The organism is Corynebacterium sp. HMSC074C04, from assembly GCF_001838295.1.
Lineage (GTDB): Bacteria > Actinomycetota > Actinomycetes > Mycobacteriales > Mycobacteriaceae > Corynebacterium > Corynebacterium amycolatum.
Genome location: NZ_KV836270.1, coordinates 75799 through 127473, shown reverse-complemented (window position 1 = coordinate 127473; position 51675 = coordinate 75799). Strand labels below are relative to the sequence as shown.

At 59.1% G+C, this 51675-nt stretch carries 40 protein-coding genes and 2 pseudogenes; 29 read left to right on the top strand and 13 right to left on the bottom strand.

The window, feature by feature from the left end:
* Positions 1-66: 66 nt before the first annotated feature.
* From HMPREF3011_RS01805 to HMPREF3011_RS01790, 4 genes and pseudogenes are all read left to right on the top strand, one after another.
* On the top strand, positions 67-327 hold the full coding sequence (locus HMPREF3011_RS01805) for a MoaD/ThiS family protein (RefSeq protein ID WP_070628902.1): 261 nt from the start codon (positions 67-69) through the stop codon (positions 325-327).
* A gap of 119 nt (positions 328-446) precedes the next feature.
* Positions 447-4004 carry a DNA polymerase III subunit alpha gene (dnaE, locus tag HMPREF3011_RS01800; protein ID WP_038625760.1) on the top strand — a complete coding sequence of 1186 codons (3558 nt, stop codon included), beginning with the start codon at positions 447-449 and terminating at the stop codon, positions 4002-4004.
* 56 nt (positions 4005-4060) lie between these two features.
* A pseudogene (gene ilvA / locus HMPREF3011_RS01795) lies at positions 4061-5356 on the top strand (threonine ammonia-lyase IlvA).
* Positions 5357-5462: 106 nt separating this feature from the next.
* Positions 5463-9164, top strand: coding sequence for a hypothetical protein (locus HMPREF3011_RS01790; protein WP_070841048.1), 3702 nt, complete (start codon positions 5463-5465; stop codon positions 9162-9164).
* 9 nt (positions 9165-9173) lie between these two features.
* Here HMPREF3011_RS01790 and treZ read toward each other — a convergent pair whose 3' ends face one another.
* Positions 9174-11090, bottom strand: a complete 1917-nt coding sequence (gene treZ, locus HMPREF3011_RS01785; protein WP_070841047.1) for a malto-oligosyltrehalose trehalohydrolase — start codon at positions 11088-11090, stop codon at positions 9174-9176.
* A gap of 147 nt (positions 11091-11237) precedes the next feature.
* Between treZ and HMPREF3011_RS01780 the strand changes: the two genes are divergently transcribed.
* Positions 11238-11939, top strand: a complete 702-nt coding sequence (locus tag HMPREF3011_RS01780) for a YigZ family protein (RefSeq protein ID WP_210401633.1) — start codon at positions 11238-11240, stop codon at positions 11937-11939.
* Between the two features lie 6 nt (positions 11940-11945).
* On the opposite strand, the gene HMPREF3011_RS01775 is transcribed toward HMPREF3011_RS01780, so the two are convergent.
* The gene (locus tag HMPREF3011_RS01775; protein WP_048734728.1) at positions 11946-12692 is read right to left on the bottom strand and encodes a helix-turn-helix domain-containing protein; all 747 of its coding nucleotides are present in this window, start codon (positions 12690-12692) and stop codon (positions 11946-11948) included.
* A gap of 152 nt (positions 12693-12844) precedes the next feature.
* On the opposite strand from HMPREF3011_RS01775, the gene HMPREF3011_RS01770 reads away from it, so the two are divergent.
* A complete protein-coding gene (locus HMPREF3011_RS01770) occupies positions 12845-13090 on the top strand; it encodes a hypothetical protein (protein WP_005510313.1) in 246 nt (81 codons plus the stop codon).
* Positions 13091-13483, top strand: coding sequence for an RNA-binding S4 domain-containing protein (locus tag HMPREF3011_RS10890; protein WP_016422972.1), 393 nt, complete (start codon positions 13091-13093; stop codon positions 13481-13483).
* Here HMPREF3011_RS10890 and HMPREF3011_RS01765 read toward each other — a convergent pair.
* The 3 genes from HMPREF3011_RS01765 to HMPREF3011_RS01755 form a co-directional block, all read right to left on the bottom strand.
* On the bottom strand, positions 13431-14597 hold the full coding sequence (locus HMPREF3011_RS01765) for a GTP pyrophosphokinase (protein WP_070841046.1): 1167 nt from the start codon (positions 14595-14597) through the stop codon (positions 13431-13433). The two genes, HMPREF3011_RS10890 and HMPREF3011_RS01765, sit on opposite strands and share 53 nt — an antisense overlap.
* Positions 14587-17049 carry a malto-oligosyltrehalose synthase gene (gene treY / locus HMPREF3011_RS01760; protein ID WP_070841045.1) on the bottom strand — a complete coding sequence of 821 codons (2463 nt, stop codon included), beginning with the start codon at positions 17047-17049 and terminating at the stop codon, positions 14587-14589. The genes HMPREF3011_RS01765 and treY overlap by 11 nt, the downstream gene beginning before the upstream one ends.
* A gap of 113 nt (positions 17050-17162) precedes the next feature.
* Positions 17163-18806 carry an exonuclease domain-containing protein gene (locus HMPREF3011_RS01755; protein ID WP_070841044.1) on the bottom strand — a complete coding sequence of 548 codons (1644 nt, stop codon included), beginning with the start codon at positions 18804-18806 and terminating at the stop codon, positions 17163-17165.
* A gap of 323 nt (positions 18807-19129) precedes the next feature.
* Here HMPREF3011_RS01755 and HMPREF3011_RS01750 point away from each other — a divergent pair, with 323 nt between their 5' ends.
* A complete protein-coding gene (locus HMPREF3011_RS01750; protein ID WP_005510305.1) occupies positions 19130-19372 on the top strand; it encodes a HigA family addiction module antitoxin in 243 nt (80 codons plus the stop codon).
* Positions 19373-19727: 355 nt separating this feature from the next.
* Here the strand turns inward: HMPREF3011_RS01750 and glgX are convergent, their stop codons facing one another.
* The gene (gene glgX, locus HMPREF3011_RS01745; RefSeq protein ID WP_070841043.1) at positions 19728-21869 is read right to left on the bottom strand and encodes a glycogen debranching protein GlgX; all 2142 of its coding nucleotides are present in this window, start codon (positions 21867-21869) and stop codon (positions 19728-19730) included.
* A 274-nt stretch (positions 21870-22143) separates the two neighbouring features.
* Between glgX and HMPREF3011_RS01740 the strand changes: the two genes are divergently transcribed.
* The 5 genes from HMPREF3011_RS01740 (at position 22144) to HMPREF3011_RS01720 (ending at position 27467) form a co-directional block, all read left to right on the top strand.
* Positions 22144-23640 (top strand): methylmalonyl-CoA carboxytransferase subunit 5S, encoded by a 1497-nt coding sequence (locus HMPREF3011_RS01740; protein WP_070841042.1) that lies wholly within the window; start codon positions 22144-22146, stop codon positions 23638-23640.
* A gap of 23 nt (positions 23641-23663) precedes the next feature.
* Positions 23664-25277 (top strand): acyl-CoA carboxylase subunit beta, encoded by a 1614-nt coding sequence (locus HMPREF3011_RS01735; protein WP_070841041.1) that lies wholly within the window; start codon positions 23664-23666, stop codon positions 25275-25277.
* A complete protein-coding gene (locus HMPREF3011_RS01730) occupies positions 25277-25582 on the top strand; it encodes a hypothetical protein (protein ID WP_049182113.1) in 306 nt (101 codons plus the stop codon). Before HMPREF3011_RS01735 ends, HMPREF3011_RS01730 begins: the two co-directional genes overlap by 1 nt.
* Positions 25583-25653: 71 nt before the next feature.
* Positions 25654-26013 (top strand): biotin/lipoyl-containing protein, encoded by a 360-nt coding sequence (locus HMPREF3011_RS01725; RefSeq protein WP_016422964.1) that lies wholly within the window; start codon positions 25654-25656, stop codon positions 26011-26013.
* Between the two features lie 89 nt (positions 26014-26102).
* Positions 26103-27467, top strand: a complete 1365-nt coding sequence (locus HMPREF3011_RS01720) for a Na+/H+ antiporter family protein (protein ID WP_070600830.1) — start codon at positions 26103-26105, stop codon at positions 27465-27467.
* Positions 27468-27507: 40 nt separating this feature from the next.
* Here the strand turns inward: HMPREF3011_RS01720 and HMPREF3011_RS01715 are convergent, their stop codons facing one another.
* Positions 27508-28176: a TetR family transcriptional regulator gene (locus HMPREF3011_RS01715; protein WP_246821383.1), complete on the bottom strand. Its 669-nt coding sequence runs from the start codon at positions 28174-28176 to the stop codon at positions 27508-27510.
* Between the two features lie 193 nt (positions 28177-28369).
* Here HMPREF3011_RS01715 and bioB point away from each other — a divergent pair, with 193 nt between their 5' ends.
* The 6 genes from bioB to nadC all read left to right on the top strand — a co-directional run bounded on the left by bioB (position 28370) and on the right by nadC (position 34147).
* Positions 28370-29377, top strand: coding sequence for a biotin synthase BioB (bioB, locus tag HMPREF3011_RS01710; protein WP_038625737.1), 1008 nt, complete (start codon positions 28370-28372; stop codon positions 29375-29377).
* Positions 29364-29666, top strand: a complete 303-nt coding sequence (locus HMPREF3011_RS11310) for a biotin synthase auxiliary protein BsaP (RefSeq protein ID WP_070841039.1) — start codon at positions 29364-29366, stop codon at positions 29664-29666. Before bioB ends, HMPREF3011_RS11310 begins: the two co-directional genes overlap by 14 nt.
* Before the next feature lie 75 nt (positions 29667-29741).
* Positions 29742-30320 carry a hypothetical protein gene (locus HMPREF3011_RS01700; RefSeq protein ID WP_070438944.1) on the top strand — a complete coding sequence of 193 codons (579 nt, stop codon included), beginning with the start codon at positions 29742-29744 and terminating at the stop codon, positions 30318-30320.
* A 292-nt stretch (positions 30321-30612) separates the two neighbouring features.
* Positions 30613-31689: a quinolinate synthase NadA gene (gene nadA / locus HMPREF3011_RS01695; protein WP_070438948.1), complete on the top strand. Its 1077-nt coding sequence runs from the start codon at positions 30613-30615 to the stop codon at positions 31687-31689.
* A complete protein-coding gene (locus HMPREF3011_RS01690; RefSeq protein WP_070841038.1) occupies positions 31670-33259 on the top strand; it encodes an L-aspartate oxidase in 1590 nt (529 codons plus the stop codon). The genes nadA and HMPREF3011_RS01690 overlap by 20 nt, the downstream gene beginning before the upstream one ends.
* Positions 33260-33265: 6 nt before the next feature.
* The gene (nadC, locus tag HMPREF3011_RS01685) at positions 33266-34147 is read left to right on the top strand and encodes a carboxylating nicotinate-nucleotide diphosphorylase (RefSeq protein WP_048734667.1); all 882 of its coding nucleotides are present in this window, start codon (positions 33266-33268) and stop codon (positions 34145-34147) included.
* A gap of 34 nt (positions 34148-34181) precedes the next feature.
* Here the strand turns inward: nadC and HMPREF3011_RS01680 are convergent, their stop codons facing one another.
* From HMPREF3011_RS01680 to HMPREF3011_RS01655, 3 genes are read right to left on the bottom strand one after another with little or no spacing between them, the layout of a single operon-like run.
* Positions 34182-34757, bottom strand: a complete 576-nt coding sequence (locus HMPREF3011_RS01680) for a hypothetical protein (protein ID WP_048734664.1) — start codon at positions 34755-34757, stop codon at positions 34182-34184.
* Positions 34741-36633 (bottom strand): tetratricopeptide repeat protein, encoded by a 1893-nt coding sequence (locus tag HMPREF3011_RS10885; RefSeq protein ID WP_246821382.1) that lies wholly within the window; start codon positions 36631-36633, stop codon positions 34741-34743. Before HMPREF3011_RS10885 ends, HMPREF3011_RS01680 begins: the two co-directional genes overlap by 17 nt.
* 40 nt (positions 36634-36673) lie before the next feature.
* The gene (locus HMPREF3011_RS01655) at positions 36674-38380 is read right to left on the bottom strand and encodes a hypothetical protein (RefSeq protein ID WP_038625724.1); all 1707 of its coding nucleotides are present in this window, start codon (positions 38378-38380) and stop codon (positions 36674-36676) included.
* A 296-nt stretch (positions 38381-38676) separates the two neighbouring features.
* Between HMPREF3011_RS01655 and hisD the strand changes: the two genes are divergently transcribed.
* Genes hisD through hisB form a run of 3 tightly spaced genes read left to right on the top strand, consistent with a single transcriptional unit; the run spans position 38677 to position 41855 of the window.
* Entirely contained in the window at positions 38677-40029 is a 1353-nt protein-coding gene (gene hisD / locus HMPREF3011_RS01650) for a histidinol dehydrogenase (RefSeq protein WP_070841033.1), read from the top strand.
* A complete protein-coding gene (locus HMPREF3011_RS01645) occupies positions 40029-41171 on the top strand; it encodes a histidinol-phosphate transaminase (protein ID WP_038625721.1) in 1143 nt (380 codons plus the stop codon). Before hisD ends, HMPREF3011_RS01645 begins: the two co-directional genes overlap by 1 nt.
* Before the next feature lie 45 nt (positions 41172-41216).
* Positions 41217-41855, top strand: coding sequence for an imidazoleglycerol-phosphate dehydratase HisB (hisB, locus tag HMPREF3011_RS01640; RefSeq protein WP_052155531.1), 639 nt, complete (start codon positions 41217-41219; stop codon positions 41853-41855).
* Between the two features lie 10 nt (positions 41856-41865).
* Here hisB and HMPREF3011_RS01635 read toward each other — a convergent pair whose 3' ends face one another.
* Positions 41866-42531: a pyridoxamine 5'-phosphate oxidase family protein gene (locus HMPREF3011_RS01635; protein ID WP_224786579.1), complete on the bottom strand. Its 666-nt coding sequence runs from the start codon at positions 42529-42531 to the stop codon at positions 41866-41868.
* A gap of 208 nt (positions 42532-42739) precedes the next feature.
* Positions 42740-43962, bottom strand: a pseudogene (locus tag HMPREF3011_RS01630) (IS110 family transposase).
* 574 nt (positions 43963-44536) lie between these two features.
* Between HMPREF3011_RS01630 and HMPREF3011_RS01620 the strand changes: the two are divergent.
* Complete coding sequence (locus HMPREF3011_RS01620) at positions 44537-45958, top strand: MFS transporter (RefSeq protein WP_070628913.1); 1422 nt, start codon at positions 44537-44539, stop codon at positions 45956-45958.
* Positions 45959-46065: 107 nt separating this feature from the next.
* On the opposite strand, the gene HMPREF3011_RS01615 is transcribed toward HMPREF3011_RS01620, so the two are convergent.
* On the bottom strand, positions 46066-46689 hold the full coding sequence (locus HMPREF3011_RS01615) for an arsenate-mycothiol transferase ArsC (protein ID WP_070841032.1): 624 nt from the start codon (positions 46687-46689) through the stop codon (positions 46066-46068).
* 188 nt (positions 46690-46877) lie between these two features.
* Between HMPREF3011_RS01615 and hisH the strand changes: the two genes are divergently transcribed.
* The 6 genes from hisH to HMPREF3011_RS01585 form a co-directional block, all read left to right on the top strand.
* On the top strand, positions 46878-47576 hold the full coding sequence (hisH, locus tag HMPREF3011_RS01610) for an imidazole glycerol phosphate synthase subunit HisH (protein WP_070841031.1): 699 nt from the start codon (positions 46878-46880) through the stop codon (positions 47574-47576).
* A gap of 148 nt (positions 47577-47724) precedes the next feature.
* A complete protein-coding gene (gene priA, locus HMPREF3011_RS01605) occupies positions 47725-48459 on the top strand; it encodes a bifunctional 1-(5-phosphoribosyl)-5-((5-phosphoribosylamino)methylideneamino)imidazole-4-carboxamide isomerase/phosphoribosylanthranilate isomerase PriA (RefSeq protein ID WP_016422946.1) in 735 nt (244 codons plus the stop codon).
* A gap of 102 nt (positions 48460-48561) precedes the next feature.
* Complete coding sequence (locus tag HMPREF3011_RS01600; protein ID WP_038625716.1) at positions 48562-49374, top strand: inositol monophosphatase family protein; 813 nt, start codon at positions 48562-48564, stop codon at positions 49372-49374.
* Between the two features lie 83 nt (positions 49375-49457).
* The gene (hisF, locus tag HMPREF3011_RS01595) at positions 49458-50234 is read left to right on the top strand and encodes an imidazole glycerol phosphate synthase subunit HisF (RefSeq protein ID WP_038625715.1); all 777 of its coding nucleotides are present in this window, start codon (positions 49458-49460) and stop codon (positions 50232-50234) included.
* A complete protein-coding gene (gene hisI / locus HMPREF3011_RS01590; protein WP_038625714.1) occupies positions 50231-50629 on the top strand; it encodes a phosphoribosyl-AMP cyclohydrolase in 399 nt (132 codons plus the stop codon). Before hisF ends, hisI begins: the two co-directional genes overlap by 4 nt.
* A 110-nt stretch (positions 50630-50739) precedes the next feature.
* Positions 50740-51675: chorismate-binding protein (locus HMPREF3011_RS01585; RefSeq protein ID WP_210401632.1), on the top strand; the 936-nt coding region annotated here is incomplete at its 3' end.

The following is a 51675-nucleotide window of genomic DNA, read 5'->3' as shown; positions in this document are numbered from 1 at the left end:
GCAAGTATATTAGTATTTAATATACGCAATTATTTGATCGCTGATTGTGTAAGGCAGTGGAATTCAATGATTCAAGTTCGCTTGTACGCCGCCGCAATGGCAGCAGTTGGAAAAGAGTCCGTGCAGCTGGAAGGCAACTACGCCACTGTCGCTGACGTTATTGCCGAACTAGCTCAGCGCTTCCCGGGCACCACAGACTCAGGGCTAACACTGAGTCAGGTTGCGGAGCAGTGTTCTTTCCTCGCCGACGGCAAGCGCATCGACACGTCTGCCAGTGTGAGCGGAATCGAAACTCTTGACGTGTTGCCGCCATTTGCCGGGGGATAACAGGCGCGGCGAGACTGTCGTCGTCAAGCTTGACGACGGCGTGGGCGGCGGAGCCTTTCTGATCAGCGGTGTTCGAAGGAATCGTGTTTGGTCCGGGCGATTGTCTACAATCTGGACTCATGGCTAACTCCTCCTTCGTGCACCTCCACAATCACACCGAGTATTCCATGCTCGACGGTATGGCGAAGATTGATTTGCTTGCCGACGAGGTTGCGCGACAGGGAATGCCTGCGGTCGGTGTCACCGACCACGGCAATATGTTTGGCTCAAATGCTTTCTATCGGCAGATGAAGTCCAAGGGCGTCAAGCCGATTATCGGCATTGAGGCGTATATGGCGCCGGAGAGTCGCTTCAACAAAAAGCGCATTCAGTGGGGTGAGCCGCATCAGCGTCGAGATGACGTCTCGGGTCGCGGTTCCTACTTGCACCAGACCATGTTGGCAGCGAATGCGCAGGGTCTGCGGAACCTGTTCTACCTGTCGTCGATGGCGTCGTATGAGGGACAAATTAGTAAGTACCCGCGAATGGATGCGGAGTTGGTGGCGGAACGCGCCGAGGGCATTATCGCAACCACTGGGTGTCCGTCGGGTGATGTGCAGACGCGTCTGCGCCTGGGGCAGTTCGACGAGGCTCTGCAGGCTGCCGGTATGTGGCAGGACATCTACGGCAAGGAAAACTACTTCCTTGAGCTGATGGATCACGGGCTGGATATTGAGACCCGTGTGCGCAGTGAGCTACTGGAGATTGGCCGGAAGCTGAACTTGCCGCCACTGGTTACGAATGACTGCCACTACGTTACCCGTGACCAGGCTAAGGCTCACGAGGCCATGCTCTGTGTGCAGACGGGCAAGACGCTCAATGACCCGGACCGGTTTAAGTTCGACGGTGATGGCTACTTTATTAAGTCCGCCGAAGAAATGCGCGCGACCTGGGATCATCTAGTTCCGGGTGCCTGCGATAACACGCTGCTCATCGCGGAACGCGTCGAGGACTACGACGAGCTGTGGGAAGAGCACCCGCACGACCGCATGCCGAAGGCGGACGTTCCGGAAGGGGAAACGCCGACGACATGGCTGCACCACAACGTGATGGAGGGGCTGCGCAAGCGCTTTGAGGGCCGCGAGGTACCGGAGGAGTACATCCGGCGCGCGGAGTACGAAATTGAGGTTATTGACGGTAAGGGCTACCCGTCGTACTTCCTTATCGTCGCGGAGCTGATTCGGCATGCCCGTGAGGTAGGAATCAAGGTTGGTCCGGGGCGTGGTTCCGCTGCCGGTTCTCTGGTTGCATACGCGACGTGGATCACCAATATCGACCCGATTGAGCACGGCCTTCTCTTCGAGCGATTCCTGAACCCAGAGCGTCCGTCCGCGCCGGATATCGATATCGACTTCGATGACCGCCGCCGCGATGAAATGATTCGCTACGCGGCCGATCGCTGGGGCGAAGACAAGGTAGCGCAGGTGGTCACCTTCGGTACGGTGAAGACCAAGCAGGCTCTGAAGGACTCGGCGCGTGTGCAGTTCGGTCAGCCGGGTTACCAGATTGCAGACCGCATTACTAAGGCGCTGCCACCTGCGATTATGGCTAAGGACATTCCGCTGAGCGGCATCGTCGACCCGGAGCACCCACGCTACGGCGAGGCCGCCGAGGTCCGACAGCTTATTGAAACCGATCCGGATGTGGCTCGAATTTACGAGACGGCTCGTGGTCTCGAAGGCGTCGTTAGGCAGACCGGCGTGCACGCCTGTGCCGTGGTGATGGCGTCGGTGCCACTTTTGGATCACATCCCCATGTGGAAGCGACAGGCTGACGGCGCGATCATCACTGGCTGGGACTATCCGGCGTGTGAGGCTATCGGTCTGTTGAAGATGGACTTCCTAGGTCTTCGAAACCTGACGGTTATCGGTGACTGTATTGAGCACATCAAGTCCAACCGAGGCGAGACAGTTCTGCTCGATGACCTTCAGACCGATGATCCGAAGGTCTATGAGCTGCTGTCGCGCGGCGACACCCTCGGTGTGTTCCAGCTCGATGGTGGCGGCATGCGTGAGCTGCTCAAGCGCATGCAGCCAACGGGCTTTGACGACATCGTGGCTTCGCTGGCGCTGTACCGTCCGGGACCGATGGGTGTGAACGCGCACTTTGACTACGCGGATATTAAGAATGGTCGCAAGCCTTATAACGCCATCCACGCGGAACTGGATGAGCAGCTGAAGGAAATCCTGGAAGAAACACACGGCCTGATCGTGTACCAGGAGCAGATCATGAAAATCTCGCAAAAGCTGGCGAATTACACCGCGGGCCAAGCAGATGGTTTCCGTAAGGCCATGGGTAAGAAGAAGCCCGAGGTGCTGGCCAAGGAGTTCGTGAACTTCGAAGGCGGCATGTTGGAAAATGGTTTTTCCAAGGATGCTGTCCAGAAGCTGTGGGATATTATTCTGCCCTTCGCCTCGTACGCGTTTAACAAGTCTCACGCGGCGGGCTACGGCCTGGTGTCCTATTGGACCGCGTACTTGAAGGCCAACTACACCGCTGAGTACATGGCGGCGCTGTTGACCTCGGTGGCGGATGATAAGAACAAGCTGGCTATTTATCTGTCGGACTGTCGCCACCTTGGCATTAAGGTGCTGCCGCCGGATGTCAATGAGTCGGGTATGGATTTCGAGCCGGTCGGTGAAGATATTCGCTTCGGCCTCGGCGCTATCCGCAACGTTGGCCATGATGTGGTCGCGTCGATTGTGAAGACGCGCGAGGAGAAGGGCAAGTTCACGTCCTTCTCGGACTACCTGGACAAGATTGAAACGCTGCCATGTAACAAGCGCATCACCGAGTCGCTGATTAAGGCTGGCGCTTTCGACTCGCTTGGGCACCCACGAAAGGGCCTTGCGCTCATTCACGAAGAAGCCATTGACTCGGTGCTGTCGACCAAGAAGGCTGCAGACAAGGGACAGTTCGACCTGTTTGCGGGCTTTGGTGGCGAAGAGGACACCGGTTCGGAGAGCATCTTTGAAATCCGTGTGCCGGATGAAAAGTGGGATCGCAAGCACGAGCTGACCCTGGAACGAGAAATGCTGGGCCTCTATGTCTCCGGTCATCCACTCGATGGGTTCGAAGAATCGCTGGCCGCACAGACCGATACCGCTTTGACCACGGTCGTCGGTGGGGAGGTCGCTAACAACACCGAAATCACTATTGGTGGCATTGTCTCCAGCGTTGACCGCCGCGTGAATAAGAACGGTCAGCCCTGGGCGATTATCGGTATTGAGGACCACAACGGCGCGCGCGTGGAAGTCATGGCTTTTGCTCGTACATACGCGATGATTGCCACCAGCATTGCTGAAGATGCCATCGTGCTTATTCGTGCTCGCGTTCAGTACCGCGATGACCGCATGAGTGTGGTCTGTGATGACCTGAAGCTGCCGGATCTTGGCCGAAATGGCTCCACGTCGGCACCGTTGCGTCTGACCATGCGCACTGATCAGTGCACACCGGAGATGATTGCCAAGCTGAAGTCCGTACTGTTGGACAATCCCGGCGACTCGGACGTTTACCTCAAGCTTGTCGACGGTGATTCCCACACCACTTTGGTTCTCGGCGAGCACTTGCGGGTCGACCGAGACGCCAGCTTGATTGGTGATTTGAAGGCGACGATTGGGGCCAGCATTTTGGGGTAGCTTATCGCGGCCCTGATTGTCGCAACCGATTGTATGACCGAGTAGAGTCATAGCTCATGAGTGAGAATTCTGTGCCTGCTTCCCAGACCGAACGCCGACTTGTCCACGCGGCCGATATTCAGATTGCGCAGGCACGAATTTCTTCGGTTATTGCAGCCACTCCGCTGCAGTTCAGCCCACGTCTTTCCGAAATCACCGGCGCTAAGGTATTCCTCAAGCGGGAAGACCTCCAGGACGTGCGCTCGTACAAGATTCGCGGTGCCTACAACGCCATGGTTCAGGTCACCGACGAAGAGCGGGCAGCAGGCGTCGTTGCGGCATCTGCAGGAAACCACGCTCAAGGCGTTGCATATGCCTGCCGTCAGCTGGGTATTAAGGGGCGCATCTATGTGCCCAATGCCACGCCGAAGCAGAAGCGCGACCGTATCGCTTACCACGGCCGCGATGCCGTTGAAATTGTCGTTGTCGGAGACTCCTTCGATGAGGCCGCCGCTGCTGCGCGTGCCGACGCACAGCGCACTGGTGCCACCATGGTGGAGCCATTCGACTCTTTCAACACCATCGTCGGACAAGGCACTGTCGCAGCTGAAATTATTGCGCAGCTCTCCGGTCAGGGGCTGACTCTGGATACCATCTGCGTACCGGTCGGCTGAGGTGGCCTGCTCAGCGGTGTCGCCTCTTACCTGTCGGATATGTCGCCGAACACCCAGGTCATGGGTGTGGAGCCTGCGGGTGCGGCCTGCATGCGCGCAGCCTTGGAGAACAATGGGCCCATCACGCTGGGGCACACTGACCCGTTCGTCGATGGCGCCGCAGTGGCCCGCTTCGGTGACCTGCCGTGGCACATCCTGGAGGCCAACCGCAGCCGCGTTCATCCGATGATTGCGCCAGAGGGCGCGGTCTGTGAAGCGCAGCTGGATCTCTATCAGAACGAAGGGATTATCGCTGAGCCGGCCGGTGCGCTGTCTGTGGCAGCTCTTGAGCAGATGCAGTTTGAACCGGACGAGGTTGTTGTCTGCATCATCTCGGGCGGTAATAACGACGTGCTGCGCTATGCCGAGATCATGGAGCGCTCGCTGGTCTACCGTGGCCTCAAGCACTACTTCCTGGTGAACTTCCCGCAGAAGCCCGGTCAGCTGCGTATGTTCCTCAGCGATGTTCTCGGCCCGGATGACGACATCTCACAGTTTGAGTACCTCAAGCGTAACAATCGCGAAACTGGTGCGGCCCTCGTCGGTATTGAGCTACGTCATGCCTCTGACCTCGAGGAATTGCTCGCACGCATGGATGCCTCGCCGCTGAAGTGTCGCCGACTAGTGCCCGGCACACCAGAGTATGACTTTTTGACCTAGACTTGCTGGGTCCAGCTGGGAAACTTCCGAGGGAGTCCTCCCAGGTCCATTAATTAAATGAATCTTTTCGAGCAAGCTTTGTAGCGAAAGGGAGCGTCCACCCACAATGACTGGGGCAAGCAGTGTCGACCAGGGTGTCCGAGTGGAAAATACCGTGATTGTCGAAATGTGGCTGGCTGCCGCAGAGCAGGATCTGGCCACCCGGATTCCAGGGCTGCTGGAATCTGCCACACAGGCCAAAGTTGAGCCATTGTTTGTCTGGTCAGGGCTGTCGATGGACGAGGTTGAGCGTATCGACCGCTTCTTGGGAACGCTCCTGGCCCATCATCTGGCTGGTGGTACCGCTGCCGATATTGATGCTGCGAAGAGCGTCGTTGACAATCACCCGCTGGTCACCCTTGCCTCGCTGGTAGGGCGCGCCGCGCGTGTTGCGTCGGCAAGCGAAATGTGGCTGGACTGGCCGGCGGCTCTGCAGCTGGATCCAGACGCTGACACTACCGGCGCGCTCATCTCGCACCTCGCCGCCGCTGTGCCGACGATGCTGACAAATGCCGGTCTGCCTAACGACGTCGACAGCGACCAGGCCGATTCGGATGAGCTGCAGCAAGCGGCACAGGTGCTTCTGCTGCACGCGGGTGTGCAGCTATCGGTGATGCCACTGATTATCGAGCGCTGCGAGGAACTTGCCGGGGTAGCGGAGCTGACCAATCCTTCGGCCAATGACCTGGTACAGGCGTTGTCGAAGGTACATCCGCTGCTCGAAGGGCTGCTGACCGAAATAGCAGAGGCCGAAGATGGTGTCTATCCGCTGGCGCTGCGTCAGTTGGCCAGGACGGCACCTCGTCAGGCGCACAAGTTGTTTAAGGCAACCCTCGGCTACGCCATTGCCACCGCCGCTGATCCGGCCAACTGGGAGGCTCGGGAAGAACTCGGTCAGCTCGATGCGGGCCTTCCGCCCATGCTGGTGGCCGCTGCACGTGAAGAGCTGCGTATGCGCCCGGCGGGTACTGCGAATCGTCGTGAAGCCGTGGGCGTGGTGGCAACGACCGGACGCCCGCAGCTGTACTTCGATGAGCTGACGCAGACCGTTGGCGTACAGCTACCGACGCCGCTGGATCCGGCGGGGCGGACCTGGCGTGTCACCTTCGGCGGCACGGTAGCAACGACCCCGGTGGTGGGCCTGCAGGATTCGCTGCCGCGTCCAGTGGTGACCATCGATGAGCCGGTGCGCGATGTGCTGGTGGAAATCGGCGATGAGAAGCACTGGCGAGTTCCGGCGATTAGCACTGAGGACCCGATTCTCATTTTCGGTGCCGACGGTCAGTCGGTCACAGACAAGGTCTCGCTACACTCGACGTCCGCTACGGTGGTCTACCCGGTTGATGCCACACTCGTTGACCCCGTCACGGGTGCTGAGATGCCATTGCTATCGGACCCGCGCCCATTTAACTGGGAGCTGTGGCAAGTCGCTGAGATCGATCTTCGCGATGTTCATGCAGTTCAGGTTCGTCGGTCCGGGGCGGCGGGCGAGGTTCGGTCAGCGTCACCGCAGCGTCAACCGCGAATGACCATGCTCCACGCGCGTCTCGACGGCACCGTGTCTGCCTACGGCACCCCGGTTTACGCCGGTGGTCCGGTCGCTGTGTTCCCGCCGACGCTGTCCGGTAAGGACGAGTCCTGGCGCGCCATCGTCACCGATTTTGGCGGCTATGGTGCGTTTACCACGGATTCCGTCATGGTCTATGACCTTGACGTACCCGCCGCGGGTGGCGAGGTTGAGATCCTTACCGATGACGATTATCCGTGGGTCGGCGAGTTCGTGGTTCGCCTGGTCAATCCGCGTGGCCGCAGCTTCCAGAAGCACTTCGCCATTGCGGAGCAGGCAGACCTTACGATCACTTACAGCGGTGGTGGTGACGGCTTCCGCATCCCAACCGTCGACGGTCTGAGCCCCGCTGACATCCGCGTTGTCTCCGGCGAAAAGCCGCTTAATGCCGAGCCCGCTATCGTGCGCCTCGGGGCGGACGAAGTCACCGGTGCCGTCGAGCTTTCCACCGACGAGGGCGCATGGCTGCAGTTGCAGGTCACGCCAGGCACGCTGCAGTTTGAGGTTCCGCTTGCCGACGAATCCGTCGCCCGCCGCACCACTACATTGGTCACTCGTCCCAAGCGTGTCGATGCCTTCGGCAAGATTGTCGTCAATGCTCCGGGTGAGTTGCGCCATGCGCATGTTGCAGTTTCCAGCGGTGAGCGCGACATCTGTCGCGTCCCCATCAAGCGATTCGGCGATACTGGCTACGCGGAGTTCGGCAAGTTCGCTGACCGTATCTCCCTGCTGAAGGCTCTGCGCATCAGTTTGGACTGGACACGTGTGACGGGACGTAAGCGCCTGTCTGTACCGCTGGTGGAGGCTTCCTCCCGCGATGCCATCCGCCAGATTGCCTTCAATGATGAAGCCACTGACATCATCGAGGTTGATGTCGCGGACGATGTTTCGCACTTGCCGATGACTCTGTGGCTCTGGGCTGCCGGTCAGCCGTGGCGTGAACCCGTCGCTCTGGAAGTCGTGGAGGCTGAATGCGAGCTTCCCGACGAGCTCCGCGGCCTTGGCCCATTTGTCGCGCAGGTGACTCTCGGTGTGGAGAAGGAACGCCACCCGCAGTGGCCGGCGGCCGGGTCGACCATTCTGCATCACGTCGATGATGCCGAGGCTGTTGACCTCGATGGCGAGGACACCGATCCCGTTGCTCGCGTGCAGGAACTGTGGGGCGAGCTAAATCAGGATCAGCTCGCACGTTTGTGGACGCTGCTGGCGACCTTGCGCGCTGGTCGTGCAACCGACATGGCGCAGGCGAATCCGCTGCTGGCCGCACCTAGGTTGGGTGCAATCCTGTGTGCTGAACCCCGCGCAGGTCTGGCTGCGTTGAACCGTTCAGTCATTGCGCTCGACGATCAGCCGGGTATGTTTATCGCCTCCGGACTCGTGCTGGGAGACTTCAGCGCTACTAAGCCGGTGCCGGGGCGTCGCCGTGTGCCGTGGCTCGGTGCATTGGCAGCATTGGCGGATCTCACTGATGAGAGCGTGGACCGTTCTCGTCAGCTGGATTACCTGCGCACAACTGGTGGCCAGGGACTGCTGGACATTGCTGCCAGCGGCCAGGACACCACTCTGGAGTCCGCCACTATCGACCAGAGCTCGGTGCAGATTACCTCGCTGCCGGAAGCACAGGCCAGTGCTATTTTGTCGCAGGTCTTTGATCCGTACCGCATGGTCCCGGGTCCGCTGACCGACGATGACGCTCGCTTCACAGCAATCTACGAAGTGGTACGCAATCGTGCTGAGATTGTGGAATCCGGTGTGATGACCCAGCTTGCCGCCGCCTCTCGGGTGTTGTTCAAGACGGTGTCGAAGGCATCACCGCGACTGCGCAAGGCGGTCAATGTGCGCTTCCACAAGCTCGACGGCATCGATGCGGATGACCCTTCGCTGCACTGGACTCTGGTGCCAGGCACTTCGCTACTTATTGCAGTGGCTGCTCGCGTATTGGCTCGTACTCAGGCTGAGAACTCTGATGCCAGTGTCGCCGCTGTCCGTGAGCTGATTCCGATGTGGGCTCAGCTGGCGGACCTGGTTCCGACGTTGGTGATGAGCGATATTCTCATCGCCGATGCGTTGGTGGCTCACGTCCTCCACGGTGATGTCACCGAGCTGCCGTGGCCAGCACCCGAGTCGGGTGCTGATGTCGAAGCTGATGCTGACGCTGCGGCCGACGCGGATCCTGAAGGCACGGCTGACGCGGAGGACTAGCCTGTCTGACTAGCTGAGCGAGACGACAGCGTAGCCCCACGCTGGAAGCGAGATTTCGGGACCAGCAGCTTCGTCATTGACGATGCTGGCTGCTGCGTCTTCAAAAGTGTGCAGCAGGTGGGCGGAGCCGAACTCGGAATCCAGGCTGACGCTGGTTTCGGCGTCGGAGAAATTCGCAACCAAAGCGACAGTTTCAAAGGCATCCGAGTTTCGGGCCCCCATTTCGCGCTCATCCTGGCTGCGCACAACGACAAGGCAACGATTGTCCTCGTCATACTCGGTCACCACAGATGCCGACCACGGCGTGCGAAGCGACGGGTGGGACTTCCGCAGCGCGAAGAGATCGCGGTAGGCCGCCAGAATAGTGGCGTGCGAGTCCTCCGAAACCTCCTGCCAATTGAGCTTCGAGCGGTGGAAGGTCTCTGGATCCGATGGATCGGATACCTCCTTCGGATCCCACCCGGCACGGGCAAACTCACGTAGTCGTCCTTCGCGCGTGAGCCGCTGCAGCTCCGGATCTTCATGGGAACAGAAGAAAGCAAACGGGGTAGAGGCGCCCCATTCCTCACCTTGGAAGAGCATCGGGGTGAAAGGACTGCAGGCGATAACTGCTGCCTTTAAAACCTGCTGCGCCGGGGTGAGGTTCATCGACGGACGGTCGCCGACAGCGCGGTTACCCGTTTGATCATGCGTGGTCGTGTACGTTACAAAAGCATGCATGGGCTGGACGGACAGGTCAAAGGGGCGGCCGTGAGTACGACCGCGGAATGTCGACATTGTGCCCGTATGCCAGAAGCCGGTTTCCAAAGCGCTAGCCAGCGCTTCCACCGAACCAAAGTCCGAGTAGTAGGCGTGGTCTTCACCAGAGATCAACGTGTGCAGCGCATGGTGGACGTCATCATCCCACTGAGCGTTGAGGCCAAAGCCACCGGCAGCCCGCGGGCGGACCAAGCGCGGATCATTTTGATCGGACTCTGCAATCAAGGAACGCGGAATACCAGTCTCAGCTGCGACAGTGTCTGCGACAACCTGCATCTGCTCCAGAATGTGGAATGCGCCCTCGTCATGCAGGGCATGGACCGCATCCAGGCGCAGACCGTCGACGTGGTAGTCCACCAACCATTGGCGTACCGCATCCAAAATGTACGCACGCACCTCATCAGAGTTGTCGCCGGTGAGATTGACAACCTCACCCCAACCCGTCGAACCACCAGCGGTGTAGGGCCCGAAAAATCCCACATAGTTGCCGTCCGGACCGAAGTGGTTATAGACCACATCAAGAATGACGGCCAAACCCTTGCGGTGGCAGGCATCAATCAGCTTCTGCAGACCGCGCGGGCCACCGTAGCCCTCGTGCACGCTGTGCCAGGACACACCGTCATAGCCCCAATTACGGTCACCACCGAAAGGCTGCACTGGCATCAGCTCAATGTGTGTTACCCCCAGCTCAATCAGGTGGTCTAGATGTTCCACCAAACCTTCGAAATCACCAGAATCGCTGAAGGTGCCCACATGCAGCTCATAAATCAGACCTCCTGGCAGAATCCGTCCTGACCAGGTCGAGTCCTTCCACTTATATGCACCCAGGTCAACGACCTCGGAGAAACCATGCGGACCATCCGGCTGCGACTGGGAACGCGGATCCGGCAGCGGTATTGTCCAGTCGCCGACAGCGGGGGAGGAGCCGTCCTCCGACTCGCCGTCAGGCGCGCCGTATCCCGCATGTGCCCGCAGCGAAAATGCGTAGCGATCCCCCGGTGTGCGAGCCACATCAGCTTCGAACCAACCAGAGTTGGCGCCGTAGCCATGGGTGGCATCAGCGATTGGATGCATATCAAAAATCGCAGGAGCGTCAGGATTACCCAACAACAGACGGACTTCGGAAGCGTACGGGGCCCAGACTCGGTAGTTGCTCATGAGCACCATGGTAGGTCAGTCAGCGGATTGGCACAGTGAAACTTTTTCGAACACTGCGGATTTGAGGTGAGCCCAAGGTGAGGTCGAGATAGTAGGGTGAGGTCGAGATAGTAGCGAGCGACGGTGATTGGGTGTGCACGAAGCCCATACGCAACAATGGACACTATGACCACCGAGCCATCCACTTCGACAGAGGCGACACAGAATCAGCGTGACATCGAGCTGATTGTCCCCGCCGACGGTGACATCGTCACGAATGAAATCGAGATTAAGAAATCTCGCTTCATTACGTGGATCGCGCGTGCCGACGACGAAGACAGCGCCCGAGCGGTGATCAATTTGGCTAAGGCGGAGTACCCGGACGCTCGCCACCACTGCAGCGCATACATTCATGAGGTCGTCGGAGGGAATCGTGTGGAGCGATCCTCGGATGACGGTGAACCTAGTGGCACGGCAGGTCGCCCTATGCTCGATGTACTGCAGGGCTCTGGAATGACAAATGTCACCGCCGTAGTAATCCGCTATTTTGGCGGCATCAAGTTGGGTACGGGTGGGCTTGTGCGGGCCTATTCGGATTCGGTCTCAGAGTGTCTAGAGAAAGTTACGCGTATGCGGCGCGTGCAACGAGCCTTAAGAGTAGTCAGTGTCTCCGCAGCAGATGCCGGTCGCATCGAGGCGGAATTGCGTGCTCGCGGCTATGAGATTGTGGAAACGCGGTGGGGGCAGAACGTGGAGTTTTCCATCGCAGTGACTGCCGATGGGATTGCCCAGCTTGACGGCGAAATGCAGGCGCTGACTAAGGGAGCTAGCGAGCCGTCTACGGACGGTGGCGAAATCTGGTGGGAGCTGCGCGCCTAACAGCCACTAACCCTGGTTCGGGGACTCCTCGCCGTTGTGTGCGCCGCGATGACGCTTGAGAATTTCCACCAGTTCGTCCTTGTTTTCCGCAATCTTTTCCGGCCGACCGAAGACACAGACCGCAGCCACAGTAGCGCCGTCTTCCTCCACTGCGATAGAGACACCATCGACGCCACCGCCTTCGGCAATACCCGGGGCAGCACAGACGCCGGTCTCTGCGATTTCCCCGGCCTGGCGGAGGAAATCATCCACATAAACCTGGTCTTCCGGTCGCGCGGAGTTCAGGTAGGACCACAGTTCGCGCTTTTCAAACCGACTCATCAAAACCCAACCTGCAGAGGTGCGCAGCAGCGAGCGTGGCAGGAAGTTCTCCGTCAGGTACTGGTAGCGCATGGATTCACCGACGGTTTTGAGGTAGAAAAGCTTGCCACCAACCGGCAGTGCCAGCACGGTAATCAAGCCAGTCTCGTTGTGAATCGCCTCAAGCTCGGCCGTCGGAACATGGACCATGCGACGACCGGCCATGACATTGAGCAGAAACGGTGCCATGCCGAGCGTGTAACGCTTGTTGGACTCGTCAAGGTAACCTGTCACAGTCAGACCGTTGACAAGGCCCTGCGTGGTACTGAGCGGATAGTTCAACGTGTGGGCGATGTCTGTGAGGGTTAGACCTTCGTTAGAGCGCGCAACGAGTTCGAGAATCGCCGCAACGCGGTCGACCATACGGTGGCGGGGGCGGACAGTTTCTGTCATAGCGCTAACTCTAGCAACCTAGCTACGCCATTGTATTAATTACCTACCCAAATAGGAATATTTAGCAGGCTTGCTATATCTGTCGGGATTTTTCCCGAATTGTACGTCCTATCGACCTATGCGATGCGTCAGGGCGACCAGAACGCTCTAATATGTACTCCATGAGCTATCTTCAGCCCCAACCTCAGAACCCCATTGAGCTCCGCAAGAACGCGGTGCGAAAGTACTCCCGCAATGCCGTTGTATGGGCAGGCAGCGGTGTCGTCGGCGGTGCAGTGCTCGGACTTCTAGCCGGAAGCATGTCGCTATTCCTCATCCTGGCAGTAGTCGGCCTGGTCGGTGGTTTTCTCAATTGGCAAAAGGTTCAGCGGATCGTCAACTACAAGGATCCACAGTAAATGCCTGCTCAGCAGCAATTGTCTACCGAACCAGTGCGTATCGATGCCTGGATTTGGGCGGTCAGGTTGCTGAAAACTCGCTCATTGGCCGCAGATGCGTGCCGTGGCGGCCACGTCAAAGTCAACGGCGAGGCCGTGAAACCCTCAGTTCTAGTCGTCCCAGGGGACAGAGTGCGATTGTGGGCAAACCACCGCGAACACATTGTTGAGGTCACCAAGACTGTGAAGAAGCGGGTCGGAGCTCCGGTGGCCAGGCAGTGCTATATCGACCACTCTCCGCCACCGCCTCCGAGGGAGATTCTCGCATCGATGCCGATGCGCGACCGCGGTGCCGGGCGGCCTACGAAGCGCGATCGCCGTCAGCTCGATCGTCTTCGGGGACGTCGCTCATAGGCATCCCGGCCTCAGCTAGTTGCTGCAATCGTGCGCGCAAACGAGCTGGTCGGCGCTTCGGGTTATGGCTGGTATCCGCAGTGGCCTTGATGTGCTTGTCGCCGCGAGCCGCTAGTAGCAGGTCATCGATAACACGCACATGGCCTGGGTTAAAGCGGTACTTCATGGCCTTGCTTACCGCGCTGAGACGCTGCGGATTAAGTAGCTCTCGCAGCTGCCCGACAGTGCGAATGCCATTGCGCTCCAGCAGTTCTTCTGCCCAGCCGTAATGCTCTGATTTCGAGCGGGGTGCATCGGGAAGCAACATCGTCAGCACTCCGGGTAGGGTTTCCTCAGTCACCACAATGTCATCGGCTGTGGTCTTCGCCGGAACTGAGGGCTGTTCGCCCTCTCCTTGCGCGGAATCGTCTGGCGTAGATTCCTCCAGCACGGCAACGACCTGGTCGAACTGCTGATCCGCGAGCTCAATAAGGCCAGCGGCCAGTGCAAAAGCTCTATCAATCCGCGGGTCTGTCGCTCCCTCAGGGGCCTTGTAACGAATATCGTGCTCAAACTCCGCCCACGCATGCTGCAGCACAGTGCGCAGTTGCACCTCAAACTGCATATCCGCATATGAAGCTAGCTCTGACGGCGCCGCCGTCGACACCTTGCAGATCAAGTGCTGGGAGCCGTATCCCAACCGGCCGCTGATTCGTGTCTCCGCGGTCTTGTCAATCGTGCGCAGCACAGTTAGCGAATCTCCCAGCGCATCCATAATCGCGGGAATCTCCGTCGAATGGTACGTGGTTACACGCACGCCGATGATGTCGTGGATACCGTGCCACGGGTCAGGGTAGACGTAGCTGCCGTCCGCTTCACGACGCAGGGCCTTCTGCCGCAATGAGCGGAAAGACTTCACCCGCGCCGTGACATTGTCAAAGGCCAAACCGGCATCGGAGAGAATCTCTTTAATCGCATCGACAAAGTCCTGTGCGGCAGTGGGGTGCCGAGTTGCCCACGAGTCGTACTTCGACTGCAGCGCACGTGTAACCTCTCGATCCTCCGCCAACTGAGCCTTGCGGGTCTGCTCGCGGGAATCGTCGGCAAGCGAATCCTTCATCCGATTAGTCGTCATCGTCCTCGCGTACCAGCAGTGCTACTGGGAAGGAGCTGAACAGAGAAGCCACGGCGATGGTGCCCGACCAGGTATGGCCGGTGAAACGGTCGGTCCAGAATCCCTTGGGAAGTGTCACTGTAGTGTCGCCCCAACCGCCTTCGCGCTGCAGCCCCAGCGGACGGCGCGTCACCAGCGCGATAACATCTTCTGGCTCGCCCTTCGGTCCACGTGCTGCACCGACCAGGTGACGCTCGCCCACACCAACGGCGAATACTGGCTGGTAGGCACCGCCGACGAAGGACTCCGGGCGCTCCGCACGCAGCTTCACGCCGTGGTGAGTCACCATCAGCTTTGCGACGTCCGCATCGGCATCCGTAAAGTCCTCCGGCAGCTCAGCTGGGTGCTCTGGACTCTTAGTCACCGACGTGACCTCATCGCGGGCAACCTTATCCAGCGCCGCGACGCGCGCATTGTAGTCGACGAAGCGGCGGTTGTCGGGATCAACCAGGGAGTCCTCGGTGAACTCCGTCCCCTGGTAGGTATCGGGGATGCCGGGGCCGACAAGCTGGAGGAGCTTGCGCGACAGAGACGTGGTCAGGGCAGCGGGCGCAATGGAGCGGACGAACTCTGTGATGGAGTCGGTCAGGGGGCCGTCGAGAAGCGCGTCAATCCAGCTGCGGATGCCGAGTTCGAACTCCTCGACCGGCTCCGTCCAGGAGGTGTGCACATCTGCCTCGCGGACAGCCTTGATGGCGTAGTCGTGGAGGCGTTCGCGCAGTTCATCGGTAATTACGCCGTCGGTCGGCCAGACTCCGATGATGTTCTGCAGCAGGAAGTAGCCGGTGGCATCGTCCGGGGCGGGGGTGATGGCCATCCAGTTGCGAACATTTTCAGCCCAGTCGCCGGAGACATCGGAGAGCTGGAGAATGCGGGCTCGGACATCTTCGCCGCGCTTGGTGTCGTGCGTGGACAGCGTGGTCATGGTTCTTGGCCAGAGGCGAGCACGTTCCGACTGCAACAGGTGGAATTCCGCTGCCGACATACCGTAGCGACCGAGATCACCGCCAACTTCGTTTAGGCTGATCAGGCGACAGGCGCGGTAGAAGGTGGTGTCTTCGACACCCTTTGCCATGACCGCGCCACAGACCTGCGCGAACCGCGTGGCGGCCTCACCACCGGCTACCAAACCTGCCGAAATGAGGTCGAGAGCAAAGACACGCGAGGGGAAACGCGCTGCCATTTCGCCAATGACCGTGGAAGCCACTCGCGACAGGGAGACATAGTCCGAACGGTAGACAGGCATGGCCGCGACCAGCTTGCAGATGGTGTCGATAAGTACCTCATCGCTGACGCTGGTACCGCTGATAGACCAGTTATCGCGGCGCAGGGCACGCGCTAGACGACGGACCTCCGCAGCCAGCTCGTGAGCAGCGACATCGTGCTTGAGAGCCTGTGCGGTTGCTTGCACGGCAGTCTTGTCCCAGGTTGAGCCGGACTGCTGCAGAGCCAACATGCTCATGGCGTCTCGGGAGTCGCGGTTGACGAAGACATTGTCGAACTCACGCAGGGCGTCGTAACCCGTGGTGCCGTCAACCTGGAGCCTCGGATCCAGTGGCTCTTCGGCACCCAGAATCTTCTCGATAACCAGCCACTTGTCATCGCCGAGTAGACGGCGCAGCTCACTGAGGTATCCGAATGGGTTGCTGAGGCCATCCGGGTGGTCAATGCGGACACCGTCAATGATGTCCGCAGCCAGCAGCTCGCGGATGATGCGGTGTGTGTGCTCGAATACCACCGGGTTTTCCTGGCGGATGCCGGCCAGACCGTTGACGCTGAAGAATCGACGGTAGCCAATGACCCCGTCCTTCCAGTACATCAGGCGATAGGCCTGGCGATCATGTACTTCCTGCGGGGTGCCGTCCTCGGTGCCAGGGCGCACCGGGAATGTGTTGTCGTAGTAGCGCAGAAGTGGCTCATCGCCAGAGGTGTCGAGCTCCAGCTTGTCGATATCTTCCGGGGAGCCCAGAATCGGCAACCCCATCTTGCCGTTGGCACCGTTGTCCTCGTGCCAGTCGATGTCGAAGTAGGGCTCGAACTGAGAATCCTTGCCATAGGTCAGAACGTCCCACCACCAGGCATTGAGCTTGGGTTCCTCAACACCGAGGTGGTTCGGTACCAGGTCGATAATGATGCCCAGGCCGGCCTTGTGCGCCACCTGCGCGAGCTTCTGCAGCTCTTCCATGCCGCCGAGCTCCGGGTTCACAGTCGTCGGATCGATGACATCGTAGCCATGGTTCGACTCCGGTACGGAAGTGAGGATAGGCGACAGATACAGGTGTGAAATTCCGAGGTCTGCCAAGTAGCCGACCTGTTCAGCCGCGTCAGCGAACGTGAAAGCGCGCCCGTTTGGATCGGCCTTGGGGCCACGGAGTTGGAGACGGTAGGTGGACGTAATTGGTCGGCGCCTCATGTTCCCCTTTATACCGCCCACCAGGAAAAGCTGCTGCCCGACTGCTGTGGCAGCAGCTAGACCCAGAGCCTGCGCCCGCCGCCCGAATACGAATTTCTTTCCGTGAACGTGGCCTAGAAGGGTGGCATTCCGTCATCGCCGGGCAGGGAAGTGGAACCAAACAACGGAACCGACTCACTGGAGTTGTTTCCGTCGCTGGCGCTAGGTGTCCCTTCCGCAGTGTCTCCTGTTTCGGACGCGCCATCCTCTTCCGGATTCAGCCCGAGTGCAGTAAAGAGCTCCTTCTCGCTCCAAATCTGGATTTCCTGGCCTTCGGCCTGCAGCTGTCGAGCCCTCTTCTCCTTCGACGTCACCGAATCCCACGGACCGGCGACCAATATGGTTGTTTTCTTCGTAACACCCTTATTGATATTCGCACCTGCAAAGGCAATCTTGTCCCACAGAAAACCCTTGTCATACGGTGCAAAATCGCCCGTCAGTGTCACACGCTGCTGGTACAGAAGGCCGCTTGGATCCGCGTCCGGATTCGGGTCTGGAATGGTGTCCGGTGTCTTGGCTGCATCCCATTTCGCATTGCGACGCGGCCGACGTGACGGCGCGGAACTGCGGGACTGCGCACCAGCACTAGCACCAGTGCCCGCGTTGGTTCCGGCTCCAGTGCTGGCGACACCAGACGGGTCATAGCGCACCATCCGCACTCGTCCACTGCCAATCTGGCCCAAGCTCAGCGAGACCTTCTTGCTCAAATCAGCCACCGATGTCGCGTGCTGCTGCTCCATCAACCACAGCGCTACCTCAGCACATGCGACCGCATCCGCCGTCGCATCATGATGATTCTCCAGTGACGCTCCCGCGGCCTCCGCCAACGTCGGCAGCTTCAAGTTGGGCAGCCCCAACTGCATCTGCCGAGCCCACATATAAGTACACGCAAAATTCAACTTTGGTGCCGCGACGCCCTCAGCCCGGCACGCCCGCGACAGGGCTGTGAAATCAAACCGCGCATTGTGAGCAACTACGTCCAAATCCCCGACGATGTCAACAAACTTCGCCAGCTGCTCCGGAAATGACGGCTCACCGGCCACATCTGCTGCCGTGATGCCATGAATCGCGACATTGGCTTCATCAAAATACTCCAACCCCTTTGGCGGACGGCACATCCAGGAATAACGCTCCGTCACCTTCCCGCCACGCACGACCGCAACGCCAAGCTGAATAATCGAGCCGGTGTCTTCGTTCGCTGTCTCTACATCGAACGCGGCAAACGGTGCGATGTCCGACATCGCAACCTCATCCCCCGAAGGAAGCGGCGCAAAAGGCACAGAGTGCTTTACGACGTCGCCCGCGCCCTCAACCACACTCACGCCTTCGGTGACCGCCGCGCGCTGTGCCACCCACGGCATCAACGTGGAAGTAAAAGCATCTGCTGAGCTGTAGAACTCCGGATTCTTGGCCATCTCCGCCATGAGGTCTGCCAGCAACTGCGCTGCTGCCTGGCGATGAGACATCACACGGGCCTTTGGCAAAGCTACTCCGAGGTCTACCGTGCCGGGGAAGAAGCGGTTGGCCGGAGTGTAGACACCGTTTTTACTTGCCGATGCGACCTCGGCAACGTCGGCAAGCGGGAGGGGCTTCGCGGGGTCGGTGCTAGCCGTGTTGATGGTGTGGGTAAGGCGGAGCCCATCTGCGGTAATAGTCACCGTGTCGCCGGTGAGCTCGAAGACGACGGCGGGCTCGGAGGATGGCGTGGTCGTAGTCATGCACTAGATGGTAGCGCCGATGGCGGATTGAGCCTCATAGAGGCTGCGGTACCTGCGGCTGTCGCCGAGTACATGTGGCTTCCGACAATGTGGAAATGCCCACAAAAATAGGAATATTTATGGGATGTTCGGACAGCGGGGGTGTCTGTACCCCTGAAAACCACATGTTTTGGGGGGTTAAATGTCCGGATGCATTTTGAGCGGGCGCTCCTTATACTTTTCGACGAACGGCGGTAACTGGTCGTTCGAGCTTTCGAGCTCAAGCGAAGGGCAAAGCGGAAACAACGTATGCCAGTGAAGCGATGAAATAAGGAGTAAACATTTTGAGCACGCATCCTGTGCACCCTGGTTCTATCTTGAACGATAATTTCCTCGAGCCGCGACACCTCTCTATCTACCGACTGGCTCTTGCCATCGGCGTGCCAAGCTCAACTCTGGAGCGCTTTCGCACCGGCCGCACTGCGGTCACTACTGACCTCGCAAATCGACTGTCCGACTACTTTGACACCGAGCCGGAGTACTGGTTGAACTCTCAGGCGGAGTTCAATATGCGCGCATCTGCGTAAGAAGACTTCACGCCAGCTCGGCTCCCGCGGTGCTGTGTTGACCCAATGCGAGTTACTGACTGCGTTTATGGCTGGCGGCGGTGGGCCGATGCGAGTTACTGACTGCGTTTATGTCAAAAATGGCTCGAAAAATGGCCTGAAAGTGTCATAAACTCATACAGTTTCAAATTTGCAGCCCTCAGTTTTTGCTACTTAACCTTGTTCTGAGTTGAACTCAGAGCCGAAAACCCCTGTCAGTGGAAGAAAGGTCTTCCGTCGACAGGGGATTTTTGTGTAGGAACCAACCCAGGCCCCGGTGCAGAAGCCAACCCAGCTCCAACCCAGGCCCGGGCCCCTACACCCAACGCGGACGCGGCTAGTGTCGCTCGATCAGCACGATGGTCGAACGGGCCGGCACGCGTAGCTCGCCTTCCGGCTCAACGATGCGCTCGCGAGTCGGTCGACCCGTAATCTCTGTGGTGTCGATGATGACTTCCCAGCTGTGTGCGTATTCGGTGCCCGGAATTTGGAACATGATGTCCTCGTGGTGGGCGTTGAAGCACAGGAGGAAGGAGTCATCTTCAATCCGGTGACCTCGGCGATCAGGTTCAGTGATGGCATCGCCGTTGAGCCAGACCATCAACGACTTGCCGAAGTCGAAGTTCCAGTCATCGGTAGTCATGACACGACCCTCATAGGTCAGCCAGGCAATGTCACGATCATCGGTTTCCGCACCGAGCGGGCCACCGCGCAGGAAGCGGCGGCGCCGGAAGACTGGGTGTTCTGCACGCAGTTCAGTCAGGAACTGGGTGTATTCGACCAGTTCAGAGTTAGTACGAGTCTGATTCCAGTCCACCCATGACAAACGGTTGTCCTGACAGTAGACGTTGTTGTTGCCCTTCTGGCCACGTCCCATTTCGTCGCCATGGCTAATCATCGGAGTGCCCTGGGACAGTAGGAGAGTGGTCAGGAAGTTACGATGCTGACGGGAGCGCAGAGAAAGAACGCGCTCGTCGTCGGTCGGGCCTTCCACGCCGCAGTTCCACGAACGGTTGTGGGACTCGCCGTCGCGGTTGTCCTCGCCGTTGGCCATATTCTGCTTCTCGTTGTAGCTGACCAAGTCGTTGAGAGTGAAACCATCGTGCGCGGTCACGAAGTTAATCGACGCAGTTGGGCGGCGGTCATTGTTTGCATACAGGTCCGAGGAACCGGTGATACGCGAAGCGAACTCGCCGAGCGTGGATGGCTCACCGCGCCAGAAGTCACGGATAGTGTCGCGGTATTTACCGTTCCATTCAGTCCACTGCGGTGGGAAGTTACCGACCTGGTAGCCGCCTTCGCCGACATCCCACGGCTCTGCGATGAGCTTGACCTGGCTGACAATCGGATCCTGCTGCACCAAGTCAAAGAAGGCGGAGAGGCGATCCACATCGTGGAATTCTCGAGCCAGGGTGGAGGCCAAATCGAAGCGGAAGCCGTCGACATGCATCTCGGAGACCCAGTAGCGCAGCGAATCCATAATCAGCTGTAGGGAGTGCGGGTGGCGCACGTTCAGGGAGTTACCGGTGCCGGTGTAGTCCATGTAGTGCTGTCGGTCACCCTCGACCAAACGGTAGTAGGCCTCGTTGTCGATGCCTCGGAAGCAGATGGTTGGGCCCATGTGGTTGCCCTCAGCGGTGTGGTTGTAGACCACGTCGAGGATAACCTCAATCCCCGCATCGTGAAATGCGCGCACCATGCCCTTGAACTCGCTGACTGCGCCGCCTGGCTTTTGGGAAGCCGAGTAGTCCTGGTGTGGCGCCAGGAAGCCGAAGGTGTTGTAGCCCCAGTAGTTGCGCAGCCCCTTTTCGCGCAGGTGGTCGTCCTGGAGGAACTGGTGGACAGGCATCAGTTCGATAGCCGTGGCACCAAGGTCCTTGAGGTAGTCAATAATCGCCGGATGAGCGAGACCGGCATAGGTACCGCGTAGCTCCTCCGGAATATCCGGGTGAGTCATGGTCATGCCCTTGACGTGGGCCTCGTAAATCACGGTCTCGTTGTACGGCGTGCGAGGTGCGCGGTCAGCGCCCCAGTCGAAGAATGGGTTGATGACCACGGAGGTCATGGTGTGTCCCAGGCTGTCCTCGGTGTTGCGCTTCGAGTGGTCATGAATGTCATAGTTGAACAGTGATGGGTGACCGTCGAATTCGCCGTCGAAAGCCTTGGCGTATGGGTCGACCAGCAGCTTGTTGGGGTCACAACGCTTACCGTTTGCCGGATCGAATGGGCCGTGTACACGGTAGGCGTAGCGCTGACCCGGCATGATGGACGGGATGTAGCAGTGCCAGATATGCGCATCGACTTCTTCCAGCGCAATGCGTGTTTCTTCGCCTTCGGCGCTAATCAGACAAAGCTCCACCTTTTCCGCAACATCGGAAAAGAGCGCAAAGTTGGTGCCAGCGCCGTCGTAGGTAGATCCGAGCGGGTAAGGCTCACCCGGCCATACTTGATAATCGCCGACTGTATTTGCTTGGTTCATGTGACTACCTTAACCGCTTTGTAAAAAACATGAGCCATTTTCAGTCCCGTGTGGGCGCGCAAACCGTCCTATTCGCCGAGCGCACTTCGCAAAAACGACCCCCAGACAAAAAGTCGAGTTGAACGGTTAAGCGTGTAAAGTTCGCGCGAAAATAAGTATTTAACCCTGCAAGTGGGCAATTTGACACTCTAAACGCACCTTGGTGGGCGCCGAATCCCCAATATTCGCGGTCACCAACGCGCGAAGATTCCCAAAGGCCTTTACTTTTGGAATTATGAGTCCACGAACCATTGGTGTAACGGAAGTAGCGTTCCGAGACGCTCATCAGAGCCTCATGGCAACGCGAATGGCTATGGAAGACATGGTCGATGTCTGTGAAGAAATGGACAAGGCCGGTTTTTGGAGTGTGGAGTGCTGGGGTGGCGCAACCTTCGACGCTTGCATTCGCTTCCTCAACGAAGACCCCTGGGAGCGACTGCGGACATTCCGCAAACTGATGCCGAACAGCCGCCTGCAGATGCTGCTGCGCGGTCAGAATCTCCTCGGCTACCGCCACTACGAGGACATGGTGGTTGACAAGTTCGTCGAAAAGTCCGCTGAAAACGGCATGGACGTATTCCGTGTTTTCGACGCCCTCAACGATCCACGCAATCTCGAGCACGCCATGCGCGCGGTCAAGAACGTCGACAAGCACGCGCAGGGCACGATCTGCTACACGACGTCTCCGCTTCACGACGTCGACGGGTACGTTAAGCTCGCTGGTCGTCTACTGGATATGGGGGCGGACTCCATTGCGTTGAAGGACATGGCAGCGCTGCTGAAACCCCAGCCGGCTTACGACATCATCCGTGGCATCAAGGAAACTTACGGCGAGGACACCCAGATTAACGTCCACTGTCACTCGACCACCGGTGTCACCATGGTGACTTTGATGAAGGCCATCGAAGCTGGTGCGGATGTCGTGGACACAGCAATTTCGTCGATGTCGCTGGGGCCGGGACACAACCCGACCGAGTCGCTGGTGGAAATGTTGGAGGGAACCGACTACACCACCGACCTGAACATGGATAATCTGATCACCATTCGTGACCACTTCCGCAAGGTGCGTCCGAAGTACGCAGAGTTCGAGTCGAAAACCCTGGTCAATACCGACATTTTCATGTCGCAGATTCCTGGCGGCATGTTGTCGAACATGGAAAACCAGCTCAAGGCCCAGGGCGCGGGCGACCGCGTCGAAGAGGTCATGCGTGAAGTCCCGATTGTCCGAAAGGACGCCGGTTACCCGCCGCTGGTGACTCCGAGCTCGCAGATCGTCGGCACGCAAGCTGTGTTTAACGTACTGATGGGACGCTACAAGGTTATGACGGCTGAGTTCGCCGACCTCATGCTCGGCTATTACGGGCAGTGCCCGGGTGAGCGCAACCCAGAGCTGATCAAGCAGGCAGCGGAGCAGACCAAGAAGGAAGAAATCACGGTTCGTCCGGCTGATCTCCTCGAGCCAGAGTGGGACGACCTGGTCGAGCAGGCCAAGGAGCTCGACGGTTACAACGGCACCGCGGAAGACGTCCTGACCAACGCACTGTTCCCATCTGTCGCACCGGGATTCTTCACCACGCGCGGCGAAGGGCCGAAGAACGTCGGTAAGACTGTCGAACAGCTCAAGCGCGAGGCAGAGCAGGCCTCTGGTGCAGCCAATGCCATTCGCGAGCCAATTCGCTACAAGGTCACCGTCGGCGGTCGCTCGCAGACCGTCCAGGTGGAACCCGCCTAGGAACATCGGGAGAAGAGATAGCAATGTCGCAAAGTTCAGCAAACCAGCCGACTTCGGCGGATGCCGTCGCGCCGGGCGTCGACGCCTCGATGGCGGAGCGCCTGGATTATTTGGATGCTCAGCGTCGCCGTGTTGAGGCCGGTGGCGGTGAAGCCCGGCAGGCAAAGCAGCACGAATGTGGGAAGATGACTGCCCGCGAGCGTATCGACAACTTCGTCGACGAGGGCACTTTCCGTGAAACCGGCATGTTCATGACTCACCGCACCACCGACTTCGGCATGGATACCGCCGATGCGCCTGCCGACGGTGTGGTCACCGGCACTGCCGCGGTTCTCGGCCGGGCAGTGCACGTGGCCTCCCAGGACTTCACAGTCATGGGTGGCTCCGCTGGTGAAACGCAGTCCCGCAAGGTTGCAGCCACTATGCGTGCCGCTGCCGACAACGGCACTCCGTTCGTGTTTATCAACGACTCCGGTGGTGCTCGCATTCAAGAGGGGATTGACTCTCTGTCGGGCTACGGCCAGGTCTTTTACAACAATGTCTGGCTGTCCGGTCTGGTGCCGCAGATTTCCATCATTGCAGGTCCATGTGCTGGTGGCGCTGCCTACTCGCCAGCGCTGACGGACTTCATCATTCAGACTCGCAAGGCACAGATGTTCATCACCGGTCCGGGCGTTATTAAGTCTGTGACCGGCGAGGAAGTCACCTCCGAGCAGCTCGGTGGCGCTGATGCGCACATGGCTAAGGCCGGTAATATCGACTTCGTTGCCGACGATGACGAGCAGGCCATCCTAATTGCGCAGAAGCTCTTAAGCTTCCTGCCACAGAACAACACAGAAGAGCCGCCGGTTGTTGATCCGGTATTCGATGCCGAGCCGGATCCAGAGCTCCGCGACATCGTCCCTGTGGACGGCAAAAAGGGCTACGACGTCCGCGAGGTCATCATCCGTATCGCCGACAATGGCGACTTCCTCGAGTGCCAGGCGGGTTTTGCCACTAACCTGGTTGTCGGCTTTGGTCGAGTTCTGGGCCGTACCGTGGGCTTTGTCGCCAACCAGCCGAACGTGATGTCCGGTGTGTTGGACATCAATTCCTCGGACAAGGGCGCAAAGTTCATCCGCTTCTGCAACGCCTTTAATATCCCGCTGGTCACCCTGGTTGACGTTCCTGGCTTCATGCCGGGCGTCACCCAGGAACACGGCGGCATCATCCGCCACGGCGCAAAGATGCTCTACGCATACTCCGCAGCGTCTGTGCCCAAGGTGACCGTCGTCATGCGTAAGGCCTACGGCGGTGCGTACCTGGCGATGTGCTCGAAGGACCTCGGCGCGGACTACGTATTCGCATGGCCGACCGCAGAAATTGCGGTGATGGGCGCAGAAGGCGCGGTCAACGTGGTCTTCCGAAAGGAAATTGTGGCCGCGGGCGACGAGGAAGAGCAGGCGCGCGTGCGCGACGAGCGTATCGCCGATTACAAGACACGCTTCTCGACGCCGTATGTCGCTGCCTCGCGAGGACTGGTCGACGACGTGATTGACCCGGCGGAAACTCGCCTGCGTGTGGCTGACGCACTGTCGGTTCTGCGTAACAAGCGTGAGGTTCGCCCGGCCAAGAAGCACGGATTGGGGCCACAGTAATGTCGGACAGCATCGGTGAGATTAAGGAGCTGCGAGCGCTCGTCGCTGAACTGACCGACCGGTTGGATGCGACCTCGACAAGCTTGCAGAAGGCCACGGCACGCCTGAATCAGGCAGAAAGCGAGTTGGCTGAACTGCGCAAACGCGTGGACGCAGATATCCCCGAGGACACTGTCATCGCCATTTCGGCAGCGGTGTCTGCGTACCTAGGCAATCGCGGCAAGGTGAAGGCAATTCGTTACAACCGCCACAAGACGTGGGCTGCGCAGGGCCGCCAGATCCAGCAGCAGCGCAACCTGCGTTAGTTGGAAATTTTCGATAACCGACTTATTTGAGCCTGACTCATTGACTTTTGCTACGTGAGGATTGTTGAGCCATGAAATTGAAAGTGACTGTCGGCGGCATTGCCTACGATGTCGACGTTGAAGTAGTTGAGGAGCCCAAGCGTCTTTCGCCCATCGTTTTGGGTGGGTCGTCTAGCGCTTCCGTTGAGCCAGCCACCGCTAGTGTCTCGGGTGTCTCCGCCAATTCGGTGGTGGCGCCACTGGCAGGTTCGGTCAGCAAGATTTTGGTCGAGGAAGGCCAGAAGATTGAGGCCGGGGAGGTGCTGCTCATTCTCGAGGCAATGAAGATGGAAACCGAGATTACGGCCCCGGCTGCAGGCACCGTCGGCTCTATTCATGTCGAAGTCGGTGACGCAGTGCAGGGCGGCCAGGGACTCGTCTCGATTGATTAGTCGCATTAGCCGGGGTGTAAAGATTTTGGGGTGAAGTCTTTCTAGCCCCGGTTGCTGGAAATACTTAAGGTTGCCTTAATATTTTCCTTATGAATGCCGTTCTTCTCGCCGTTTTGGTGATGCTAATCCTGGCGGTCTGCCGGGTACACGTTGTGCTAGCGCTGTTTATTGGCGCCTTGGTCGGTGGTCTTTCCGCCGGTATGGGGCTCGATGCCACAATGGTTGCCTTCCAGGAAGGCCTCTCTGGTGGTGCGAAGATTGCCCTGAGTTACGCCATGCTGGGTGCCTTTGCCATGGCAGTGGCGTCCTCTGGGCTGCCCAAATTGCTGGCCGATTGGCTGATTGCCAAGATTGGCACAGAGGATGAAGGCGCTAAATCTAAGGCAGAAGCATGGACCAAGTGGGGTATGGTGGCCGGTATTTTGGCCATGGCGATTATGTCGCAGAACCTCATCCCAGTTCACATCGCGTTTATCCCGCTGATTATTCCGCCACTGTTGCCGGTGTTTAACCGGCTCAACATCGACCGCCGAATGATCACCAGTGTGATGACCTTCGGTTTGATCACCACCTACATGTGGGTTCCGGTCGGATTCGGTTCTATCTTCCTGAACGACATTCTGCTGGGGAATATCGAGAATGCTGGTCTTGATGTTTCCAATATCAACATCATGATGACGATGGGCATCCCGGCTCTCGGTATGTTGTCGGGTCTGGCCATTGCTGTGTTTTTCTCCTACCGGAAGCCACGCCATTACGAAGATCTGCCAATCGCCGAGTCCTCGCGCGTGGAATCCCAGTCTGACGAACCGGTGTCGAAGTACCGAGTCATCGTTGCTCTCGTTGCGATTGTGGTGACCTTCGTCGTCCAGATTGTGATGAACTCTATGGAGACCGATGCCGATCCATTGTTGATTGGTGCGCTCACTGGTCTGGCAATCTTCATGCTTACCGGTGCCGTGCGCTGGCGTGAGGCGGACGACGTATTCACTGCCGGTATGAAGATGATGGCCCTGATTGGTTTCATCATGATCTCCGCACAGGGCTTCGCCTCGGTGATGTCGGAGTCCGGCCAGGTCGAGCCGCTGGTGACCGCCACTGCAGACCTGTTTGCGGGCAACAAGCCTGCCGCTGCATTCGCCATGCTAGTCGTCGGTCTGGTGGTCACGATGGGTATTGGTTCATCCTTCTCGACGCTACCGATTATCTCCATCATCTACGTGCCGTTGTGTTTGTCGCTGGGCTTCTCGCCGATGGCTACCGTCGCCATCATTGGTACTGCAGGTGCTCTGGGTGACGCTGGTTCGCCAGCATCGGACTCGACGCTCGGCCCGACGATGGGTCTCAATGCCGATGGGCAGCACGACCACATTCGCGATTCGGTTATCCCGACCTTCCTGCACTTCAACCTGCCGCTGCTGGCAGCTGGTTGGGTAGCAGCTCTGGTGCTCTAATGCCAGTGTTTGGCTATGACGGCGAATGCTTCAGTGGGGCTTACTGACCTGCGGTTCCCTTAATCCCGGCAACCCCCGCAATTCCGGCGATAAAGAGCTCGGTTCCCAGCACAATGCGCTGGCGACCGAGCTCTTTTGCCTGTTCAGCGGCATCTTCAGAGGAAGCCTTGGCCGCAGCGCCCGTACTAGCGTTGTTCTCGCTATTAGTGTCACCCTTGTCAGATACAGACTTGGCGCCGTTCAGATTAAGCGCGATGGCTGTCTGCTGGTCGACTGTCGCGCCGAGAATGAAATACACGAGGACGGACGCGGTATCAGCCGCTGATGGGGTGCTGATGGAGGTTTCGGGTGCGTTCTCCAGGACGTCGGCAAGCAATTGCTCGGGGCGAATCGTGGCGGTGCCCGTAGCCAGCGCGGCCGAGACGACCTCGGCGCCATCCCGATGAGCGGTGAGGCAGGAGTAGAGCAGCTCGGCGATGGCTTCGGTGTCGGCGCGCCAATCGCCTGTGGCGGAAAACTCTGTGCAGGGAGCCAAGATGCGGTCAGCGACGGCGCCGAGCAGTGCCTGCTTGGAAGGGTAGTGCCAGTACATTGCGCCAGCAGCGGTACCCAAGTGGCGAGTCAGGCGGCGGATTGTGAGATCGCCGAGTCCGTACTCGTTGAGAATGGTAAGAGCTGCGTCGACAATGATGTCCTTGGTCAATTGCACACTGCCTACCGTAGACGAAAGAAGGATCATCTGGAAGATGTCTCAAGACTGAAATGCGGAGCGTAAAACCGCGACACGACGGGAATTGAACCCTGTTCGACATTCTGTAGATGCGGTATTAAGTTTGATAACTGAACAACTTCTCAAACAGTGTTCAAGTTTTATCCCCAGCCTCAAGGAGTGTCGCCCCCCCATGACTCAACAGCAGCAGGACATTTTGGAACTCGCCCGCGAAAAGGTGCTCGCCCGCGGAGAGGGGCTGAACTACGAGGAGACCCTGGCGGTTCTCAACCTCGACGACGACAGCATCGAGAATCTGCTGGCGCTGGCTCATGAGGTGCGCTTGAAGTGGTGCGGCGAAGAGGTCGAGGTTGAAGGCATTATCTCGTTGAAGACTGGCGGCTGCCCAGAGGATTGCCACTTCTGTTCGCAGTCGGGTCTGTTCGAGTCCCCGGTGCGTTCGGCATGGCTGGATATTCCGGCTCTGGTGGACGCCGCCAAGCAGACTGCAAAGTCTGGTGCGACTGAGTTCTGCATCGTTGCTGCAGTAAAGGGGCCGGATGAGCGACTGCTCAGCCAGATGGAACAGGCCGTCGCCGCCATTCAGGCAGAGGTTGACATTAATGTGGCCGCATCGATGGGCATTCTGACGCAGGAACAGGTGGATCGCCTGGCCAAGGCTGGTATTCACCGCTACAACCACAACCTTGAGACCGCCAAGAGCTACTTCCCGCAGGTCGTGACCACCCACACTTGGGAAGAGCGCCATGACACCCTGCGCATGGTCGGCGAAGCTGGCATGGAAGTCTGCTGTGGCGGCATCCTGGGTATGGGCGAGACCCTTGAGCAGCGTGCTGAGTTTGCTCAGGACCTGGCGGCGCTCAACCCGACCGAGGTGCCGATGAACTTCCTTGACCCGCGCCCGGGCACTCCGTTCGCCGGTCGCGAGCCGATGCCAGCTAAGGATGCACTGCGTGCCATCGGTGCCTTCCGTTTGGCACTGCCGAAGACCATCCTGCGTTTTGCTGGTGGTCGTGAGCTCACCCTGGGAGACCTGGGTGCAGAAAAGGGTCTGCTCGGCGGTATCAACGCTGTCATTGTTGGTAATTACCTGACCACGCTGGGCCGTCCGGCGGAGCAGGACCTGGACATGCTTGGCAAGGTACGACTTCCAATTAAGGCCCTCAATGCAACTGTCTAAGCCTCGGCCATCTAGCCCGCGCGCGACGCGGAATAGGAAAGTCGACTCCACAGAGCTGCTACAGGCCATGGTGCTGGGAGACGAGCCCAAGTTCGATCCTTTTACCGGCGCCAACCTCCAAGCTGGTGAGGTGCGCGAACGCTCTTATGGTGCAAAAGCTGGATTGGAGGCACCTCGGTTCTGCCAGCTCTGTGGACGTCGGATGGTGGTGCAGGTGCGTCCGGACGGCTGGACTGCAAAGTGCTCGCGCCACGGCGAAGTAGACTCCGTTATGTTAGAGCAGCGATAAAAGGTGCTGGTTGTGCAAGTGCGCCGTTCAGGCGCGCTAGTACTGGATGCGCGCCGTGAGGTAAGTTTGTCAACTATGACTATGAAAAATACCCGAGTCCCACACGTTGAAAAGCAGAGCGTGGCAATGGCCTCGGGTATTGTTCTCTTCTCCGTTGTAACGGGAGCGATAACGGGAGTGGCCTGGGCGTTTCTGCGACCCAAGCAGCAAGTGCAAATGCTCCCCAATAACCAACTAGCGATTATTCAGGAAACCGTTGACGCTGGTTTTATTGGGCTGCTCTGGTTTGTTGCTGTCACTGCCCTCAGCGGCCTGGTGCTGGGAATCACTACCTTCCGAAACCGTGCCATCACGACCCCTGCACAGATGCTCACAGCAATTGGATGGGCAGGTTTCTCCGCGTTGATGAGCGCAGCAGTGACGTACCTTGTCGGTCAGTCGGTTGCGGCATTGCTCCAGCCGGATCTGGCGGGAATGCAGCCGGGCGATAAGTTCGCGGTGATTCCGGACTTCAAAACCTATGTAGCACTGCTGGTCGCGCCACTGGTTGCCATGCTCGCACTGTGGTCCCGGGTGTTGTTCCAAACGGACTTCACGGAAGGCAACGAGAGCGCTGCGGACAATGCTACGGACGCAGATTCGGTCACTAAGTGAGACAGTGAGGTTCTGCGCGGGGGCCGTCGTAAAGCACTACTTCCTACTGAACAGGGGTAGTTATTGGGAAATAGGCTTATACAAGCCTTACAATTTTGGGAAATAGGCTCGTCCTCGATGCCGGTATTCGCCCCGATTTAGGGGCATTTTCGATATTGTGTGGCGAGCTTAGGTCTCTTGCACTTGCCCGTTTGAGTCCGCTGCGAATGCCTCCGGGGATCGTTGCCGGTAACGGTGACGGCGTTTTCTCCGGTCGTAGCCACAGCCCATTGAAGTAAGGACGTAGTTTTCCGTGAATACCAGCCTTGCGGCCAATGCTTCCAGCCTGCCGCGCCTTGAATCGGATCTGTACGAATCGGTAGTCGATAAAGATGGCCGCTACGGTGGCGTAATTGCAGATGAGCGCTGGGCTCAGGAGATTAAGCGCCTCGCCCGCGAACGCAATGCCGTAATTCTTGCGCACAACTACCAGCTGCCGGAGATTCAGGATATTGCCGATTACACCGGCGATTCCCTCGGGCTTTCCCGCATCGCTGCGGAAACCGATGCCGATGTCATCGTTTTCTGTGGTGTCCACTTCATGGCGGAAACCGCCAAAATTCTGAGCCCTGAGAAGACTGTCCTTATTCCGGACGAGCGCGCCGGCTGCTCCCTGGCGGACTCCATCACTGCAGACGAACTGGCCGAGTGGAAGGCTGAGAATCCCGGCGCACTGGTGGTCAGCTACGTCAACACCACGGCAGACGTAAAGGCTCTGACCGACATCTGCTGTACTTCCTCCAACGCCGTCGACGTGGTCAAGTCCATCCCGGAAGACCAAGAGATCCTGTTCAACCCGGATCAGTTCCTCGGCGCACACGTTCGCCGTGAGACCGGCCGCGACAACATCAAGGTATGGGCTGGTGAGTGCCACGTCCACGCCAACATCAACGGTGAGGAACTCGCGCACCGCGCGGAAGAGAACGCCGATTCGCAGCTGTTCATCCACCCGGAGTGCGGTTGCGCGAACTCTGCGATTTACCTCGCGGGTGAAGGCACTATTGAGCCGGAGCGCGTGCAGATGCTCTCCACCGGCGAGATGCTGACCGAGGCGCAGAAGCTGAAGGAGAACGAGCCCAACGGCAAGGTGCTCGTGGCCACTGAGGTGGGCATGCTCCACCAGCTGCGCAAGGCCGCACCGGATGTCGACTTTGAGCCAGTCAACGACCGCGCTTCCTGCTCGTACATGAAGCTCATCACCCCGGCGGCTCTGCTGCGCTGCCTCGTTGAGGGCACCGATGAGGTCGACGTCGCCCCTGAGGTCGCCGACAAGGCGCGCGCCTCGGTCGAGCGCATGATCGCCATCGGTAATCCAGGCGGGGGCGAGTAACACGTTTGGTCTGCGCCCATCATTCGACAGTTGGACACTGACGTGTGACTTCCTCGTCATCGGCGGGGGAGTCGCAGGGCTCAGTGCTGCGCGTAGGGCCCTTGAGCTCGGCCTCGACGTGCTGGTTATCGACAGCGTCGAGTGGCGCGTCGGTGCCCGCAAACAGCTGCGTTTCGCCGATGCCGCCACGAATCTCGCACAGGGCGGGCTCGCGGTCGTCGGGCTTGACGACGACCCCAGCGGCCGTGTGGCCAATGGGTTCGACGACACCACTGATTCCCATATCGCAGACACCATCGATGCCGGTGCCGGCCACTGCGATGAAGGGGCCGTGGCTTCTATCATCCGTGCCGGCGCTGCGGCGACCGAGTGGCTGATTGGGCTAGGCGGCACATTTGACCCGGCGCCGGATAACCCGGCCGTATATTCCCGCACCAAAGAGGGCGGACACCACGCGCGGCGCATCATTCATGCCGGTGGTGACGCCACTGGTGCTGAAATTGAGCGCGCCCTAGAAGCCTCAGTTACCGGCGTGCGAGTACTGCAGAACGCTACAGCGCGCCAGCTCATCGTTGGCAAAGACGGCCGCGTGCTGGGGGCGCTGGTAGCGGATCCCCGCGGTGGCGGCGCTATTCGCGCAGGTGCAACTCTGCTGGCTACCGGTGGCGTCGGGCATATTTACCGCGCGACTACGGCGCCCTCGGGCGCCCGCGGTGAGGCTATCGGCATGGCCTCCGACGCTGGCGCGGAGATTCGTGACATGGAGTTTATCCAGTTCCACCCGACAGTGCTCTATGACGAGCGCTCGGCATCAGACGGCACCGGCCGACGCCATCTCATCAGCGAGGCTGTCCGTGGTGAAGGAGCCATTCTCGTCGATTCCCGGGGAAACAGTGTGACGGCCGGCGTTGACCCACGCGGAGACCTGGCTCCGCGCGATATCGTCTCGCGCGCCATCGCGACTCGCATGCGCCAGCTCGGCGAGGACCATGTCTTCCTCGACGCACGTCACATCGACAACTTCGCCGTCCGCTTTCCGACGATCACAGCGGGCCTGACCGCAGCGGAGATTGATCCGACCAAGGACCTCATTCCCGTGGCCCCGGCGGTCCACTACACCTGTGGTGGCATTGCCGTCGACCCATTCGGTGCAACTTGCGTGCCGGGTCTCTTTGCAGCCGGTGAATGCTCCGCGACGGGGCTGCACGGCGCCAACAGGTTGGCTTCCAATTCGTTGCTGGAAGGACTGGTCGTCGGCAAGCGGGTGGCCGAAAAAGTCGCTGAAACACACGCTGTGCCGGTCGGGGACGAGGAATTCGCAGCGGCGGTTGAAGGTCTGCCGCAGCCACGGCCAGAACTGGAACCGCGCCAGCTTTTCCGGTTGCAGACTGCGATGCAGGAAGGTGCTGGTGTAACGCGCAATGAGCAGAGTTTGCGGCAGGCGTTGGCGGTTATCGATCGGCTCCCGCAATCGGTTCAGGTCGTAGCCGCAAGGAAAGTTGTCGAAGCGGCATTGGCACGACCATATACTTTGGGGTGCCACACTTGGTTTGAAAAGGACGGGGATTAGCTAGCCATGACTCTTGAGAAGGACACTCTGCGCGGGGTGCTGAACGAAAACATCACCCGCGGACTCATTCGGACGGCGCTGCAGGAAGACATGAGTTTCGGGCCGGATGTGACCTCGCTGTCGACAGTCTCGGCAGCTGCGCAGGCACGCGCCCGCCTGGTGGCCCGGCAAGAGGGAGTTATCGCGGCTATCGATGCGGTGGAGTGGACGCTGCAGGAGGTCATCTCGGGTGAGTTCACCGTCGAAAAGCACGTTGAAGATGGCACCCTGGTGCGTCCTGGCACAGTGCTGGCAACGATTTCTGCGCCGACTCGGGGGTTGCTGACTGCTGAGCGGACAATGCTGAATATCCTCACGCACGCCAGTGGTGTAGCTACTGCGACGCGCCAGTGGGCTGACGCAATCGTTGGCACCGGTGCGCGGGTGCGCGATTCCCGAAAGACACTGCCGGGTCTGCGCAACCTGGAAAAGTATGCGGTGACCTGCGGTGGTGGAATTAACCACCGCTATGCATTGGGCGATGAGGCACTGATTAAGGACAATCACGTGGTGGCCGTCGGTTCCGTGTCCGGTGCGTTGAAGAGGGTGCGGGCTCAGTATCCGGAGCTGCCGTGCGAGGTGGAAGTCGATACCCTCGCACAGCTCGATGAAATCCTGCCGATGAAGCCGGACATCGTCATGCTGGACAACTTCGAGGTCTGGGAGACCCAGATCGCGGTGCAGCGCCGCTCGCAGATTTCTCCGGCCACCCAGCTGGAGTCCTCTGGTGGACTGACCATCGATGTGGCTCGTGAGTACGCGTCCTGTGGTGTCGATTACCTGGCTGTGGGCGCGCTGACCCACTCGGCCAAGGTGTTCGATGTCGGACTCGACTTCGACGAGCAGTAGCTGAATCAGCCCCGGTTTCGCCTCGTAGCTTCGCCTACAGGCGACGGGCGATCTCTGCCCCAATCTCGCTTAGTGCCGACCCCCAGCGCTCCCGTGATTGCTCATCACAGGTTTCCTGTGCGCGGTAAAGCGCCTTCTCCGCAGCACCGACATCGCCCAAATGCAGGTGGCACTGTGCAATTTGTGCAAGCAGAGGCACGGCCTGGATATTGAGCTTGTCGGACTGGAAAAGTCCCGCCGCTAACTCCAGGTGATCAATGGCGCGCCCCTGATGTCCTCGACGAATCTCTGCCTGGCCGTTCAAGGTGTGCCACATCGCCCAGCGCAAGTGGCGCGGTGGGGTGTCCGCGGTCGGCTCAAAGCCGTCTTTTTCCAGGTTATCCAGCAGATCCAACCAATCCGCGGCCTTGTCCATCAGCTTTGGTGCAGAGCCACGGATGGGGCGCCCCAGACTGTCGGTCTGCGGGGCATCAGCCTTGTCGCCGAGTTCCTCGAACCCCTGCATCAGAGTTAGGGCTGCTTCCCAGAGGTTGTTTTCCTCAGCCAATGCCGTGGCGGCGTCGAAAAGCTGCTGCGGGCTAGAAGTCGCGGAATCACCAGAAGTAGTCATGACCTAACACTCTACTTTGTGTCACCGCCAGTACCGAAGTGGGCGGGGCGCTAGTATTCGTCGTCAAGCGACTGAATGATGATGACGTCAAGGGCATCGAGAACAGGATGGCCTTCCCACACGTCGCGGGGCAGAAGCTCTTCGACGCGCCGAGCATAGGCGGCGGCTCCGTCGGAATCACCCGCGTCGAGACGGTAGCGAACCCCCGCCAGCAGCGCGCGGGCGGCTTCCTCGCCATCGCTGGACTGCAGGTAGCCCTTCGCGGCGGCTTCCACATGGTTGATGGCCAAAGTGTCGCGGCCAGCGGAGTAGAAGACGTAGGCGGCATCGTCGTGCCAGTCGGCGAGTGACCAGTCGTCGGAGATGAGCTTCTGAGAACGCAGCAGAAGGTCCTCAGCCTCGCTGAGCGTGTGGTCAATGGCGGCGGAAGCGTCCTCAGAGACGATCTCGGCGGTGAATTCGGAGCCCTCTTCGGAAATGACCAGGTCAATGACATGAATGATAGAACGCGCAGCCTGACGGTAGGCCTTGGCAGCGCCCTTGGTATCGCCGTTGCGTTCAAGGTGCTCGCCGTGCTCGATGAGCAGCTTTGCCGCCCGGCGGGATTATTGCCGAGCCCCGCGGCTGTGGAGGCAATAGAAAACGCCGCGTCGGTGCGTTCTTCATCGGCGGTAAATGCTGACCAGTGCGCAACTGGTTCGGCAAAGCGCAGCGCCTCGTCAACCTCGTCGGCATCGAGGAGACTGCGGGCCAAAACGAGCTGGATATCCATGGTGATGGGGTTGACCGGCATGCCCTCGGCGCTGGCGAGCGCGCGGCGGGCAAATTCGGCGGATTCCGCGAAATCGCCGTGGGCGTTGAGAAGCGCACAGAGCAGACGCACGCTGCGAAGCACCGCGACCGTGAGTCCTGCATCGAGACCAGCCTGCACGATTGGGCGTAGCTGGCGGATTGCCTCCGCTTCCTCACCAGCTTCCAGAGAGAGAAAAGCCAGAAATTGGCGCGCTTCAATCGTCGTGGTGACGGGTTCCGACTGAGGAGCCGCTGCGACGCTGGCAGCGATGCGGGCGGCCCTGCGCAGTTCACCACGGCTGTGCGCGAGCTGCGCCTCCAACAGCTTCCGATCGTCGAAACTGCTTCGCTTTGGTGCCCAGCGTGCGGACCATTCAGAGAGCTGACCGGCGATTTCCGCCCGGCGCGCCAGCGATGCTGCGGCGCCGGCAACAGCCGCGCTGACCAGGTAGTAATAGGCCTCGCCGGGCTGTGGAGTGGTGGCGACGATGTCCTTAGTAAGACTGATCAGCTCAGGGATTTCGGAGTCCTCGGGGCGACGGCCGGTGATGGCATCACCGGGGTTGGCGTCGATGAAGGCCTCAGCCTCGGCGAATGCTCCGTAGGAGCGTGCGTGCAAGATCGCGGGGCGAATGTTGGCCTCAGTTGCCCAACGCAGCCACTCGGCGCGTGCAGCAGTGGCTTCTTCTACTAATTCGAGTTGGTCGGCAACTGCATGCCTGAGTGCGTGGAATTCGCCAATGACATCGGGGGAGTTTGTAGGTGCGTCGGCCAACCAGTGCGTGTGGGCGAACTTGGTGACCGCGCGCCAACTGGTGACGTGGTCGAGCGTGGCGCCGGCCTTGCGGGAAATAACCAGCAGCTCCGGGAGGGAGTCCGGCAATGCCTTTAGCGGATTGGGCAGGGGAGGAAAGTCCAAGGGGTCGGACGAGTTCTCCGTCGCTGATGCGTTTTCCGAATTCACTGACACGTGGTCGGCAGCGATGCCGGCTTCCCAATCGCCAACTTGAATTTCAGACTCAGAGTTTTCTTCTTCCCACCAGACCATTGGACTATCTTCGCCCGTGGCATCGGGAAGATGCAAAACTGCTTTGCTTTTCAGACCTGTACAGCCGGATGCGCTGTTAATCCGGGGTTGAAAAGCTACGCATTAGTCCACGAACTTCATCGCGCACCGGGTGATCCGGGCCGACTAGGTCGCCGATGCGAGTCGCGAACCGGCGGGCGCGTTCCTCATTGTTGTCACTAGCAGCAGCACGCACTGCGATAGTCAGCGTGCGGGCGGCATCGGCAGGGGCGTGGGCTTCTAAGAAAAGCTCGGCAGCTTCGTCGGCGTACTTGTACACGCCGTCGTTGTCCCATACCGACCAGCACAGCAGCGCCTGCGACTCGTGCCACTTGGCCGATTCCCAGGACCCAACCACGTAGCCACGCGAGCGTTCCATCAGGTGGTCGGTCAGCTCGCTTGTGGCGCCCACGTTACTGAGCGATAGTGCGGCATCCATCAGAGTTTCCGCAGGTGAAATCGGTGACGAGTATCCGGCACGAATATCGGCCAGCGCGTCGAAGAGCACTGCCGCATGTTCAGTATTTCCCTCTTGGACTGCCGATTCCGCCGCAATAGCACAGGAAAAATCAGTACGCGCGGAATCCTGGGTAGGCTCAGACCACTTTGCAACCGACTCCGCTTCCTGGCCGGCGTGGCGGAAATCTCCGAGCTCGTACAGTGCCGTTGCCTTCAGCAGCGCGATTTCCATGGTGATTTCACAGTCGGGGTAGTCTGCCGACACGTCCTGGGCGCGCTGAGTCAGCTTCAGCATCTCCTCGGCATCGGGCTTGTTGTGTGCCACCTCGAAGTTGATGTCTGCCATCTCACGAACCGCGAGAATATAGTCAGTGTCCAGTCTGTGCTGGTCCGCGACTGCCACGTTGTTCGACAGCATTCGGAACGCGGTATCGCTATTACCGGTCTCTATCGAGTACCGTGCCAAATTCTGCCTCAGCTCAAGGCCCGCGATTACGGAGCGGTTACCGATTGCATTGAGCTGTGAGGCGCAAAGTCGCGCTGCGTCGACGACCTTCCCGGCTCGGTGCAGCAGTGATGCCTCCGTCAGAGTCTTCGCCAGCGCAATCGACTCAAACTTATCCTCATTCGGCAGTGCCCGAATCATCTCGTGCAGCTCCCGTGCCAAGTCCTCGCGGTTGACCTTTCGCAAGGCGCTCGCAATCCGAATCAGCGCGTCAGTCAGTGCCGCCCGCTTCTTCCACTGGCGGGGGCTAAACGGCTCATCCGCTTCTTCGCTTGCCGACGATTCCTGCGGCCGCAGCCCATCCGCATCCGTGGTCACCGCGCTGTGGCTGCCGGTTGGGGCATCCAAATCGTCGGCAAGCACGAGTGCCCGGTACGAGGTGATTTCCCTGCTCATGCGTGCGATGAGGGGGATTTCGGTCTCTGCGGCAGCAGAGGTTTGACCATCGGCGATAAAGGTGGTGTAGCGGCGGGCTTCGTCTGCCGCCAGCCGTGCCCGGGCGCGCCAGTACTCCGGCACGTTGTCGTTATCGGATGCCCATACCATCCAGTTCAGGGCGGCATCGTGCGCAGCTGTCATCATGCCGAGCGATTCGGTGACCTCGCGGACAATGCGGTAAAACGCGCCGACGTGTTCGATAACGCCGTGGGCTTCCGGGGCAGAAAAGAGTTGTGGGTTGTAGAAATGATGCGCGAAAACTGATTCCAGTTGGCGCGTGGCCAGGGAATTGTCGGCTGCGGTCGCGTCTGCGTAGGCTGCGACGAGCTCCGGCAAATCCGGGCTGTTTCCTACCTGGTTCAACAGCTGACCTTTCTACGACTGGTTACTACTTTCCTTAACACTGTAATGGGTCACTGTGCCGGAGCTAACTTGCGCCACAGTATGAGGGGTTAAATGGGGCAATCGGTATGAACCTAACGTGAGAAATATATGCTTAGTTCATACTCAAGGGTGCCTTTAAGGGCGAATAGTAGCGAAAACCGTGGATAAAGTCTTTGGCTTTGACCCAGATTTTTAATACTTTGTTGTCATTTCTTTGTCACTCTGAAGTGCTCACGTATGAATCCATCGTGCGAATAGGCGGTTACTAATTAATTATGTTGTCCACTATTGATCTTCGCGGTCAGACTCCCCCCACCGCCACTCTGCGTCGAGTGTTGCCGCGCGGTGCGGCAGACGTTGATTCCATGATTCCCACGGTCAAGCCCGTTGTCGATGACGTGGCAGCCCGTGGTGTGGAAGCGGCCATGGAGTACTCCGAGAAGTTCGACCGGATTCGTCCGGCATCCATGCGCGTTCCAGCGGAGGTTATCGATGCCGCGGAAGCCGCGCTGGAAGACGACGTCCGCTCTGCTCTGCAGGAGTCCATCGGGCGCGTGCGCGCGTTCCACGCTGCTCAGAAGCCGAATGACAAGACTGTTGAAATTCTTCCCGGCGGCATTGTCCGCGAGAAGTGGATTCCGGTTTCGCGCGTCGGTCTTTACGTCCCCGGGGGCAACGCCGTCTACCCGTCGTCTGTATTGATGAACGTCATCCCAGCTCAGGAAGCTGGTGTGAAGTCCCTCGTCGTCGCCTCTCCGCCACAGGCCGACAACGACGGCTGGCCGCACCCGACCATCCTGGCTGCCTGCAAGCTGCTTGGTGTGACCGAGGTGTGGGCCGTCGGTGGTGCACAGGCCGTCGCACTGCTCGCATACGGCGATGAAAATGAGAGCCTCGAGCCGGTCGACATGGTCACCGGTCCGGGCAACATCTTCGTTACCGCCGCTAAACGTCTGTGCCGCTCGGTCGTCGGTATCGACGCCGAAGCTGGCCCGACCGAAATCGCCATTCTTGCAGATAACGCCGCTGATCCTGTCTCCGTCGCCTACGACCTGATTTCCCAGGCAGAGCACGACATCATGGCCGCCAGCGTACTTATTACCGACGACGCCGATTTCGCCGCCGCTGTCGACCGCGAGGTCGAAAACCGCTACGAGGTCACCATGAACGCCGACCGCGTTCGTGAGGCGCTCACCGGCAAGCAGTCTGGCATCGTGCTTGTCGACGACATGAATATCGGCATCCAGGTTGCAGACGCCTACGCCGCTGAGCACCTGGAGATCCACACCGAAAACGCGCAGGCCGTTGCCGAACGCATTACCAACGCTGGCGCAATCTTCATCGGTCGCTTCTCGCCGGTGCCGCTGGGCGATTACTCGGCCGGCTCCAACCACGTGTTGCCGACCTCCGGTACCGCCCGCCACGCCTCTGGTCTGTCAACGCACACCTTCCTCAAGTCGGTCCACATGATTGACTACAACGAGGCCGCGTTGAAGGAAGTTGCCGACAGCGTAGTAGTCCTGGCGAACGAAGAACGACTGCCAGCGCACGGCGAGGCCATCCGCGCCCGCTTTGAGACGCTTCTCGGCTCTGAGAGCAATGGCGCAGAAAAGGGGAACGACAACTAATGAGCAACCAGCCTGAGAACCAGTCACAGCCGTCGGTAGCCAAGTTGGCGCTGGCAGATCTGCCACTGCGCGACGAACTGCGCGGCGAGGAAGCCTACGGTGCTCCGCAGCTCGACGTCGATGTTCGCCTGAACACCAACGAAAACCCGTACCCGCCATCCGATGACCTCATCGCCGACCTAGTGGCGCAAGTGGAGAAGGTCGCCTCTGACCTCAACCGCTACCCGGACCGTGACGCAGTAGCACTGCGCAGCGCACTCGCCGACTATGTCACCCGCCAGACTGGCGTAGACATCACCGTCGACCAGGTATGGGCTGCCAACGGCTCCAACGAGATTCTCCAGCAGCTGCTGCAGGCATTCGGCGGGCCGGGGCGCAGCGCAATGGGGTTTGTGCCCAGCTACTCGATGCACCCGATCCTCTCGTCCGGCACGCAGACGGAGTTCATCGGCATCGACCGCGACCCGGAGACCTTCGACATCGACATGGATAGTGCGCTCGCGGCAATTGCCGAGCACCGTCCTGACGTCATCTTCATCACGACTCCGAACAACCCGACTGGCAACCTGACTACGCTCGCTGACCTGCGCCGTATTATTGAAGCCGCGCCGGGCATCGTCATTGTCGATGAGGCCTACGCCGAGTTCACTGAGGAGCCGTCGGCGACAACGCTGCTGGCTGAGTTCCCGTCGAAGTTGGTTGTCTCCCGCACGATGAGTAAGGCCTTCGACTTCGCAGGCGGTCGCCTCGGCTACTTTGTTGCTAACCCAGCGTTTATCGATGCTGTGATGCTCGTACGTCTGCCGTATCACCTGTCGACGTTGACGCAGGCCGCAGCCACAGTTGCACTTCGCCACTCGGATGCGACGCTGTCGACCGTCGCAAAGCTTGCCGACGAGCGTGACCGCGTCGTAGCCGCCCTGAACAGCTATGGCTACGACGTGATTGACTCGTACTCGAACTTCGTCTTCTTCGGGCGTTTCGCCGACGCCTCGTCGGCATGGCAGAGCTTCTTGAACGAGGGCGTACTCATTCGCGACGTTGGCGTGCCCGGTCGTCTCCGTGCCACTATTGGTCTGCCCAGCGAAAATGATGCGCTGCTGGCGGCGGCCAAGAAATTGGCAGCGACCGCGCTGGCTTAAGCGAAATGCTGCCGGTACACCCCACTACAAGGAGAGATTTGACTTATGCACTTCAGTGATAAGGACCATCTGGAGGCAGAGCGCACTGAGCGCGTTGGCCGGATCGAGCGCGCCACCCGTGAATCGAGCATCGTCTGCTCGGTGAATCTCGATGGCACCGGCAAGACCGATATTTCGACAGGTCTGCCGTTCTTTGACCACATGTTGACCGCTTTCGGCTCCCACGGCAGCTTCGACCTGACTGTGCATGCCAACGGTGACACCGAGGTCGATGCGCACCACACGGTGGAGGACACCGGCATCGTTATGGGGCAGGCGTTTGCCCAGGCACTGGGGGATAAGTCCGGTATTCGCCGCTTTGGTGACAGCTTCATTCCAATGGATGAAACTCTGACGCACGCAGTGGTTGACGTGTCGGGTCGTCCGTATTTTGTTGGTACTGGCGAGCCAGAGCAGATGTTGACTGCCGTTATTGGTGGCCACTACGCAACGGTTATCAATGAGCACTTCTTTGAGTCCTTCGCCCTAAATGCTCGCATTGCGCTGCATGTTCGCTGTCTCTACGGGCGCGATCCGCACCACATCACCGAGGCTGAGTACAAGGCTGTGGCCCGTGCCCTGCGTGCTGCCGTCGAGGACGACCCGCGCGTCCACGGTGTGCCGTCGACTAAGGGCACCCTATAGCTTTCGCAGGCTACGCGCGCCCGAGTTGCGCCTGTAGCTGTTCCACCTGCGCATTTAATTCCTCTACCTGCTGCTTCAAATCCTTGATGTCCTGGCGGTAGAGGTCAATGCGCTCATCAACCTGCTCCTTTGTGTAGCGAGGTTTGATGTATTTGGAACAGTTACTATCAGCCGAAATGACATCGACTACCATCGCGCGCTCATATGGGCTGCGGATTTCTCGGCCGTTGACCTGCCGTAGCGTATCCATCAGCTTTGGGTCGTCGGCTTTTTCAATCACTTGTGCTGTGCCGAAGAGCTTGAGCCGCTTGCGCGTAGCGTAGTCGATGAAAAACATACAGACTCGACTATCGCGGTCAACATTTCCGGTATTGACGAACTGATTATTGCCATGAAATTCGAGCCAACCCAGCTTCATGGGGTTCAGTACATGGACAAATCCCTCGGGTCCACCGCGGTGTTGGACATAGGGCCAGCCAGCGCCGGTAACAGTGGACAAGAAAAAGTGCGATGACGTTTTAATGAGCTTTTGGTGGGCCGGCTCGATTTCAAAGTGGTCTTGAGATCGGGGAATCTCAGTTTGAAGTGATTCCTGGCGGCGCCGGACGTAGCTGTCAAAGGCAATGTCCTGGTACTGGAGATCCTGGTACTCGGGCTTATTGTCCATCGGGCTCATATCCGCAGACTTTAGCCCCGAGGGGAAGCGCTAGTGCTGACTTTTCAAATAGTTCCCAATTTTGGAGGTGCAGTTTTGTGTGTGTGGGGGGAGCCTATGTTTTTGTCAAGCCTAAATCGGAATTCTTAGGTGAAACTCTTTTTTTGGGGGGGTATGCACGATTATTGGGCCCATCAACTGGTGTTGGTGGACCTGATTACTGCTCGGCCTAAACTGCTACTGATTGTTTGGTAAGTGTCTCTCGGTAGAATTCCTTGTTTTTAAACATGGCGTAGATGACGTTGCATCTGCGTCTGGTTGGGCACATGAGTGGGGCGCATTGTGGCGTTTGCCTTCTGCTCTTTTGCGCCCGTAGTAGGTTCGGGATGTTTCGTGGCTTCGAATGGCAGTAAACGCTTCAGTAGAACAGCGCGTTTTTCAGTCGCTTGTTTCCTGTTCTGGATGGGAACTCGCCTCGTATTGATGAGCCTGATCTTCGTGTCACAGGAGCAATTCCTGCATAGGCGGCCAGGTGGCCAGAGGATGCGAAGTCGGATCCATCACCGATGGAAAGCAGGATTCTCGTGCTGCGGTCTTGATGCCGATTCCCGGCGTATTCGATCCAAGACCTCGGAGGCAGGGATATCCTCCAGCACGCCGTCGACCTGGCCGACGACAGTTTCGCGTTGGGTCTTTAGTGCTTTAATGTTGGCTGCCAGCTGCGGGATAACAAGTTCGGCTGCCTCGGTTCCGGGAACAGTAACAGTTCGTGCCGCTAGTGCCACGAAAATGCTGTCCACCAGCACGTCCGGGTTGTGCCGGCTTCTCTTGGATAACCACGCCAGAACCCGGGTACAACCAGTCTTTTTCAGTCCTGTCGGACCTGTGTAATGGATGAGTAAGTCCAGTGTCGGGGTGTGGGTACGCGTGCTGCCAGCGAAAACACGCTTCAGACTGGGGTAGATTTGGGTGAGTAGACTGCGTAAGCGGTTGACGGTTCTGGTGCAGTCACGAGAAATGTCATCGTCAAAGCCGGACAGCATCCTAAGGGCTGCGAGTACTTCACTGTTTCGGTCAACCGCCCGTAGGGTGTGCGGCATTGTTCATGCAGTGTCAGCTGATGATGAAGGCGTCGCGACTGTCGGTTGTCGCCTGTCCAGAGTAGAGATTTGCAGCTTTTCTCATGGCCAAGCCTGGTAAGTAGCCGACCTGGCAACCGTGTTGATGGGCAACCGCAATGGGGAGCGCTCCGATGGTGTTGGGTTAGTCAACAACAACTAAGACTGTGCCGTGAGTCTGAAAGTCTTCGAAGAGTGCTGCTAACTCTGATTCGAGTTGGGGAAGAGTCTTGTCGAAAACCTTTATGCCGTCCTTGTCTAAGGCGTAGGCGTGGTGTTGAGACTTGCCTACGTCTAGGCCCAGGAGAATGTCGATGGGAATATCCTGCGACATGGATGGCTCCTAGGAAAACGTGGTGGATTTGCCAGTCGCTGGTGTCATGACATTCGTGGCGCACACCCACGTCTACATTGAAGCCTGGAGATTCCGGCCGCGTCCCTATTAGCTGTCATCGAATGTTCTGGTGCCGGGCGGTACCCCGGTTTATTGAAACTACAGGGCGATTAAGCCGTACCCGGTCCAGCGACTGTTCCCATTATCGGGGATGACTTCAAGGTAACGGGCAATAGTGGGGCGGTTTAATGCGTGTTCATTGCGAGTCGAAATAGCACCGACAACGAGCTCATAATGGCAGCCGTGGTAGTTATTAAGGGCAGGCCAATTCTTTTCCTTAGCTGGAGTTTTGGAGGGACTAATGGTAACAACGTCTGTAGACGTGCTTCTAGCGCAGGTGTCTACCGCATCGACGCTAAGCACTTATTTTTTGTTCATTGTCGCTGGTCTGCTGGTGGGCGGAACATGGTCACTCTATAAGTCCGGATCAAGGGTTGGAACGATTGTTCTCGGGCTTTTATCTGTGATCGCTCTCGCCGGCGCGATTTTGTGGTTGTTAGGAGTGATGGAGTAAATGGCGTCCCGGGTGATGGACCGCAGGCAGTTAGACGAACTGGACAGCATGTGGAAAGCGCCCGGACTAGTACCTACGCTAGTCGCCGTGATGGCCGCCTTCGGTGGCTGGTCTCTCCTCATGCCTGTTATTCCGCAGGCAATTCTTGACGATGGCGGTGGAACCTCGCTCGCCGGTGCCTACACCGGTGTCTTCATGGCTGCCACAGTTCTGACGCAGACTCAGACGCCACGTGTGTGTCGCCATCTTGGCTACGGCATGACCATGCTGATTTCAGGTCTGTTCTTGGGCTTGCCGACGATTCTGCACATCTTCGGCACTGACGCTGCATTGGTTCTCATGATTGCGGTTTTGCGTGGTATGGGCTTCGGCGCGTTGACTGTCGCCGAGTCCGCATTGATCGCAGAGCTTGTGCCCCTGAAATTCCTGGGTAAGGCCTCTGGTGTACTTGGTGTGGCCGTTGGTCTGTCCGAGCTTATTTTCCTGCCACTTGGTCTCATCATTGCGGATAAGACTGGCTCCTACACTCCGGTTTATATTTTGGGTGCCGTCATTTCGCTCGTTGGCTCGGTGATGGCCCTATTCATTCCGAAGATTAAGCCAGCGCCGAAGGAGGGCAAGGGCGGCAACGAGGATGTCGGTGACCCCGTTCCTGGCTCTGCAGCAACGCAGCCGAGCCCAGTTGAGCACGTTGCCACTTGGAAGCTGGTGGCCATTCCCGCGCTTGCAATCTGCACGATTGCTATGGGCTTCGGTGGTATTTCCGCTTTCCTTGCACCGGCAGCTCGTGAGGTTGATGCTGTTTCTGGTGCAATTGTCGCTGGTCTGGCTCTATCGGTTCTCGGTGGCGCGCAGATGGTGTTCCGTTACTTCGCAGGAATCTACGCCGACCGTAAGTCTGAGGCTGGAATTCTGCTGATTCCGGCATTGATCAGTGGTTTTATTGGCCTGCTGATGATGTCCGGCGTGGTTCTCTTTGATCTGTCGGCCTGGCTGCTGTTGGTCGCTGCCATTTTCTACGGCGCGGGCTTCGGCATTGTGCAAAATGAGGCTCTGCTGCTGATGTTTGCCCGCCTGCCGCGTGACCGTACTGCTGAGGCCAGTGCCTTCTGGAACATGTCCTTTGACTCGGGCACAGGTATCGGCTCGTTCGTTCTGGGAGCCGTAGCTGCGGCTGCGCTCCGTCCGTACCCGGCTGTCTTTGCCTTTGCAGCAGCTCTGCTGGCAGTTGGCCTCATTGGTGCGGTGCTCGACCGAATCATCGGAAAGCACCGCGTGGCGGAGTACCAGAACACCCGCGCTACGCTGCGTCGTCTGGGAGATGCCGTGAAGCGTCATACGCCGGAGGCAGCCGTGCGTGTTGCCCGCCCGGCAAAGAACGCAGTGACGCGCTTGACGGTTCGGGACCGCAAGAAGAAGTAACTACATAAAAAGAGACGTTAGAAAAAGAGTGGCTGCGCTAGTCCTAGCGCAGCCACTCTTTTTTGGTTAATAAATGCAACCCCCGGTGTGTGATCAGCCGTGCCTGTTTACGCGACGGCGACGTCCATCTCGGTGAAGAGAGCCCGCAGGCGGGTTTCGATATCGTCGATAAGCGACTGGAGCTCGTCGTCTGCGAGATTGTCCGGATCCGCGACATCCCATTCCACGTAGCGGTCGCCTGGGACTGCCGGCGTCTCCTCGATGCCCATGAGCACTACGACATCGGCGCGGTGGGAAACACGGGGAGTAATCGTCTTTTGAGTGAGGCGCGAGGTGTCCACCCCGCGATCATGAAGAGCTTCGACGACGCGCGGATTCAGGCCATCCTCTGGAGTCAGGCCGATGGTGCGGATAAAGACTTCGTCACCGGCCAGGTGGTAAGCCAGAGCAGTGGCAATCTGGCTGCGGCCGGAGCCGCGGCTGTCGGCAAAGAGAATTTCCTGGCGCGGGGCGAAGTCCTTGCATCCGCTCGCGGCCTTGATGCGCTCGGTGGCCTCGCGTTCGGCGAGGACGGGGAGGAAGTTAGTCACCTTCGCAGAGCTGGATAGCTCTGCAATGACATCGTCGAGGATGGAATCGATAGTCGCAGCATCGCAGGCTGCACCATAGAGCCGGTGAAGGTCCTCGCGGACAATGGCAAATGATTTACTAAGAACGGATGCGGTAGTCATAGCGTCTGAGTCTCTCTGTGAAAAATAATCAGGAGTATTAGGGATAAATCAATAACTTAGTTAACCTGTTGTTAATCTTGAGTTTACCAAAGTATTCGGTGGGCGTATACCAGCGCTTTTGCCTGTCCAGGCAGTTTTCTTGGGGTAAATGGGAAACATCGATTCCCAGCGCCTTAAAATGTCCAACTATGGAACAAGTCTCACCTTCGACGAAGACCCCAACTGTTGCCATCCTTGATTACGGCTCCGGTAATTTGCGTTCAGCTGAGCGCGCTGTGGCCACCACGGGTGCCGAGGTTATTGTGACCGCCGATCCGAAGACCGTGATGGAGGCCGATGGTCTCCTCGTTCCCGGCGTCGGTGCCTATGCCGCATGCATGGAGGGTTTGCATCGAGTGCAAGGGCCGCGCCTGATTGGCTCTCGACTCGCAGGTGGTCGGCCGGTGATGGGAATCTGCGTTGGTATGCAGGTGCTCTTTGACCGCGGCGTCGAGTACGCCGACGGCATCCATGCAGCGGAGACCGACGCATCCGCAGCTGTCACCGGCACCCCGGGTTGTGGTGAATGGCCCGGTACTGTCGAGCGCCTCGAGGCGTCGATTCTGCCGCACATGGGCTGGAACACGGTTGACGTGCCGGAAGGCTCAAAGATGTTTAACGGGCTGGAAGATCAGCGTTTTTACTTCGTCCACTCCTACGGTGTGCGCACGTGGGACCTTGATACGGATTCTCGCATCGCTCCGCCGCTGGTGACGTGGTCTGCCCACGAATCCGATCGGTTTATCGCAGCCGTAGAAAACGGTCCGCTGTGGGCCACGCAGTTCCACCCTGAGAAGTCTGGCGAAGCAGGGTTGAAGCTGCTGCAGAATTGGGTGGACACGCTGTAGTTGCCCAATCGGTAGTATCTTCCCTAACCGCACTACCTGGTAGGTGACGGAATTTCGCCACTTAGACCACCTATACTGAGATAACCAGCAACAAGCGTCGTGGCGACTATGGCCACAACGCCCAAAAGTCGAAGAGAGTAGAGCCCCCATGAGTTTGACCCTGCTGCCCGCTGTAGACGTAGCCGATGGCCAGGCTGTGCGCCTTGTTCAGGGTGCTGCTGGAACCGAGACTTCCTACGGTGCACCGCTGGAAGCTGCCATGAATTGGCAGAACGCAGGCGCTGAGTGGATCCACTTGGTCGACCTCGACGCCGCGTTCGGTCGCGGTTCGAACTACGACCTGCTTGCCGACGTTGTGGGCAAGCTCGACGTGAAGGTGGAGCTCTCCGGCGGTATCCGTGACAACGCTTCGCTCGAAGCTGCGCTGGCAACTGGCTGCGCCCGCGTCAATATTGGCACCGCCGCACTGGAGAACCCGGAGTGGTGCCGCGAGGTTATCGCCAACTACGGCGACCGTGTGGCCATTGGTCTGGACGTCCTCAACGAAGAGGGGCAGTGGCGCCTGCGCGGCCGCGGCTGGGTCTCCGACGGTGGTGACCTCTGGGAGGTGCTGGAGCGCCTGGATGCTCAGGGTGCATCCCGTTTCGTGGTGACTGACGTCTCCAAGGACGGCACCCTGCAGGGGCCGAATGTGGAACTGCTGCGCGAGGTCGCTGCTGCTACCGATGCTCCAATCGTCGCTTCCGGCGGTGTCAGCAGCCTGGACGACATTGCAGCTATTGCCACGCTGGTCGATGAGGGTGTTGACTCCGCAATTGTGGGTAAGGCGCTCTACGCAGGGCGTTTCACTCTGGAAGAGGCCCTGGCAGTAGCTCGCGGTTAAAGAGAACACTTTCGTGGCCGGGCCGGGGAGACGTCGTCAAGCGAAAGCGTTAACGAGCAAACGGCACCCCGGCTGAGACGGCGGATGAAGGACTTAGAAAGTATGGATGCCCTGGAACCGCGGGCGATGCTCGCTATTGCTGAAGCGGCGCTCGATGAGGTTGAAGGCCTGTTCACGCAGCAGGTGGGCGCGGACCCGGTTGTCATGAAGCCGCGCGGGGATTTCGCGACGGAGACCGACCTGGAAATTGAGCGTCGTCTGCGCCAGCTCCTCACGCAGTATTCTGGCCTGCCCGTCTACGGCGAGGAATTCGGTGGCAAAGTCCCCGAGGAACATACCGCCTGGGTCATCGATCCGATTGACGGCACCACGAACTATTCCAACGGCTTTCCGCTGTGTGCCATGCTGCTCACACTCATGCATGAGGGGGAGCCGGTGGTCGGCATTACCTCCATGCCTCTGCTGCGCCGTCGTATCACCTCAGCTAAAGGTAGCGGCACATTTGTCAACGGCCGTCGCGTCAACATCGATGCCGAGGCCGGTCGCCCGGTTTCGATTGCCTTCGGCTCCGTCATTGCGAGTACCGACGGCACACTCCCACGTAAGTGGCGCCAACTGTTGCTGTCAAAGGTGGGTGAGCGCTATCCGACGATCCGAATTACTGGCTCTGTCGGAGTGGACTTGGGCTCCACCGCGATGGGGGCATTCGGCGGCACGGTGACTTTCTCACCGCATGTATGGGATAACGCAGCGGGCGTACTGCAGATTTCCGAAGCTGGTGGCGTGGTCACAGACTTGGCAGGCAATCCCTGGCGGCATGATTCCGTAGGCGTGCTAGCGGGAACTCGAGATGTCCATGCCACGCTGCGGTCGATTATTGACCAACTGGGTCGTCCGGAGACTTTCCGGAGCTAAAACTTGGGCGACGCCCCGAGCTGGGTGGTTGCGCAAACCGTCGAGCCACAACTTTGAGCTAACACGAGGAGAACTTAAAAACTATGTCTCTGGCAGTACGCGTGATTCCTTGCCTGGATGTCAACAATGGGCGGGTCGTCAAGGGGGTTAACTTTGAGAATCTCCGCGATGCCGGCGATCCGGTCGAGCTGGCCCGCCGCTATGGCGAGGAGGGCGCTGATGAGTTGACATTCCTGGACGTCACGGCTTCCAAGGATGGCCGTGGCACCATGCTCGACGTGGTGCGCCGCACCGCGAGTGAGGTCTTCATTCCGCTGACGGTCGGCGGCGGCGTGCGCAGCGTCGAGGATGTCGATCAGCTGCTTCGCGCCGGAGCCGACAAAGTCAGTGTCAACACCGCTGCGATTGCACGTCCGGAACTGCTCAGCGAGCTGTCGCGTCGTTTCGGCGCACAGTGCGTCGTCCTGTCGGTGGATGCCCGCCGTGTTCCCGAGGGAGGCACGCCTCAACCGTCGGGCTTCGAGGTCACTACGCATGGTGGTTCACGCTCGGCCGGGATCGACGCCGTCGAGTGGGCGCGCCGCGGCGAGGAGCTTGGCGTCGGCGAGATTTTGCTGAACTCCATGGATGGCGACGGCACCAAGGATGGTTTCGACCTGGAGTTGCTGGAGAAGGTCCGCGCTGCCGTCGACGTTCCGGTGATTGCCTCTGGTGGTGCGGGTAAGGCGGAGCATTTCCCGCCAGCCGTGCGCGCCGGTGCCAACGCGGTTTTGGCTGCTTCCATTTTCCACTTCGGCGAGGTTAGCATTGTTGAGGTCAAGGAAGAGATGGCCCGTGAAGGAATCGAGGTACGTCAGTGACGGACCTAGCCCCAGGAGCTGCAGCTCACGGTGCAGGAGATGATCCGCGGGAGTACACGCTCCCAGCAGATATCGCGAACATCGCCAAGTTCAATGCTGACGGCTTGATTCCCGCTATTGTGCAGGAAGAGTCTACAGGCCGTGTACTCATGATGGCGTGGATGGATTCCCACGCCCTGGCGTACACCATCGCCACCAAGCGCGGCACCTACTGGTCGCGTTCGCGGTCGGAGTACTGGATCAAGGGACTGACTAGCGGCCACTTCCAGACGGTGACATCGCTGGCGTTGGACTGTGATGGCGATACCGTGCTGATGCAGGTAGTGCAGGACGGCGCCGCATGTCACACTGGCTCGCACAGCTGCTTTGACGTGCATCCCGTGTTCGAGGACTAGGCGGTCAACCTTGGCTGCCGAGGTGGGGTTTCGTCGTCAAGCGCGCCCAACTCCGGTGAAGTCCGGGGTTAAGTGATGTGCAATCCGGGGTGCGTGGCACAATAGCGGCTATGACTCGTATCACCATGACCACGCGTGAGCGTTTCCGCGAACTGGCTGCACATCATCGGGTCGTACCCGTGGTTCGCAAGGTTTTGGCGGACGGCGAAACGGCGCTGTCGGCCTACCGCAAGCTCGCAGCCGATCGTCCCGGCACCTTCTTGCTGGAGTCCTCCGATGTGGGGCAGTCGTGGTCGCGCTGGTCGTTTATCGGTTGCGGCAGTCGCGCCGCGCTGACGGTGGATGATGCGGGGGAGGCAACTTGGATTGGCAACGCGCCGTCGGGCGCGCCAGAGGGCGGAAATCCGCTGGATGCGCTGCGTCGCACGCTGGAGCTGCTGCACACGGAACTCCCGCTTGCCGACGATGCTTCGGTACCCAAGCTCACCTCTGGTCTCGTCGGCTACTTCGGGCATGACATTGTCCGCTACATTGAGCCGCAGCTGCCGGATACCACTGACAATGATTTGCAGATTCCGGAGCTCATGCAGCTGCTGGTGGAAGATTTGGCTGCTTTTGACCACCACGAGGGTGTGCTGTGGCTGATTTCCAATGCCGTCAACTGGGACGGCTCGGATGAGCGGATTGATCAGGCGTATGACACCGCCTGTAATCGTGTCAATGCGATGGTGGAGCGGCTGTCGGGGACCTCTGATCTGCGTCCGGCGGAAGTTAGCTTCCCAGAGCCGGTGATTCGTCGCCAGCGCGCCGCCGAGGACCACATGGATCGTATTGAGCGTTGCAAGGACCACATCCGCGCCGGCGATGCATTCCAGATCGTGCTCTCGCAGCGGTTCGAGATGGACACGCAGGCCTCCGCCTTTGATATCTACCGCATCCTGCGGGTTTCCAATCCGTCGCCCTACATGTTCCTGGTCAACGTTCCAACCAAGGACTTTTCCGGTACTGCTTTCCAAATTGTCGGTTCCTCCCCAGAATCGCTCGTG

Bases quoted from the DNA above. Each gene is read 5' to 3' on its own strand.
- HMPREF3011_RS01730 (WP_049182113.1), top strand. From the start codon at position 25,277: ATGTCGGACAGCATCGGTGAGATTAAGGAGCTGCGAGCGCTCGTCGCT.
- HMPREF3011_RS01765 (WP_070841046.1), bottom strand. From the start codon at position 14,597: ATGACGACTAATCGGATGAAGGATTCGCTTGCCGACGATTCCCGCGAG.
- HMPREF3011_RS01770 (WP_005510313.1), top strand. From the start codon at position 12,845: ATGTACTCCATGAGCTATCTTCAGCCCCAACCTCAGAACCCCATTGAG.
- HMPREF3011_RS01615 (WP_070841032.1), bottom strand. From the start codon at position 46,689: ATGACTACCGCATCCGTTCTTAGTAAATCATTTGCCATTGTCCGCGAG.
- hisD (WP_070841033.1), top strand. From the start codon at position 38,677: ATGTTGTCCACTATTGATCTTCGCGGTCAGACTCCCCCCACCGCCACT.
- hisF (WP_038625715.1), top strand. From the start codon at position 49,458: ATGTCTCTGGCAGTACGCGTGATTCCTTGCCTGGATGTCAACAATGGG.
- HMPREF3011_RS01805 (WP_070628902.1), top strand. From the start codon at position 67: ATGATTCAAGTTCGCTTGTACGCCGCCGCAATGGCAGCAGTTGGAAAA.
- HMPREF3011_RS10890 (WP_016422972.1), top strand. From the start codon at position 13,091: ATGCCTGCTCAGCAGCAATTGTCTACCGAACCAGTGCGTATCGATGCC.
- HMPREF3011_RS01700 (WP_070438944.1), top strand. From the start codon at position 29,742: ATGACTATGAAAAATACCCGAGTCCCACACGTTGAAAAGCAGAGCGTG.
- HMPREF3011_RS01635 (WP_224786579.1), bottom strand. From the start codon at position 42,531: ATGAGCCCGATGGACAATAAGCCCGAGTACCAGGATCTCCAGTACCAG.
- HMPREF3011_RS01645 (WP_038625721.1), top strand. From the start codon at position 40,029: ATGAGCAACCAGCCTGAGAACCAGTCACAGCCGTCGGTAGCCAAGTTG.
- hisB (WP_052155531.1), top strand. From the start codon at position 41,217: ATGCACTTCAGTGATAAGGACCATCTGGAGGCAGAGCGCACTGAGCGC.
- nadC (WP_048734667.1), top strand. From the start codon at position 33,266: ATGACTCTTGAGAAGGACACTCTGCGCGGGGTGCTGAACGAAAACATC.
- HMPREF3011_RS01720 (WP_070600830.1), top strand. From the start codon at position 26,103: ATGAATGCCGTTCTTCTCGCCGTTTTGGTGATGCTAATCCTGGCGGTC.
- hisH (WP_070841031.1), top strand. From the start codon at position 46,878: ATGGAACAAGTCTCACCTTCGACGAAGACCCCAACTGTTGCCATCCTT.
- HMPREF3011_RS01775 (WP_048734728.1), bottom strand. From the start codon at position 12,692: ATGACAGAAACTGTCCGCCCCCGCCACCGTATGGTCGACCGCGTTGCG.
- HMPREF3011_RS11310 (WP_070841039.1), top strand. From the start codon at position 29,364: ATGCAACTGTCTAAGCCTCGGCCATCTAGCCCGCGCGCGACGCGGAAT.
- HMPREF3011_RS01600 (WP_038625716.1), top strand. From the start codon at position 48,562: ATGGATGCCCTGGAACCGCGGGCGATGCTCGCTATTGCTGAAGCGGCG.
- HMPREF3011_RS01780 (WP_210401633.1), top strand. From the start codon at position 11,238: ATGGACACTATGACCACCGAGCCATCCACTTCGACAGAGGCGACACAG.
- glgX (WP_070841043.1), bottom strand. From the start codon at position 21,869: ATGAACCAAGCAAATACAGTCGGCGATTATCAAGTATGGCCGGGTGAG.
- HMPREF3011_RS01755 (WP_070841044.1), bottom strand. From the start codon at position 18,806: ATGACTACGACCACGCCATCCTCCGAGCCCGCCGTCGTCTTCGAGCTC.
- treY (WP_070841045.1), bottom strand. From the start codon at position 17,049: ATGAGGCGCCGACCAATTACGTCCACCTACCGTCTCCAACTCCGTGGC.
- HMPREF3011_RS01735 (WP_070841041.1), top strand. From the start codon at position 23,664: ATGTCGCAAAGTTCAGCAAACCAGCCGACTTCGGCGGATGCCGTCGCG.
- HMPREF3011_RS01740 (WP_070841042.1), top strand. From the start codon at position 22,144: ATGAGTCCACGAACCATTGGTGTAACGGAAGTAGCGTTCCGAGACGCT.
- treZ (WP_070841047.1), bottom strand. From the start codon at position 11,090: ATGGTGCTCATGAGCAACTACCGAGTCTGGGCCCCGTACGCTTCCGAA.
- HMPREF3011_RS01725 (WP_016422964.1), top strand. From the start codon at position 25,654: ATGAAATTGAAAGTGACTGTCGGCGGCATTGCCTACGATGTCGACGTT.
- dnaE (WP_038625760.1), top strand. From the start codon at position 447: ATGGCTAACTCCTCCTTCGTGCACCTCCACAATCACACCGAGTATTCC.
- HMPREF3011_RS01680 (WP_048734664.1), bottom strand. From the start codon at position 34,757: ATGACTACTTCTGGTGATTCCGCGACTTCTAGCCCGCAGCAGCTTTTC.
- HMPREF3011_RS01790 (WP_070841048.1), top strand. From the start codon at position 5,463: ATGACTGGGGCAAGCAGTGTCGACCAGGGTGTCCGAGTGGAAAATACC.
- priA (WP_016422946.1), top strand. From the start codon at position 47,725: ATGAGTTTGACCCTGCTGCCCGCTGTAGACGTAGCCGATGGCCAGGCT.
- bioB (WP_038625737.1), top strand. From the start codon at position 28,370: ATGACTCAACAGCAGCAGGACATTTTGGAACTCGCCCGCGAAAAGGTG.
- HMPREF3011_RS01620 (WP_070628913.1), top strand. From the start codon at position 44,537: ATGGCGTCCCGGGTGATGGACCGCAGGCAGTTAGACGAACTGGACAGC.